This is a genomic window from Chengkuizengella marina, assembly GCF_009910845.1.
Lineage (GTDB): Bacteria > Bacillota > Bacilli > Paenibacillales > KCTC-33759 > Chengkuizengella > Chengkuizengella marina.
In genome coordinates this window covers 1-57671 of record NZ_SIJB01000043.1, presented here as the reverse complement: position 1 = coordinate 57671, position 57671 = coordinate 1, and the positions used below count along the sequence as shown (strand labels likewise).

Genomic DNA, 57671 nt, shown 5'->3' with positions numbered 1-57671 from the left:
TCATGCACTTATATGGAGTGTGTCACAATCCATATAAGTAAAATTACAACTAAAAAATCATTTTAGATTTTAGCTCTGTTTTTTGTATTAGTTCATAGTCGAATCAATTTGTCATAAATAAAAAAACAAAAGTTGAGTTTAAAAGAAACAACTTTTGTTTTTGATATGAGAGTTTCAATATTTTATTTAAATGATTCAAATTGAGATTTTATCCATATTTGATTTTGTTCGGCAATATACTGCTCAGCATTAATTAATAACTCCACTAATTCTAGCTTATTCAATTGCATATATCTTCTTTTGACACGTTCAACATCTCGATCAATTTTAATACTCTTGAAATCATGATCTCCAATTTTAATATGTTTTCTCGAATGACGTTTAGTCAGTTTTTTTGAAGATGAATGTTTTATATAATATTCATATAATTTCTTATTATTTTTAATTGTATTCGGATGAATACCTTTGTTCTTAATATCTAATTCTTTTGATTTATTTGAAATGCTGCGATAAGAAATTGGTTTCTCTTCACTAATTAAAGCATCAATTGCTTTCACCCCGAGTTTGTATCGATCTTCTTTTATCTTTTCATTGTTATTTTGCAACCATATTTTTTCATTTTGTGAATCGAACTTTTGGCTCATATAGTTCATCCTTTTCATATTGTTTTATTAACCTAATTTCGTTTAATTCGTTTTTTGCTCGATTCTTAGAAATTTTCATTTTTTTTGCTTCAAGTAGCATTCCTTTCTTATTAAACATAACTTCACTTTCTTCAGCCCATTTTAAATAAGCTAATATTTCTTCTTCGAATTCAGGACGAGGAACTTTTGCAGCACAACCAACACATGCTAATTTAGTAGGGCAAACAGCATCTGTAGTACATATTCCACCAACAACTTTTGACAGTGTCCCCACCCTTTCCTTATATTCATCGTATATTTCTTGTAACTCTCTTGGTGCTCTTGTGATCCCTTTATGAATATCAATATAAGAAGTCCAATTATCGTACAATGAATCTATAGATGAAGATACTTGCTCTTGGGTAGGAGCAGAGTAATATTCTGTTACTGTTATATCTTTTTGATGAAGAAGATTTTTAACAATATCTACGGGTAGCTTTTCTGTTTGAACGGCATGAGTAGCAAATGCGTGACGTAATAGATGAGCTTTGATAGATACTTGTTTCCCCTCATTCGTTTGAATTATAATACCATGTAATAAAAATCGAATAATAGCATTAATAGTAAATTCATTCATATGACGTCCTTGGTATTGGAATATATACTTTTTTTTACTCATTAAGTGTTTTCTTGATGGAACTGAATATTCCACGTCTGGTATGGAATCCGATTTATATGCTTCTTTTAACATTGATAGTATGTCATTCATCGAACGGAACACATCTTCAGGCATATAATAATTTTCCTCGATTTCCCTCCCTTTAGGAATTAATCGGTAGATGTAGTTTTTTTTAGCGGGAGTTGTACTGTTATCAATCGTAACTATACAGCATGATTTATCATAACTGATTTGTAGTAATTCGTTCATTCTTGCACCAGAAGAAGTAATGATGTCAAGAGCAAAACGTGCGAACAAACACGCTGCATATATAGGTTCCATGTTTATGAGAATTTTATTGAATTTCCTTGCATTTCGTGTAATAAAAACCCCTTGAGTTAGTAATCCAGGAGTTCTATGTGAGAATGGAGCTTGACCATTCTTAGCATCTTCATATCCCCATTTTTCTAAATAATCTATAATGGATTTTCTTTCATCTTCATCTAAATACTCGTTAGACCAACTACCTATTAATCTGTATTTTAGAATTTCAAGAAACCATAGACCGTCACCAGGACTTCCATCTTCTAATTTCTCTGCTTTAATAAACTCTAAAAACACTTCATTTTTTGTAGAAGTATTAACTCCATACTTGATACAAAAAGATTCCTTATCCCATAAAATGAAATGCCAACGTTCTCTAGCATATTCAGATTCCTCATAACTAAAATTAATAGGTAATGATCTTTGATTGTCATTTACTTTTTGTAATAATTTATTTACTGTTCTTCGAAGTCTCTTTACTTGATTCCATCTAAAATGACCTTCTGCTCTAATTTCAGGTAACAAAGGTGTAACAGCAGAGGTCTCCTGTTTACGGTATTGTTTTGCTGTATCCATTGCTCTTTCACGCACCTTAAAATCCCGATGATCAAATGGCATTTTAGGAAAAAGATATTGGGAAAATAATTGCTGCTGCTCATTCGTAAATTGTGTTGTTATCCATTTAGACATGTTAAAAACAAAACTATTGTAAGATGATAAGAACATTTGTCTCTGACGATCTGAATGTTCAGTTGCAATTTCTCCTGATAGATACTTTTCAACGACCGAATAATTAAATTGTTTCATATCATTTAAATTACATTCGTTAAATATTAGTAACAGTCTTGCATTTATTGTTGTCATTAAATTATATATTGAACTTGGTGAGAGTTTCCGATCCGTGACACAAAGTAAACTTAGTGCAAGATGATTTTTCCAAGGGCTATCTCCAACATTTTTTATAAAATATTTAATAGAACTATCATCAACATAATCCCAATAATACTCATCATCTATATTTTTAAGCGACAATAACTTGGGATCGATTTGACTATCAAGTTTTGTATACCACTTTTTAACTTCTAAAACTTTCGTCATTCATCTTCCATCCCTTCATAAAATTCATTTAACCACTCATCATCAAAATTATTATTTTGTTTTGTAATGAATTCATCAGTGGATTTCTGATTTATTTGGTTTTTAGTTTTACTTTTTAAATACTCTTTTTCTCGGTGTAAATAATTTTGTATTAATTTATCATGTAAGTCTCTATATCTATCTTCATCATAGTAATGTTCATATACATTAATGGTATCTGCATCTCTCCATTTCATATACTCTATGAGTTGCTTCTTCCTTTCTTCTATTTCAGCGGAAGAATTAGACATTTCATAAATACCTCTTAACATGGAGGTCACAAACCAATGTCGTGCTTTATGAGGATTTAGCTTGATATCTACAGACTTTGTGATTTTCGTCCAATTATTATAGAAGGAGTTATATGAATATACTGTACCTCTTTGTGAAATAAAAATTTGTTCATTATTCTCTAAATTTTTAAAATTATTTGGATTGTTTGTATATTGGTTTCTCTCAACATTGATATAGCGTATAAGTAATTTAAGTGTATCTGGTGATATTTTCAGAAATTTACTTCTTCTTTTATAACTACCCTTGTTAAAGGCTGATAATTCATGTTTATCAGTTCTATTTCTATAGTCACCGATTGTTAATCCTAGAATTTCAGATATTCGAGCGCCTGTTTCAAACATAAATCTAATGATTACTTCATCTCGCAGACTCCATTTCATTTTTTCGCCTGCATTATAAATGATATATGGTAGATCCAAGTCCCCAATAATCTCAGGAACCCACTCGTGGTTGACAATTTTAAAATATGATTCAGTTTGTTTTCTAAATGATTTGGGTTCTTCAGTTCCAGCTATTTGGGGCATTCTAGGTTTATTTTTCCTTATACCCAAATCCTCTCGTATATCTTGTTCCACTTCTAAGCTGACGAGTGGGTTTTTATGATGATATAATTTTAAACTAATCATACATTTATAAAATCCTTTTATAGCTGCGAGAAAATGATTTACAGTCTTATTACTTTTATTTGTAAGATAAACTCTTTCATATTTTTCCTGATCTCTTACTTTACACTGAAATTCTTTTTGTAAATATTGTTTAATTGCTGTTTTTATTAAATAAGTTTCTTTATCCCAAGTGATTCTTTCACCCAAATGTAAACTCTTATGTTTTAACCAGTAAAAAAATACTTCTAATGCATTCAGATAGGATAATGCAGTGCTATCACTAACTCTACCTATTTGCCAGTGATAATATTCAGTCAGAGGAATAAAAGGAGCTTTATTGTCATCAAAAACAATCAGAGAATATTTACTTTGTATATCTGATGGACAAAAATGATGGAAAAATCTCTTAGCCATATATTTGCACGCCTTTTCTAATTATTAAGAATATTATAGAATCTTTGGTGGCTAGTAACAGCAGGTAAATATATCTAATTGAGATTTGTTCAGTTAAAAAAAAACGACCTGATTGAGAAAATATTTCTCAAAACAAGTCTAAAAAATATGAATCTTATCTATAATTTGCCCTAATAAAAAAGAAAGACACTTTCTTATTAAAGAAAAGCGCCATATTGCCGAAGACTTGAATTTGAGATATATTTTTTATGACTCATAAAAAATACTTTTTCAACTATTGCTCCCGATAGTTCAGGAAGTTAAATCACTGTATATTCTTCAGTGCATTTTTATGTTTTTTTTAATCGTGATTTCCTTACCACAATTCCATAAGATAGAACCATGAATATAACACTTAAAAATAAAAATGTATTAGCGTATCCCATTAAATTTTCCCTATTTACACCATCAATTAATGTTAATCCAAAAAGTGTTATTTCCTCACTATTTTCCAAATTTGAAATCGGTAGATTCTTCATAAACACATATAAATCATAAGAATACTTTAAAGATACAAATTTCTCAATGAACAGTATACCAAAAGTAAAAAGAATGTTTTGGGTAACCAATACTCTAAACTTCGATTTGAATTCTCCATATATAAATGAGAAAATCAATGTTCCTATTGAAATGAGTATAACAACAATACCTATTACTAAAAACGTATTAGCAACATTCATTAAATCAGTCCATAACCAACCATCATCATCTATAAAGAATCCTAAAAATTCTGCTCCAATACCACCGCCATCAAAATAAACAGGACCACCGTTAAACTGAATTTCAAATAATTCATAGTATCGTTTTAAAGAGAAATATTTATTAATACAAGCGATACCAAAAGCAAGAAGAAGGTTTTGAAAGACTAATACTATATATCTCATTTTAATCACTCCTTTATAATTCACTTTCATATCGTAAAGCATAATTGTGTATAGTCTTCTTTAATAGATATCGAGGTAGAAACAGCATAATAAGTAATAACATTGCTTATAAGTATTAAAAACAAAAAAATGATATTTTTTTCAATTCCGTTCTCCATGGTGGTGTAAAAAACATAATTTATATTTGGATCTACATCACGATCTAGTTTATCCCCCTTTTACTCCTAATGATTCTGTTCAAATTCTTGTTCTTTCTACAGGCAACTATTCTGAAAAGTGCTTTCACCATAGACAATGCTTGGAGTTGTATGTAGGTTTACACTGGACCATATTTATTGTTGCTTTTATATATCCTTGTATTAAATATTGTGCACCCTCTAGGCCAGATTCTGCTCATCTTTATAATTATCGCCAAACACACTTTCATATAAAGTTATTAAACTTTATGGATGTGGCAAATCAGCTACACTAAATGTCTCGTTAATCCATCTGTCTTAAACTGCATCAATATCGATATTGACTTCAGTTGAAAACTCACAACTAGATAAGTAATACTATTAGTCAGAAATAGAAATAGGAAACAAATGATAATTACTTTTAGTTACTTCAATTGTTCACCCCCTTTAGCCATCTAATCATACAATAACTATATTTGTTTTTTGACTGGTAAATATAGGGGGTTGACAGTATGTTTCAAACAAATTATTATTACCAATCTCTTATTCTACAATCTGGCCCTTATGTTGAAGAATAAATTATCTGTTTCAAATTCGTATCTTAACAAAAACAACAAAATAAGGCACTCATTAAAGGTGACTTATTTTAAATTTATAGAGCTGATTATGGATTGTGTCACAATCCATAAATATATATGTAAATGCAGTAATAATCTAAATTATAAGTACATAATCATTACATAGTCTTTTGTACATATGTAAATGTAAACCCCTGAAAGAAAGAAATGACAAGAACTTGTATCTTTTTTTTGTTTCTTGGCTTAAACACACTCTCATATACAAGTATTTAGAGCTAAAACCTTGATCGGCGTTCCTTTAGTTTCTTTAAGAACAATCTAGGATCTAGATCTAATATTTTCTCAACTCTATTTGTGCCAAATCAAATGCTACCACTAGTTTAATCTGTTTAATTTTACTTAATCCATTCTTATATTGATCAATCAGTATGAAGATATTTTTGTTATCTCGATAACCTCTTTCACAGAAACTATAAATCTGACAATATTGATCTCTAATTTCTTTCCTTAAATGCTTAACTTCATGTACCAAACTTTCATCCTTTAGTATCACTACAAAAAATTCAGGTTGAATGCATTAAATGCTTCGAGAATGTGTTCTAATATATGTCCAGAAAGTGAGACATACGTTCGATCCATTGGGTCAAGAAAAATGAGGATATTATTTCTCTAACACCTCTATCTTAAGTAACTACTAAAAAAGGACATTCTGCTGATAATTTATATTTTGTAAATATGTCTTTGAATGGCTTAATTTAACTCTTATTTTTTAGGACTAAATACCACCCTAGTACTATCTTCAGTTATTATCTCATTAGAATAATCATCTATACTAAAATTAGTCCAAACTCTATGAACTTTTCCTGCCTTCAAATAATTTTCACTGGTAACTGTAGAAAGATTAAAATTATCAGGTTTAGTTCCTAACCAACCACCATAAATATAAGGTAAATAATTAGATAGCGTCAAACTGCTAGAAATATCTTTAGAAACTTCATAAGATAAATTTACATAAGCTACAATCCCGGTATAGTTGGAATTTGTTACTTTTTGAGGATCTACAAACATACGATCATAAATACCAGTTGCTTTTCCATTTTCGTATTTAACAATAATATAATTGTGAATAGTTGCTGTAATCAAGTTCTCTTTAGATACGATCTTCTTACCAATAACTTCTTTCAGTTCTGTAGTCTGAGTATTATAACCTAACACACCAATACTATCAAAGTTAGTACCAGTTAGTCCTACCTCTCTTAATTCATTTAATCCTATATAATTATTAGCCAAACTTCCTTCTTGCTCTAAATATCTATAAAGTATAGTAACAACTTCTGCTCTCGTAGTAGTTCTATCTAACCCAGCACTGCCATCAGGGAAGCCTGAAATTAGACCAGTTCCTTTAGCAATAGCCAAATAAGGAACTTCTTCATCATTAAAGCCTTCATTATAATACTCAGCAAAAGGGAGTATTGTGTGCTGCGTATCATGCCAAGCAAACCTAAAACTCGCATTAGACTGTATCAATCCATTAACTAACCACTTTGTCATTTCCCATCTAGTCAAAATTTCATTATAGCCAAACTCATCCCCATAATCCGATTTATCAATAATTCCGCAATTTACAAGCCTATCTACACTACCACTAGCCCAGTGACCAGAATCAGTAAATCCTACAGGACGCTGACTTGTATCTAGATTGCTAACTCTCGAAACAAAAGCTGCAAATTCAGCTCTAGTAATTTTATTATCTGGTTTAAATGTTCCATCTTGATAACCTGCCACATATCCATCTTCAACAGCATTTAATATATCTTTTTCTGCCCAATGACCCTTAACATCTGTGATTTCTGCCGAAGAAATTGTTGTTTCTTTGATTTTAATATTTTGATAATTTTCTTTTTCAGTTATGGGTTGTGAAGAAACCTTCATTAAACCTATTTGATCATAATCGCTTCCCTTAGCTAGGGTCGTATTACTCATACTCAATAAAAATAGTACCAAACACCCTGTAATTATCTTCTTCATACTTTATTAATCCCCACTTTTCTACTCTTTTTGTTCATTGGAGTTGATGTGCTATTTTATGGTAATATCTACTATTTTCGTTTCATGATCATACCTAACATCTGCACCTAAGGATTCACTAACAAATCTGAGAGGAATTAAGGTATTCCCACTAAAGATTTGAGCTGGTTGTTGTAAATGGATTTTACTATTATTTACGATCGCTTCCCTTGCGTTAATTTCTAATGTGATGGTAGTGTCCCGATTAGTCGCTGTAATTGTTTTTGTACTTTGATCCCATGTAACTTCTGCACCTAGAGATTCAAATATATTACGCATAGGCACCATCGTCGTTCCCTTGATTAGTAAAGGTGGGTTATCATAGTCTTGAATCTCTCCATTAATGTTGATTGAAAAACCTGATGAAGGATCATATTTTAAAACTCTTTTACTTCCGTGAACTGTGTAGCTGTTTTCTTTCTCATCATATTCACCCTTTTTTCCCCCTATGATGTATAGTGTTCCATCAGCGCACATAATTTCAGGTTTGTCTTGATTATACATGTTTGTCACTTTGGACCATATACCGGTATTTACATCATATGAAATTATACTTGTAAGATACATATTTATATCTTGTTTGAAGTAAATGTTTTCATCCATTGTACAAACTAAACTTAAATCATTAGTTAATAATTCTTCCGTAAGTTCTTGTAGATTACCAGCAGCTTCCCATTTATTTTTAGAAGCATTGAATACCTCAGCCTTTCCTTCTCCATCATTATCAAAAACATAAATTTTATTATTCATTACAAACGATGTAATGTTTCTTTTTGGGTAGTTTAAATTAGTGATTGTCCAAGCATCCGTTTCAGGGTTATACACTTCCACGTTATTTAATGTATTGTAATCACCATCAGATCCTCCAATAGCATATATTTTTCCTTCTAACACTTCTATTTGGGAATTTGCTCTAGGTATATTCAAACTAGAAACTTCAATCCAATTATTTGTATGTGGATTATACTTTTCTACACTTCTTGAAACAATATCGGAAAGAGCAGAACCATTTCTTTCATAACCATCAGATCCACCAATTAAATAAATTTCTCCGTTTAATACAACTGTTTGGCTAGATTCACGGTAATTGTAATTCGGTATTTTTGTCCAAAGATCTTTCACTGGGTCATATACTTCCGCATTCTCATCAAATATATAAAGTTTCCCGTTTAAGTCTACTGTATTAGAACCATATTTATTTCTAGGAACACTCATATTAGCTAACTGTGTCCACTTGTTTATTTGTGGATCATAAACCTCCATAGTCCTTGTAAATTCTAAACGATCTTTCCCACCAATAACAAAAATTTTTCCATTTAATTCTACATTTTCAAAACTAAACTTTCCATGATTCATACTTTCTACTTGAGTCCATATTCCATGGGTATCTTCTTTGCTTTTTGCATTTACTGACATAGAAAAAAAAGCAAGCAAAATAAGTACGCTTACTAGCAATACACTTCGAGTTAAATTTGATATATTTAATTGTTTCATCTGATACCACTCCATGATTAATTTTAATCTTTTTAAATTTAAATCAACATCAGGAGATAAACGATCCATCCTTTTGTTGGCTTTATAAAGAATATCATTTAAAACATGGTATGAATAGCGGTAAAAATTCCCCTCTTACTTCCGACAAAGAATAACACAAACATTTATACAATTGCACTATAAGCAATGAATGTTTGTGCTAAAAAATATGTAAACATCAGCATGAATTCACCCAACGGATATGTTTTTATAAAGCGATTCCAAGCTAGTATAGCATCTGAAATATAAAAAGAGATTGCTCCTAGTATAAGTATTATCTCCCCACTTATCACTGCTTTATATACCATTAAGGTTATAATACCCATATAAGCTAGAACAGCAATAATTAACAACATTCCCCCTTCTCTTCTTACTGCAGGAATGATGCTTAGAGCAAACACTATTGTGCACAGTATAAGTAGTATGGCTACTGTAATCGAATAACCACTTATCTCATGAAATTCTGGAAAAGCGACTACATATACGACATGAGCGATAAAGAATGAGATTAGTCCTTGAATAAAACGATCAGAAGGTAACATTAATAGAATGTCACCGATAATGGAAAATATTAAAGCCAGACATATGAGCCAACCATAGATACCCGCCTGATCAAGATTAACTACAACCAACATTAAGATGAGGAGCGTCGTTCCAGGTTTTAAAATATATTTCCATTTGGTCAAGTTATTAAATAGTGCATAAAAATAAAAAGCAGCAGATACGGCAATAAAAAATGTTAATGGAATGTACATGTTGTGTCCTCCATTCCCTTTTACTAACCATATTATACTACTTTTTTATCACTAGTATTGCATAAAATTACCTGGGAAAAGTCTTTGTTACTTACTTGTTTCACAACTCTTGAACCTAAGAGATTATGTATCATAAAAAATCGGGGGGAAAAATATCATTTTCTCCCCTTACATATTATTTCTCTTAACTACTAATCATTTGTTTTAAGTATTTGTGAATTCTATTAGCTTCACTTGCACCTGAAACTGCAGCGCCTTGATAACCCCCACCTGGTCGTGTCCATGCCCCCACTAATGAGAGCTGGTCTAATGGTGTCTTTCTTTCAAGCCGAAGTAATCCAGATTGTTCCACAGTTTGGGCAAATCCATAAACTGCTCCTGCAGGATTTTTTGTATACTTTTGCATCGTTCTTGGAGTTCCTAACTCTAGTACTTCAATTGAACTAGTGATGCCTGGGTAGTGAGCTTCCAGTTGCTCTAGGAAATAATTCGTCACCTCCTCCTTTTTCAGTTGATAATCCTCTTTATTTTCGGGCCAATTTTCTATAAAATCAATAAAGGCTAATACAATGACAGGTTTTCCATTTGGACTTAATTCAGGATCTAATTTATAATAATTTGTTATCCCAAAATTGGCTTTTTCATAGTTTCCGTTGTGTAAATAATCGTAATCCTTACTTAGGTCTTTTTCTTTTACAAAAAGAATATCCTCATCAACCAAATTATATTTCGATGGATCCTCCTTTAATCCAATATATAATTGAGTTACAGATGGACCTATTTCTAGCTTTTCAAATTCTTTACGATATGAAGGGTCTACATAGGTTTCACCAATTAATTTTGAAAATGTCATTTGAGGAGAGGCATTTGAGACGATCCACTTTCCTTTGAATATCTCTCCTTTTTTCGTCTTTATTCCAATTGCTTTATTATTCTCTACTATAATTTCGGTTACTTCCTGACGTAGATAAACTTTCCCTCCCTTCTCTTCAATTACTTCAGCAAGCGCATCAGCAATCGCTTGTGCCCCGCCTTTTACATAATATGTACCATCAAGATGATAACCTAACCATGGAACGAAAAAGTAATGTGAGGAAAGAGTTCTAGGCGGAAGACCATAATAAGGCCATAACAATGTAAAAAATGAAATAAATTCTTCATCCCTCACATATTGTTTCATGACTTCTTCCGTTGTCATCTGTGACCATTGCATAAACAATTTTGCTTTTATCGGAAATAATTGTTGTTTTTCTTCTTTTGGAATGGTTGAATCTTTTAGAAATATCATCTCTTTATTGAAAGAATATAGGTCTTGAAATAAATTCGATATCCCTTCTTTTTCGTGAGGGAACATTTCTTTTAAAACAGTTAAATACTGTTCAGGATTTTGAGGAATATCGATCTTCTTTCCTTCCCAAACAACTGTATAAGGATGGTCTTTTTTCAATGGAGTAATTCGATCCATAATACCGCACTTTGAAAAAACATCATAACATATTTCCCCTTCATCTAAACTGGCTATTCCATGTAATGATACATCAAAAGAATACTTTCCCTTTCTAGAAAAGTTGGTAGCATACCCACCTGGACGAATATGGTGTTCAAAAACAGCTACTTTATAACCAAGTTCTGATAATCTTGCTGCAGCACACAATCCACCAATACCTGAACCAATAACTAATACATCATAACTAAACATATCTTTCCTCCTTTATTAATATCAAAAAGATATATATCATATAGATATAATATTATGAGTTGAATCAAAATATGTCAATATATAAAATCCATGATATACTATAGAAATTCAGTTTCTTTTTTTGAATAAATAAAATAAATCAACAAGATATACTATGTTGATTTATTGTGGGTGAAAAGAGGGGATTAAATGTCTAGAGAAAATAAAACGATGTATACTCTATTGGGATTGTTAATGTACTCTCCTTTAACGGGATATGAAATCAAACGATCTATTGAAAATAGTATTAAGCACTTTTGGCAAGAAAGTTACGGACAAATCTACCCTACCTTAAAGAAACTCGTAGATCTTGAATTCGCAGTTGTTCAGGTTGAAAAAGTGGATGGGAAGCCAGATCGTAAATTGTATTCAATTACTGAGAAAGGAAGAGTTGAATTCATTAACTGGCTTAAAAAACCCATTGAAAAAATCCCTATTCATAAAGATGAATTACTTTTAAAGATTTTTTACGGGCAAAACCTAACTGTGGAAGAAAATATTGAACAAATTGTTCAGTACCAAGATAAAATGGAAGATTTTTTAGATACCCTAAACTCTACCGAGGAGTACTTAGTTACAAGAAGAAAAAAAGATCCCAACTTTGACTATTGGATGTTAACTCTATCTCATGGTCAGCTAATCGTTAAGGCAACCATTCAATGGTGTGAAGAAAGTATAGAAAAATTATTGAAGAAGTAGTAATAGTTTTTTATGTTAGATTTTGATTTTTATGTTATAAAGTTAAAACTACGTTTCCTTTCTTATGTCCTTTTTCTACATACCTATGTGCCTCCACGGCCTCTTCCAATGGATAGAGTCGATCTATGACTGATTTTAACTTTCTAGCTTCGTAAAGTTCTTTGAGAAGATTTAAATCTTCAGGTTTCCAGTTAAAATTTGCTGCAGTTCCTATTACTTTCTTGTTACCTATCATTGTAGTCCATAGCATTTGAAAAATATCGCTCAGACCAAAATGTGTTAAGAGATAGCGTCCATTTTTTTTGAGTGAGCTTTTACTTTGAGAAAATGAGCTCTTGCCTACCGTGTCAAAAATAATGTCATAAGTTTCACCACTTTGAGTAAAGTCATCTTTAGTGTAATCAATCACCTTATCAGCCCCTAATGATTTCACCAACTCTATGTTCATAGTACTGCAAACACCGGTAACTTCTGCCCCAAAGTACTTGGCAAGCTGTACTGCATAAGTACCAACAGATCCAGAGGCTCCATAAATAAGAACTTTTTCTCCCTTTTGAATAATTCCCTTATTTCTAAGGAAAACCAATGCACTTAATGCCCCGTTTGGAGAGGCGGCGGCCTCTTCATAAGTTATATTAGTAGGTTTTATTGCCAATAACCCATCTTCGGGCATACATTTGTACTCGGCATAAGCTCCAAAACTGAGGCCGGTATATCCAAAAACCTGATCCCCTTTTTTGAATCGTTTTACAGATTTACCTATGGACTCAACTTCTCCAGCTAGCTCAAATCCCAGGATTTTCATTCTAGGTTTTCTGAAACCAAAAAGTATTCCTGTAGGGAGCCAAAACAGAGGTGGAAATGTAAACCCTCTCTGTTTTGGGTCTTCTGCAGTAACAGTAGTTGCATAAATTTTGATCAGAACTTCATTGTCCCTGGGATTAGGTTTTTCTACCTCTTTGAGCTGTAAAACATCAGGTGGTCCGTATTTTTCATATACGATCGCTTTCATGTGTCACCTCCAAGTTAGATAACATTAATTTAGTTAATTATATCTGGTGAACCCTATTCATATAATCTTTTAAGATCTCTTTCATTTTTTTAGAACTTATCAACTAGCCTCATATACTTTTTTCAACCATTCCACAACACTCTTTTGCTCTTTTTCATGCAAATGCTCTACCTCTTTCATATCTAGAATTCGCCCATTTCGAATCACAATAATCATATCTAAAAGTGCTTCCACCTCTTGAATTTCATGGGTTGTAATAATCACTGTCTGTCTCTCTAAATCTATATATGAAAGCAATCCTTTGACTACAGATTCACGTACCATAGGGTCTAGTCCTGAAAAAGGTTCATCTAAAATAATATAAGGGACATCTCTAGCAAGCGACAATACGATTCTTAACCGACCTCTATTTCCTTTTGAAAGGTTTTTCACTTTTTGGTCGGGGTCTAATTTCATAAACTCCATAATTTTATATGCTTTAGTTAAATCAAAATCCTTAAATTGAGTAGAAAAGAAATTAATGGTTTGTTTTACAGTGTACATGACATAATAAGCATCAAGTTCAGATAAATAAGTGACGATTTCACTTACTTTTCGATTTGCTGGAATATCATTGACTTTCACTGATCCTTTTGAAGGACGAATTAATCCGGCCATCAGTTTTAGCATCGTTGATTTCCCACTTCCATTTTCTCCAATAATGCCAACAATTTTTCCGTTAGGTATTTTCAAGTTCACGTTATCTAATGCTTTTTGTGTTAAATAACTTTTTGAAACATTTTCAAACACAATCATTTTACTCTACCTCCTGTTGTTCAATATAATCTTGCAAACCCTTCACCGTTTCATCTTTACTAAATCCCATGTCTGCCATTTGAGTAATAAACCTTGAAATATGTTCGTTTTTCAGACTATCTCTTAACTCATTTAATTTCATTTCATCTTCCGTTACAAATGTTCCCTGACCTCTTTTCGTTTCCACAATATCCATCCTTTCTAACTCACTATACGTACGCTGTACAGTATTTGGGTTTACTCCGGATTCAACAGCCATATCACGAACTGATTTCAATTTCTCTCCTGCACGTAATTCATTTCGTACAATTTTATGATTAATTCGTTCCACTAACTGCATATATATTGGTTTTGTGGCTTGAAAATCATCCATTTATTACACCTCGACCTTCTTTTCTATCACCCATGCTGAAATAACAAATAATAATAATGCAAATATAGTATCAAACAAATTTTTACCTAAATAATTAGTAATCATCTGATCAAATTCACCATCACTATAGTTAAAAGATTCAAGTGTTGAAAATTCAAGCTTATATTCACCCCATTGAACCAATTGATTATAAACAGCAGTGCTTTCCAAACTTACAAACATCCATATGAATAAATTAATGAGGATGATAAGAACTAACACACTCCATCTACCAATTCGACTTTTAAGTACATGATAAATCGTCCAGAAAAACATGAAACATATACCTATTAAAAGTGATAAGAAAATTATATTTACTACAAAATAAAGTAGCAATTTTGTTAAGTCTCCCAGGTAAAAACTCACTTCAGATAAAAAAGGAATTAAATTGATCGTCGTAAGAATGATTAATAATCCTAAAGATAAAATCAATGCAATGAAACCGTTCACTAATTTGCTCCCTAACAAAACAATTGCTGACTGTGGATTGTGAAGCCACAAATGTAACTGTTTCCCTTCTTTGTTTAAACTCATCAAAATGTAATTCCCTATAAAAAGCACATGTATTCCTATAGCTATTACGAGAGGTATAAATTTGATCAAATCATTATTATCATACAGCACCCAATTTAATTCTGGTTGTTGAACAAATCCGATTTCACGAATATGCAAATACCAACCTAATGCAAATGCAGCTAAATCAATTAATAAAAAAACCAATAGTCTGTTTTTCATTAATAAAAAATCTTTTTTTAATAATCCTATCCAAGAATCCATAAAAATCCTCCTCAAATATGTGTCAATAATTTAATTGTTATATTGTTTTAGTGATCTAGTTACATAGTACACTAATTCTATTTTGAAGTCAACTTTATTTACTTAAGATATTTTCAAATCATTCAAATTTTTATCAAACTTTCCACATAGAATCTGCACATTTGTTTGTTAAATTACAAGTATAAATAAGATGTGAGGTGTTGAACATGAAAAAAAGATGGATATCATTATTGCTTGTAATCATGTTATTTACCATTGGAACTGCAGTATACGCTCACGAAACGGATCAAGAAATTAGCCTATTTAATTTTGATGAAATGCTTCCTTTTATGGAACAAATGCATCCAAACTGGTCTGATAAACAATTAGAGGATATGTACAATGATTGTCATGGAAATGGAAATTCAAATAGAGAAGAATATATGGATTGGTAGTTCAGAGTAGTACCCTATTGATTAGACATTTCACTTAAATTGTCTATCAATAGGGTATTTTTATGTAAGGCATGTATGTTCATTCAGGATTCTTGGATTCTTATATGTAAGAAAAAAACAAAATTAAAAGCATAAGCAAATTGCGCTTATGCTAAATAACAATGACAATATATAAATTAATGCTTTTACATCCAACTTGACATATATTCATGGTCTTCGATCAGTGTTGCTTCAGATACAACCTTTAATGGTTTAAACGTATCAATCATGACAGCAAGTTCTGCAGTTTCTTTTTTACCAATACTAGCTTCTATTTTTCCAGGATGGGGTCCATGTGGAATACCACTAGGATGAAGAGTTATGGAACCTTCAGTTACTCCTTTACGACTCATAAAATTACCATCAACATAATAAAGGACTTCATCGCTATTTACATTGCTATGATAGTAAGGTGCTGGGATAGCATCAGGATGGTAATCATAAAGTCTAGGTACGAAGGAACAAATAACAAAATTATGACCTTCAAACGTTTGGTGCACTGGCGGTGGTTGGTGAATACGTCCCGTAATTGGTTCAAAGTCATGAATACTAAATTTCCATGGATATAAATAACCATCCCAGCCAATAACATCAAATGGATGATTCAGAAACGTATGATCAGTCATCATTCCTCTTGATTTCGTTAAAACAGTATACTCTCCCTTTAGATCATATGTTTCTAATTTTTCAGGTCCATGTATATCCCGCTCACAAAAAGGACTATGTTCAAGCAATTGGCCATATTCATTCCGATATCTTCTAGGGGTCGTTATTTGACTGTTTGCTTCAACAATGAGAAGTGTCTGCTGTTCACTAGTGTCTGGTAGGACACGATAAATCGTCCCTATAGGTATAACGATATAATCCCCTTCATTGTAAAAGATACTACCGAATATCGTTTCAATTTTTCCTGAACCATGATGAACAAATAACAACTCGTCACCATCACCATTTCGATAAAAATATTCCATTTCTTCTGTAGGTTTGACAACTCCAATAACTAGATCATCGTTTCCTAACATATATTGCCTTCCTAATATAGCATCTTTATTCTTTCCACACTTATCTGTTAGCAAATGCCTGTGCTTTAATGGAGTGCTCTTCTCATACTTTAATTGATTGATTGGATAAATTTTGGATTCCTTAACTGTGGTAGGCATATTGTAATGATATAAAATGGATTGTGTCCCTGAAAAGCCTTTTGTACCCATTACTTGCTCACAAAAAAGTGAGTTATCTTCTTTTTTGAATTGTGTGTGACGTTTCTTTGGAATCGAGCCCATTTGACGATAGTACAATGTACCCCTCTCCCTTACTCAACAATTTTATTTCTCAATACTCCAAGCCCTGTAATTTCAAGTTCAACCACATCACCTGGTTCCAACCACCGATGTACATCAGTACCTAACTCTAATATACATCCACTTCCTACTGTTCCTGAGCCGATGATATCACCAGGATATAATGTTACATTTTGTGAAGCACGTTCGATCATTTCTGCAAAGGAATAATAAATACTCTGAAAATTCCCCTTAGATAATCGCTTACCATTTACCGATGCCGTCATTTCTAATTGAAAACGATCTCCAACCTTATATTGATTTATCTCATCTGCTGTAGCTATAAATGGACCGAGTGAGGTGGCGAAGTCTTTCCCTTTTGCAGGACCTAGACCTACCTTCATTTCCTTAGCCTGTATGTCACGTGCACTCCAATCGTTCATGATTGTATAACCAAATATATATTGTTCTGCTTGGTCTGCTGTAATGTTTCTCCCCTTTTTACCAATTACACAAGCAAGTTCAAGCTCAAAATCTAAACGAGAACAGTTCTTCGGTTTTTCAATCGATTCTTCAGGTCCTGTTATTGCTTTATGGTTTGTAAAATAAAAAACAGGGATCTCATACCACTCAGGAATAACAGTCAAACCACGTTTCTCTCGAGCCGTTTTTACATGTTCTTCAAAAGCATAAAAGTCTCGAACACTTGGTGGATGAGGTAATGGTGCACAAAGTGTAACCTTTTCTAAAGGATATATAGATTTCTCATGAGCTATATCCTCTATTAAAGTATAGTATGTGTCATAATTTTCAATAAAAGTAAGTAAACAATTTGGAAGTTTCCCATGACTAGCTTCACTCATATCAATGACTTTGTCTCCATCTAACCACCCAGCTCGCATAGGTCCAGTTTCTGTACGAAAGGTGACATATTTCACTTTGAATCACCACTTTTTTTTCTATTTAATATAAAAGTGTCGCTTATCGCTCTCGTATATGATTGACCAGCTAATCTACCAATTGGATTCAATTTATTTGTATTTATTTTCCCATCTTCATATAAGTGGTCTGCAACATTTATTAGTTCAACTTTGCCAATGACTAAGCTTCCTGAACCAGGATGTGATCCATAATGGTGTAATTCATATAATGTACATTCCAAATGAACTTGGCTTTCTTTCACTCGAGGTATATTAACTTTATGTCCAGCCTCTTTTTTTAACCCAGAAACTATAAATTCATCTATCTCATAAGGATATTCTGTTGCACATTCATTCACTTGATTAATGATATCTTCACTTACAATATTTATGATAAACTGCTCAGTTGCTTCAATATTTTTTAAAGTATCCTTTTTAGCTCCATCACTGCCTCGAACCATTGGAGCAAAACAAATGAGCATCGGATCAGCACTTATGCAGGTAAAAAAACTAAATGGAGCGAGGTTTGCACGCCCCTCATGATCAACAGTAGAAACAAATGCAATTGGGCGTGGTAAGACAGATCCAATTAATAACTTATAAGCATCTTTCCAGGGGATCGTTCTGGGTTCAATAATCAAAAAGAATCACCTCCAGTTGTATAAACATCTTTGAATATTGTTCACTTTTTGGGGTATCTATAAATTACCTCTTCTTGCTTGCTCACGTTCAATTGATTCAAATAATGCTTTAAAATTCCCTTCTCCAAATCCTCTTGCACCTTTTCTTTGTATGATTTCTATAAATAATGTAGGGCGATCAACAATTGGTTTTGTAAAAATTTGTAATAAATATCCTTCATCATCACGATCTACTAATATTTTTAATTGCTTAAGTTTCTCTACTTCTTCATCAATTTTCCCAACACGCTCAGATAACATATCATAATACGAATCAGGAGTGTCTAAAAATTCTACACCATTTTTTCTCAACAACCAAACCGTTTCAATAATGTCTTCTGTTAATAGAGCTATATGTTGAACACCTGCCCCATTATTAAATTCTAAGTATTCCTGAATTTGTGATTTTCTCTTCCCTTCAGCAGGTTCATTAATTGGAAATTTTATTCTACCTCCATTTGTCATCACTTTGGACATAAGAGCAGAATATTCTGTACTAATATCGTCATCATCAAAATGAAGGAGCTGTTTAAATCCCATGACATTCTCATAATAACTAACCCATTCATCCATTTCTTCTACATTTCCAACTACATGATCAACAGCTACTAAACCTGTACTCTCATATGGAATGTTCATGCTAATTGGTTCATAACCTGGCAAAAACGTTCCATTATAGTTGGTACGTTCAATTAAACTATGAATGGTATCACCGTAAGTCCCGATAATCGCCTTTTTTATTGATCCATGATCATCTTTCAATGTTGTTGGAGGTAAAATTTCAATGGCACCGCGTTTAACTGCTTCAGTATAAGCGCTTTCAACATTCTCAACGACTAAAGCTACGTCTCTAGCTCCATCACCATGTTTTTTAACAAATGCACTAACAGGGTTAGATTCTTCTAATGTACCAGTTAGAATATAGCGAATATTATTTTGTTGTATAACATATGATACCGTCTCTCGATTACCTGTTTCTAATCCAGAATAAGCAATAGCCTCAAAACCAAAAGTCTTACAAAAATAATGACATGCCTGTTTTGCATTCCCTACATAAAATTCAATATAATCTACGTTACTTACAGGGAAAAATTGTTCAAGATCTTGACTTTCCAGTACTTGTTTCTCCATTGAAAATCCCCCATTATCAAAAGTTTTTAATTATTCACAATTTTATAATAGTAAAATATGGTGTACTTCTCAAGAATGTACTGCAAAGACAAAACGCTTTAGTTTAATGAAGGGATATAGGGGGATTATCACCTAGATAATCAATACTTGTTAAGTTTTCTTACCGCTTGCTGCTATTTTTAGTCTATGCACAATATAAATAATAAATGGAAGGATGAATCCAACAATGATAGCAATAGGGATCCATGTTGTAGCGTCAAAATTGGTTAAGTAGGCCATATTGGGCACAAGTATAATGGCAAGAAAAATGAGAATGATTCCAATTGGAAAAGTGAGTGGTTTGTAAGTTTTTAATGCAAATAATTGTACGATGGAAGCTGCTATGAAATATAAACAGAGAGATAATTTTATGAATATAGTAAGAAACCATACTCCGGCAACGATGACTTCAATCCGGCTAATAAATTCACCAATCGTAATTTTTTTAGCTAGCGCATACGTTGGATATATATGACGTGTCGTACTATCAACTCCTAAAATTAAGATACAAAAAAGAGTAACTACAACTAACATACCTCCTCCTAGAACTGTTCCCACAATCATATTTCTTTTTACACGTGAAGGTTTGTTTACATATGGGATGATCTGTAGAAAGATAATCATTTCTAAGTATGGGAATGTGATAAAAGTAAGGGATGACTTCATAATATGTTTCATTTGATGGTCAAAAACAGGAAACATATTCTTCCATTCAATTTGAGTAGAGACAGAAACTAATAATAATAGTAGTAAAAATATTACCCAAGGATTAAATATCTCAGCTGCTCTACTAAGTACTTCTAAGCCTAGCCTAACACCAATAATTGTTAATATCATGAATACAATCATAATGGCAAGAATAGGTGTGCCAGGAATAATCTGAATCGTCATGAAATCCGCAATATCTCTAACTAGAAAAGCTGCAATAATTAAAAAATATATACATAGAACAATGTTTACAAGTTTACCTATCCACTTCCCTAGTACTATTTCACTATACTGCAATATACCTTGATTTTTGAATTGGAGTGCAAGATGAGCATAAAACCAAGCCACGAACACACCTACTACAATAGCAATCAATCCTGATAACCAAACATCCTGTTCTGAATCTGCTGCTAGAGAAGCTGGAACAAACAAAATTTTACTTCCTATAATGAATTGAACGATCAAAATAGTTAATTGTCTATTCGATATCTTACTTTGCTCCAGCATCTTTTTTCTCACTTCCTTTACATCAACTATTTGTAATTGAGAGTAATGAATTGAGAGTAATTAATCCAATAATCCTAGAATGAAATTAGTGACTGGTTTCAACACCTTTGTCAGCCCATCTAAAGGGTTTGGAATTGTTACTCCAATTGCCAGCATGATACTTAAAACAGTTCCTATCAATAACAGAAAGGAAAAAACCCATAAATCCTTAATTTCTTTTTTTTTTGCCATAGGTGAAATTTCAAAGTATGCAATAAGTGCAACAACAATAAGGATTCCTACTACTTTCAATTTTTAGCCATCTCCTTTAGCATACATATTTTCAGCCTCATATGAGTAAACATCTATTTTTCAACGGGTAACTTTTGGATAAAGCTATTATTAAGCGTTCCTGTTGAACGAAGTGTCACATTTGTCCTTATGCTTACTTCTAAATTAGGAAATTCTTTATCCCAATTTCCAGATAGTTCCTTCCATGCTTTAGGATGTGTTCTATATACAGTATCTCCAAAAGCAAAGACGTCAGAGTTATATTCCTGCTGAGCCTTTTTGATCGTTGTTTCCATGAGCGTTTTGACTTTCTCTCCAACTAACTTTTCTACTGCATTAATATTCTCTGTTTTAGTCAAATCAATTTTACAAGCTACTTCGCCAATATTACCTATCATATCAACCTCTAATTCAAAGAAAGGCTTTTCATTTTGAAGTTTTACGTCTACCTTTGTTTTTGCACTACTAATTTCAATAGCTATTTTATCTCCGTTACCGTTCGGACACTCTATCTGTCCTGCCGTGTATGTAACATTATCAATGATGTAATTAAAACCCTTGCTTTCGACTTCATTAAACCAGCCTATAAGTTTGTCCCCCTTAAACACGCTTATTCCTTCAATGACTAATTTACCAGGGGAGTTAATCTCTTCTACATTTAGTCTTCTCTCAGCGATTTCTAATTCTCCATCAATTCTAATCCCTGAAAGAGCTGCTTCATTCCCATCTGTAACTATCTCATTTATCAGTTTGTCTAAATGTAAACCGTACGTTGGTGCCCAGTTCTGCTCAGACATTCGCAGAGAGTCAAACATATTATTAGCTGGAATCTTCTCTAATGGGGTTAAAACCTTCAGAATATCTTCAGCTCTATGTCCCTTTGCAATCATAACAAAGAAATCAGGACGCATTTCATGATCCCTAGACATAAAATCGATCACATTCTTAATTCCTTCCTTTGCGAGTTCTTCACTAATAATAAGAATACGTATATGTGAAAAATATAATTTACGAGGAATTGTCATCGTAGCTCTCCATGCAGCTTCAAAAAGATTATCTGCCCTTGCTTGAAAAAGAGATACAGGTGTTCTGTTTCCACTACTTTGCCGAGGTGTGTTTTCTCCAGGATCAACAACTTGATAAGAAACTAAGAAGTTATCCTCGTCGGTCTTGTCGATACCCATACCCAAAACAATACCTAATTCTGGGATTTCTTTTCGACTCCAACAACCCGTTAAAGAAGTAATCAAGAGTAACATAATGAATGTACAATTCGCTATTTTGATCAAGTATTACCACTTCTTTCATTTCGTGTCTAAATAGAAGCTGTTGTCGACAGTTTAAAAGAAATACAAGTTCAGCTTATTTTTTTGATTTTGTAGGAACATTATCATGTTGCCTTACTACATTCTTTTGACTAATTAAGTGTGGCCTTTGTATTAATCCCCATATTGGAAATCGTATTAAGCTATCCTTCTGATTCTGGGCATTGTAAGGTGCCATCGGAGCCATATATGGAACCCCAAATGATTTTAAACTACTCAAATGAAGAACTAGTGCGATGAGACCAACAATAATGCCAAACAATCCGAATGTTGCTGCAAGTATCATGAATATAAAACGTAGAAGCCTGACAGAAATAGCCATATTATATGTTGGTAAAACAAAACTAGCGATTGCAGTCATCGCTACGATTATAACCATCACACCCGATATAATTCCTGCCTCCACTGCTGCTTGTCCAATAACAAGTGCACCTACTATGGAAACAGCTTGTCCTACAGCCCTTGGCATACGAATACCTGCTTCTCTTAAAATCTCAAAAGTAATTTCCATGATTAGAGCCTCTACAAATGAAGGAAAAGGTATTCCTTCCCTTTGCGCGGCCAAACTGATTAACAATTGTGTAGGAATCATTTCTTGATGAAAAGTTGTAATTCCAATATAAAGAGCAGGGAAAAGCAAGGTGATAAAAAAACAAAAAAATCGCAAAATTCTAATGGCAGATGCTATATCTGCACGGGAATAATAATCTTCAGGCGACTGGAAAAATTGTATAAATAAAGCTGGAACTAACAAAACGTAAGGAGTTCCATCCACAAAGATTGCAATTCTTCCTTCTAAAAGACCTGCAGTAATGACATCAGGTCTTTCACTATTATAAATAGTAGGAAATGGGGTAAATGTCTCATCTTGAATTAGTTCTTCTATAAACCCACTTTCAAGTATGGCGTCAATATCAATTTGTTCCAAACGGTTTCTTACTTCTTGTACAACTTTATCTTCGGCAATATCTTTAATATACATAATTGCTACATCTGTTCTTGTTCTCTTTCCAATCTGCTTAGTTTCCAGCCAAAGATTTGGATTTTTTATCCTTCTCCTAATTAAAGCTGTATTTGTTCTTAATGTTTCAGTAAAGGAGTCATGTGGTCCTCTTACGACGGTTTGAGATGTTGCTTCCGTTACACCTCTATCTTCCCAACCAGTCGTTGCCAAGTAATAGCCTTCACTATAACCATCAATGAGTAAAAGAGTGTCCCCTGAAAGAATGGCATCAAAGGCAGTCTCAAAATTGTTTACTCCTGTTATCCCACCTATAGTAATCCCATAATTTTCTAAGTACTCTAATATCGTTGAAGATTTCTCCATGGAATTTTGATCATCATCTTTTCGTAAGTTAATCATTAATGTTTCTAAAAGATTATTGATAATTTCTCTATCAACTAAACCATCAGTATAAATGAAAGCTACTTGGTAGGAACCATTCTTCCCTACACGAAACTTTCTAACTTCTAAATCTGTACTACTACCTAACATAGACTTAAATTTTTTGATATTTTGTTCAAGATTAGAGTCAAATTGTGATTTTATAGATTTGTTATCAATACGATCTATTTGTTTTTGTTTATTATTTTTTCTTCTTAGTATCGATTTCAATTTTTTGCCCACAAAGTTTATCTCACCCCTTAACTAATTGAATATACCCATTATTCACTCAAATTAGTAAAATTATGCAAACTTGACAATGAACTCAACTTGTCATGAATCTTTACGTATAAAGTTGTTTTTTAAAATCTGAATTGAGAAAGATACATTTGCTCATACTAGTTACAAACCATCCTATAAGAAATGAAAAAAATGTAAAATCATCTAAATTGAGGTGATCTCTTGCTTAACTTACTTAAAAAAATTCTTTTTAATGATTTACAATCTAAAAATTCTAAAAATAAAGAAATCCAAAAAAATCAAAAACCTACATACTCTCACATTGAAGAAGAATTTTCAAAATGTGCTGATATCACTAAGAAAGAGTATCCTCAAATTCATCTGCAATTAATGTATTTTGAATATATGATTGCAAAAGAAATGGTTGAAAAAGTACTTTTTTCAAAGATTGAAAAATTAAATGCGGAAAATATTAAGTCTTTTTTATCACAACATCAATTTCAGGCTTGTGATGATAGTAAAGAAGCTGTGAATGCACTTCTAGCAGGAAATGTGATCATTTTTCATCAAGATCAAACTTATATTTTTGCAGCTATTAATTTACAAACACGAGCAATACAGACAGCAGAATCTGAAACCATTATTACTGGTTCACATGATGCCTTTAATGAAGATATCAATACAAATTTATCGCTTGTTAGAAGAAGAGTAAAAAGTTCCAAATTGAAGGTTTTAAAATATTCTATTGGGAAAATTACAAAAAACACGGTATATATTTTATATATTGAGGATCTTGCAAAACCAGATTTGGTAAATGAACTTAAAAATAGAATGGAAAACATTAAAGTTGATGCCATTTATGATGTAAATATGTTAGTCCAATTGATTGAGGAGTACCCTACTTCACCTTTCCCACAAATTTTTACAACTGAACGTCCAGATGTGATGTCTTCTAAACTGACCGAAGGGAAAATCATTGGACTCATGAGTAATAGTCCATATGCTTTTAGTGCACCAGCAACTTTTTTTGATTTTGTACATTCACCTGATGATTACAATCAACGTTGGCTCACAGGGTCATTAATTAGAATATTTAGGTTATTTGCTTTTTTTATTACAGTTACCCTTACGGCATTGTATGTATCCATTACTACATTTCATTATGCGATGGTACCTGAATTACTATTGCCTAGTTTAATTAAATCTAGAAGTAATGTTCCTTTTCCTCCTATCATTGAAGCGCTTATTATGGAGTTTACCATTGAGTTGTTAAGAGAAGCAGGAGCACGACTGCCAACAAAAGTTGGGCAAACCATTGGGATTGTTGGAGGGATTGTTATCGGTTCAGCTTCCGTTGAGGCAGGTATTACGAGTAATATCTTAATTATTTTTGTTGCGGTTTCTGCTATTGCCTCTTTTGTCATTCCTAGTTATGTAATGAGTAGTTCAGTTCGAATCATTCGATTTGGCTTTATTATTATGGCAGGTTTTCTAGGTAATCTGGGAATCAGTATTGCACTAGGATTTTTAGTTCTTTCACTTACAAGCCTTACAAGTTTAAAAACCCCATACTTATGGCCAATTTCACCCACACAACCGTCTAATTGGTTAGATACTTTAATACGTGCTCCTTTAGCAAGTTTAAATAATGAGACTAATACAAGTAAAAAGAAAAAGAATTCCAATAAAAATAAACGTTAGGAGGGATTTATGATGAAGGAAAAACTCCATCCATTTCAAATCGCTGTCCTTATATACATGATACAATCAGGAATTACAATATTTAGCTTGCCTAGGATAGCAGCTGGTGCATTTGGTACGAATGGATGGATAGGAGTAGCTATTATTTCAATTATTCCAATGATAAATATATTGTTAATCGCGTTGGTTTTCCATTATGGTAAGGGTAGGTCTATATTTGAGATTTTTGAAGACTTGGTTCCAAAAGTTTTACTGCGACCCTTCTTTCTTTGTTTGGCATTTCTATGGTGTATGCTCGGCATATTAGTTGGTAAGAATTTCGGATTGTTATTCAAAATGTTGTATTTACCTGAGTTATCTCCTACTGTATATTTAATATTCACGTTAATTTTTGTTTACTTTCTTGTGAGTAAAGGTCTATATCAAATCGGTAAAACAACCATTATTTTTTTCTTTATGACGATATGGTCCGTTTCTATAATGGCACTTTACATCGCTGAATTTAAATTAGATCGACTAACACCCTTTATTTTTAAAGGAGAAAAAGAGTTATTAACTCAAAGTTTTGAAATTCTAAATGCATTTTTAGGATATGAAATCATCATTCTTATATTTCCTTACATTTTAAAATCTCGAGCATCGATAAAGGCCATGTTTTACGGAAATCTATTTACTACATTTGTAATATATGTACCCATTTGTTTTATCGCCTTTGGAGTTTTAAGTTTTGATCAATTAAAAAACGAAACATTTCCAGTTTTAACGTTATTTGAGTATATAGAGTTTCCTTTTATTGAAAGGATAGAAAGTTTAATATTTAGTCTCTTCTCTTTGAAAGCACTTATCACTGTTGTTATGTTCTATTGGGCAGGTGATCAAGTCTTTAGATATTCAATACCGCAAATAAAACCAAAAGTGTCAATTGTAATCCTAATCATCATTTCATTTGGTATATCATATATTCCTCAATTTTTATTGGATGTTGGGAATTGGTTAAAATGGATTGGAAGAATAGAAGCAGTTATTGCAATGCTTTTACCAATTATCCTATTGCTTATCATTGGAATTACAACTATAAAAAGAAAAAGGAATGGGTCAAAAAATGGTGAAGTTCTATGAATAGATTAGTTTTTTTATTAGTTTTTATATTTTTTTTAACTGGTTGTATGAATAATTATGGTATTGATGATCTTGCTATGATAAGTGGGGTTGGTTTCGATGTTTCTAAACATGAGGATCATCATCTAGATATCACTGCCATGTATCAGGTTCCAACTGAAACGGATGTTTTCGAATATTTACATGCATCTTCCAACTCATTAGAAAATGCAGATATTGAGATGATGTCACAAACAAAGAGACAAGTAGTTAATGGTCAACTACGTATTAGTTTATTCGGAGAAGAATTAGCCAAGGATGGAATTTTCCCAATTATTTTATCTTTTCTTCGTGATCCTTCTGTTGGACCACTTGTGAGTCTAGCAGTCGCAAAAGGAACTGCCAAAGAGATATTGATTACAAAATTAGAAAAAGAGCCGAATACAGGTTCTTATATTGAAACCATGTTAGAACGGTTAGATGAAGAATACGTTTACCCTTCAGTCAACATATTGCAGTTTACAAGATCTTATTATGATGATGGAATCGATCCTATTTTACCCATGATATTAACTACAAAAAGAAACATACTTTTAGATGGTTTTGCTCTTTTTAAAGATGATCGGATGGTTGCTTCATTAACCAATGAAAAAGCGATATATTTATTCTTGTTAAGTGAAGATTTTAAAAAAGGAGTAATTGATCTAGAAATAGAAATTGGAGGCAAAAAGGAAGATGTTCATTTATCCTACGTACGTACTAAGCACAAAATTAAAGTGAAAAAGGAAAATAACGATTTTACAGTTAATTTTGATATACATATAACAGGCAATTTAGAAGGTTATTCAGGGAAACAAACACTTACTAAAGATAGTGTGCAAAAGGAGTTAGAAACTAAAATTAATAACGTTTTAAATAGTGAAATGAAAGATTTGCTTTCTTTTCTTCAAAAAATGAATGTAGACCCTGTTGGGGTGGGTGAGGCGGTTAGAAATAGTTTATCTTATAATGAATGGAAAAGTTTAAATTGGGAAGAAGTATATCCAAAGATTAATTTCACTACGGAGGTTAATATGAAAATAAGAAATATGAGTAAGTTTCAATGAGTATTTCCTACTTCATCAAATAAAAATACTCGCTACTCCCCCAATAAAAAAACGTCGATTAAATATTTCTTCAGTCATCCCACCTCCAATAATTCCGGAAGTGAAGATACCACAAAATATTAGTCCATTGGAGATCGAGCATAATTAGAATCCAGAAACATCTGCTCGATCCGCTCCTCTAACTATTGTCAATAAGTCACTTAAATATTTAATTTACAAATCAAATACAATAATTTACCATTAGATCATGGACATACTTTTTCTCAATATATAGTATTATCGATTTCTGTTTTGGCATTTACACAGAATTTTACATTCCTTAAGATTGAAAGTGGGGATAAAAATGCAAGAGATTCGTAAACAGCTTATATGTTTTTTAGAAAAGAATAGTTCAACTATTATAGAGTCTTGGAAACAAAAAGCTTTCATCTCTCAGACCGATGTAAATGAAGAGAGAGTCATAAAAAATGGGATTAAAATGTATGAAGTCGTAAAACTAAAGCTTGAAAAGTCATTGAGTGAAGAAGATGTAAGAGAATTTGCATATAACGTTTCTACTGAAAGAACCGAAGCCAAGATTAATATAGAAGATTTTGTACAAAATGTAAACGTCGGGAGAAGCGAAATCATTAATTTTGTGCTCAATTCAGGATTACCTATAGGGAAGTATCCAAACATAATTGAAGAAATCAATACAGTATTTGATCAATTCACTTATTTTGGAATACAAAAGTATACGGAAATAAAGGAAGAACAATTACAAGAAAAAAATGAATTAATTGATCAGACTCATAAAGAGCGGTTGAAGATACTCGGTCAAATGTCTTCTAGTTTTGTGCATGAATTTAGAAATCCTTTGACTAGCCTACTTGGATTTACAAAACTCTTAAATAATGAGTATCCTTCGTTGAAATATATCGATATTATTGAACATGAATTACACCAATTAAACTCAAGAGTTACACAATTTCTTCATGTATCTAAAAAGGAAATCGTGAGCAGTGAAATGAAAAGTAATTCTCTTCATGAATTGTTTGAAGATTTAATTAGTTTTATCTATCCTAGTATTGTAGACGGTAATGTAACGCTTACAAATAAAATTGAATTTGATATAAGGGTCTTTGCAAATAAAGATGAATTAAGACAAGTCTTTCTAAATATTTTATTAAATTCTATTGATGCTCTCCAAAAAGTTAAGCATACAAGAAAGATAGATATTAGTTGTAACATATTAGATGGAAAAGCTGAGATTATCATATCAAACAATGGTCCCGTAATCCCTAAAGAAGTTACAGATGCAATTTTTGAACCTTTCTATACGACAAAGGATCTGGGAACAGGGATTGGTTTATATGTTTGTAGAAATATTATTGAAAAGTACAACGGAGAAATAAGGTGTGTATCAGATGACAGTCTTACATCATTTTTTATTAAAATTCCGATCTAACTCCATTATCTAAATAGATCATCTTTTATTCTCCAGATGATTATTACTTCAAGCAGTTAATTTAGATTAGTCTATTTTTCCATATGATCATTACAGTGGGTATATCCATTTCTACTATAAAATTCTATACTTTGTTCACTTGGCCAAACCAATATAAATTCATAATTCATTGCCTTTGCCCATTTATTCACTGCCTACAATAATTTGCTATCCATTCCCATTGCTAATATTCATCATTATCTCTCCTGTTTTTATCTATGGCTACCAAAGAATGGAGTACTCCATACTTATACCATAAATAAATATCAATATTAAGTTTTAAAAATAATACACCGTCTAAAACTTAAACGGTGCATTATTAATCATCATTCAGAAAGTTGCTTTTTTCTTTTGTTCAGTTTTTTAAATTCTTCATCTAAAACCTGATACTCTACCTCTTCTGGATTTAAACGTCCTAATTCTCCTATGATTTGTATGATACGATTGTCAATAATCATCTTCTCTTCAAATTTATTCTCCTGTTTCTTGAAATCTGAAGTCTTTTCAATTTCAACCTTCTCCAAATAATCTTTATACCCACTTTCAACTTTTTGAATTTTGCTATCCCTAAAAACCAACAATTTATCACAGATCTTTTCTAGAAAATAGCGATCATGGGAAACAATTAACAATGTACCGCTATAAGTTTCTAACGTCTTCTCTAATTGTTCTCTACTTGGAAGATCTAAATGATTTGTAGGCTCATCAAGGATTAATAAGTCTCTGTTTTGATTTATTAGTTGTGCTAGTTTAAATTTTGTCCTTTCTCCCAGACTTAACTGACGAATCGGTTTATTCATCATAGATTCTTCCAGTCCCATACTAATGAGTAAATTTATTGTTTTTTGAGCTTCATTCCGGGTATTATAAGTTTCTTTTATAATTTCATTTATTGTTTTTTCAGGATCTAAATCATTAACATCTTGCGTCAAATAAGAGATCTTCAATGTGGGACTAATCCATAAATCTCCTTCATCTAAAGTTTCTTTTTTACATAAGATTTGCAGAAGAGTTGTTTTACCACAACCATTAGGGCCAATTAATCCAATTTTTTCGCCTCTTACAATACTAAAAGAACTATTTTGGAACAATAAACTATCATTTATCATTTTTTTCATTTGATTAGCAACTATGAAACGTCTTCCACGATGGTTTTGTTCCTCCCAATCAAAATGCACATTCCCCTCTTCTTTTGGTTTGTTTATCCCTTCTGTTTCAATTTTTTCAAGACGTTTAATTCTAGATTTCACCTGTTTATCCATTTTCTTAGCCTTGTTTCTATAGAATTCTTTACCACTTCTCATATCAGCCATTTTTCCTACTTTTCCAGCTTCTCTATGGGCTTTTGATGACCAGTTGTTCAAACGTTCAATTTCTGACTCTATTTTTTTTTCATATTTTCTTTGCTCTTCATATTGTTTCTTTTGGCTTTGGAATCTCCTCTCTTTTTCCTCTCTATAAAAAGAATAGTTGCCCTGAAAGTTATTTATCGTACCATCTTCAATTTCAATGATACGATCTACTGTTTGATCCAAAAAATATCGATCATGGGAGATAATCATTATACTTGCTGTAAAATGCTTAAGTTCACTAATTAACCATTCAACACCTTGAATATCTAGGTGATTGGTAGGTTCATCCAAAATTAGAAGATCAGGTTTAGAGCTGTATACATGTGCAATCGCTAATTTTGTTTTTTCCCCTCCACTCATTCCTGAAATTCGATCACCGTTCCATTCCTGCACTTTCTTTAATCCTAAATGACTTGATACTTCTAGGAAATCATGATGATTCTGTTCAAACATTTGGTTAAAGGATTTAAGGGTATAAGAAGATGACTGCAATAAATATCCAATCTTCATATTTTTAATATATTGCGTGATCATGCCACCATCTGATTCTACTTTTCCAGAAATAATGTTTGCTAAAGTCGTTTTTCCAGCTCCGTTCATTCCTACTAAACCAATTCGATCTCCATGGTTAATTTCAAAATTTACATCTTTGAGTACAGTTTGATCACCATAGTGTTTATTTATGTTATTTAAGGATATCAATGACATAAAATCACCTTCCTTTAAATCAAAAATTAAAGACTTGTTAAAGTATTTCTGTGTCCAGTATTTCAAGTAATTTTAACTTATGTGTATGTGTTTCATATTTTGAATTGTTGATTTTCATTTTTTTCATTTCTAACCTATCAAATATATCTAACTCTATATTTTTTCTAGCTTTTAGCACTTGGAGAGTGCCTTCAACACCTTTAAAACCATGTTTTTTCCCATATCCTTGATTAACATAATAATCAATAAATCCTTCAGACCATTCTCTGGGTCTCTCCTTTATTGCTTTTCTAAAAGAATCCTCAAGATCGTTTTGTTCTATATAAATTAATAATGGATTCAGAGGTTGTATAATTTCTGCCAATCTCATAACATAGTTCATTACTTTTTCTTTTAGTGAATTATATTTAACCATACCTATCGTTAAAGGATTCTGGATAAAACAACATTCAAAGATATAGGTTTGATTGTTATTCAGGGCAACTTCAGTAAACTCTTTCCATTTTTCTTGAATTAGCTTCATATTTTGCTCTAATGGGATTTCATATATATCCTTTTTAAATATAAAATCAAATACTTCTTCAGGTAGTTTCATATTTAACTCGTTTTCAATCTTTCTATAGGGCAAAAAATAATTCTCACCTTTTTTCATGAGATGTTGATTGAATAGATCTTTAAACTTTTTACTTGAAAACAACAGCTCATCATACTCTTTTTTGTTAAAAACGGAAACCCCATCATAATCTGCAGGATGATCTAAATTCCCTTCTAAAAATAACTTTGTTTTAATATTCCTCTCCTTTAGTAGCAGTTCAACAATTTTTGCCGTGGTGGATTTACCAAACCCAGGCAATCCTTCTATAATGATAAGTCTCGAATTCATGATTATAATCTCCTTCTCAAAAACATATAAAGAAAACTCGGTAAAATATTTAATTAAAATACAAAAAAAGCCTCTCTAGAAGCTGAACCCTAGAGAGGCTTTACATGCCATATATGCAAATTGGTAATGAATAAACCAAATAATAATCAACGATAAAACGATATAACCTATTTTTTAGTTCCTTATCCATATGCAAATAGTCAATGATATTCCTTAGATTACCATAAATACTTATTTAAAATAGCTGTTCCTATTACTTTCTTTAGGAAAAGGAAATAATGTTAGATCGATATCATAGTTGAAATCCAAAAAGCATAAGAAAATGGGCATATTAATCCTATTCTCTAAGTTCAATTAGATTGCTTCTAGAAAATAAAAGCAAAGATTTAGTTAGAACTTTAAAATAGATTAATTCCACATTAACTTATTACCTTTCCTTTCCTAATCATAAATTTTATTATATGCAGAATTTAATAAATGGTCAATCTTTTTTACTTTTTTTCATACAAAATATATCAAAATCTTAAGATATGGTACAAAGAGATGTACATGAGTACATTTTTTTAGTTATGGAACATGCGACCATTCAAAACTATTTTTATGAACATACAATATTTAAGTAAATATAGTGAGAGGATGCATTTCTATGAGTACCTATGATGAATCCATTTGTGACTGTTGTACCTGTCCAATGCAATGTAATTTAGAGCAATTGGTGAGTATTGATAATGTGACTATTTTAACTCAGACATTTTTTGGAGAAGTTATAATTAACCGAGTTGAAGATTTTGTCGTTTTCACAAATCAAGGTGTTTTTCCCACTTTGTCAAATTACTGGAGCTGCTTTTTCTGATCCTACAGTTAAAATAAATTTAAAACCATTATCTAATAAAAATAAGGGGGTTTGCGCTTGTTGCGAAAATCCAATCACAAATTTAGCCATGCTGCTGATTGGAAAAGTAGTACTTATTGAACTTATTGGTTTTACTTTAGGATTCATTGAAATCGAAATTATTGATGTAGGCAAAGGGATTGTTGTAGGTAGAAATCCTCTTGTTCCTAATGATATTAACATTTTTTCTTCCTGTGCAATTATAAGAATTATTCCAGCTTCTATACAACAAATGAGCAATCAACCTACTATGTTCTCAAATTTTCGAACACTAATAAAGAATAACTCCTACCAACTATCTAAAAGTAATAGTGTATAATCAAATTTGCAATAAAAAGAAAGAAACTGATCATCTCTGAATAAAGATGATCAGTGTTTATTAATTTTTTGAATATACAATTTTTTTAATGGTTTCTGTTGAAAGATAATATTCATCAGCTAGTTGATTAATGCTTCTTCCCTTCTTAAATTGATTCTTAAGGATAGCATTTCTTTCATCAATGGCTTTTCTTCCACCAGAAAGTGTGCCCCATTTTTGATAATTTTTTTTGGCTTTAGGTATATATAGAGTTTGCCCTTGAACATACTTTTGAAGCTCAATCAGTAGTTTCTCGGGTATTACTTTGTTTGCTTTTACACTTTTCATTTCTGCCCGCCCCTTATCTATATTTTTCAATAAAATATAAGGTGCAAAGCCTAACATATCAGAAATGATAACCTATTTCTTTAGCGATATAATATATCACCTCATGCAAAGTATCGCCTTCCAATACTAGGCTTTGCATGAGGCTGAATCCTGAACGAAACCAAAATTAATACTCATCGAATATACACACTCCTATCTGTCTTCACTAAACTGAGAATCCATCATTGTAAATATTTTATCAGATTTAAATTATGCTGACTATAGGGACACTACCTTTAAGACGTATCTATTTTATCTAGGTGAGATCATGTTTTGAGGATTAACAAACTTATTAAATTCATTTTCAGTTAATAATCCTGACTTTATTGCTGCTTCCTTTAAAGTAATCCCTTCTTTATGAGCTAGTTTTGCAATCTTGGCTGCATGATCATATCCTATATGTGGATTTAATGCTGTCACTAACATAAGAGAATTTTGCAAATTGTATTCTATTTTATTAATATTCGGTTCAATACCTATCACACATTTTTTATTAAAGCTTAGCATAGAGTCCGTCAACAACCTTACAGATTGAAGAAAATTATAAATAATAACTGGTTTGAATACATTTAATTCAAAATTTCCTTGACTAGCTGCTATTCCTATCGTTACATCGTTTCCAATCACTTGAGCTGCAACCATTGTCAAAGCTTCACACTGAGTTGGATTTACTTTTCCTGGCATGATAGAGCTTCCTGGTTCATTTTCAGGAATGGTAATTTCACCAATCCCACATCGAGGTCCACTAGCTAACCACCTGACATCATTTGCAATCTTCATTAAATCAGCTGCTAATGCTTTTAAAGATCCATGTACGTAAACCATTTGATCATGACTTGTTAATGCGTGAAACTTGTTTGATGCAGAAACAAAATCGGAATTGAGCATTTTGCTTATTTCTTTTGCAACCATATTTCCAAACTGAGGATGTGCGTTTAACCCTGTACCAACGGCTGTCCCTCCAATAGCAAGTTCTTTTAAGTGCTTGGAACTTTCAATAATCATTTTTCCGCTTTTTTCCACCATCTCATGCCAACCACTAATTTCTTGTCCCAAAGTTAATGGTGTAGCATCTTGAAGGTGAGTCCGTCCTATCTTAACAATATCTTTAAATTTGCCAATCTTCTGTTTTAAAACTTCTTTAAGTTCTGTTAATACAGGCAGTAATTTATTCTCAATTTCTACAACACTAGCGATATGCAGTGCAGTTGGAAATGTATCATTTGAGCTTTGTGACATATTAATATCATCATTTGGATGAAGAGAAGCTTCAATTTCTTTTTTTTGTAATAGTTGGTTTCCCCTATTCGCGATCACTTCATTTATGTTCATATTTGTTTGAGTTCCGCTTCCCGTTTGCCATACTACTAGTGGAAAATGATCGTGCCATTTACCTGAAAGGATTTCATCACATGTCTCAATTATAGCTTCAACCTTGTCATTTGATAGTTTTCCTAATTTATGATTTGAAATCGCAGCACCTTTTTTAAGAATGATGAAGGCATAAATAAGTTCTAGTGGCATTAATTCAGTACCAATATTAAAATTTTCTCTACTTCTTTGCGTTTGTGATCCCCATAATTTATCTATGGGTACTTTTATCTCTCCCATAGAATCTTTTTCAATTCTGTAATCCATATTCATTCACTCCAATTTGTTATTTCAAAATTAAAATGTTTTTAATTAGTATACATCTTTTGATTTCTCTCAGCTAGATTCACATCCATTATCTCCCTAAACTTAAGGCTTTAATCAATGACATATGGATAAAGCCGAGAGTATAGCGAAACAACTAAAAGTACGTATTTTGAAAAATATTTTTCTAACCCAAAATCTGTAGTTGACAATGTTACAGTTAAAATAATATACTGAAATAGAAATTATTACAGTTTAAAAATAAAAGGAGAAATCATAATGGCACAAAGTAATGAGGAATATTTAAACAAAGTGCAAGAGAACAAAAATAATGCAGAAGCACCCAGAGCATTAACTGACCAAAATTTCTTTACTGTCGCAAAAGAAAGAAGCTCAGTTCGTTTTTACGATTCTAATTTTAAAATAGAAGAAAGTGAAATCAAAGAGATTTTAGAAACAGCTATTTTAGCCCCATCTTCAAGCAATTTACAACCATGGAGGTTTCTTGTGATTAACGATCAAAAATTACAAGAAAAATTACTTCCTATAGCAGCAAATCAACAACAAGTTGTTGATTCATCTGCAGTGATTGCAGTGTTGGGAGATGCAGAAGCTTATAAAAATGCTGAAGAAATTTATGGAAACTTAGTGAACTTAGGTGCAATTCCTGAAGAAACTAAAGACTTCTATGTGAATCAAATTAATTCTTTTTATGCAGATATGTCGCGTGAAGATGCATTACGAGTATCTATGATTGATGGTGGATTAGTATCTATGCAATTCATGTTGGCTGCTAAGGCAAAAGGATATGATACCGTTCCAATGGGAGGTTTTAATAAAGAGCAATTTATAGAGGCATTTAATATTCCTGACAACTTCTCTCCTGTTATGTTAATTGCACTTGGAAAAGCAGAAAAAGCAGGATTTGCAAAAAATCGTCTTCCACTTGATGAAGTAACAACTTGGAATACATTTTAATATACAGTCATTTATATAATAATAACCGTTCCTATAGAAATAAATAACATACAAATAAAAAATATAGTAGATGAGAGGAAATCATTTATGATTATGATTCATGCGATAATTCATGTATATCGTGAAAAGGAACAAGCTTTTTTGAAAGAAGTCCAATCTCTAATTAAGGACTCTAGAGCAGAAAGTGGTAACATTTCATATCAATTATTGAAAGATACAGAAAAAGAAAATGTATATATGATGGTCGAAGAATGGAAGGATTTTGACGCTGTACAAAGTCATAATAGCAGTAAACATTTTATATCCTTTGTTGGAAAATCTAATGAATATTTAAAATCACCATTAGATGTGAAAGTTTATGATGCAAATCTAATTAAAAAATAAAAGTATCATTTTTATAATCTTTACAAATTTTGTAAGTTGATGTATACTACCTGTACAGCTAAAAGCTGGATTGTCTTTCTCTTGGGTTATGAGTCGTTGAGGTCTTCCCACCACCTTCCTCACGGCTCTTTTATTTTTAAAAAGTAGATTACCTTTCCCCTACTCTTGCTTGATTGAAATTATGATTACAGTACTTAATAATGTACTTCGATAAATCAATAGCTGTTTTAATACGTTTTTCTTCTGAATGAAAAAACTTGTGTTTTTGACCAGTTCTAATGTTTATAGCTTCATTAATGATGTTAAGAAATTCCCCAGAAAAGTGCTGCAGAGCATACTCCCCTGCCCCATGTTTTGAAATAATATCTTGTTCTTTTAAGGTATAAAATTGTCTTAACAATCCAAGTACTAACCATTCAATTTCAATATTAATTTCTTTAGTAGGTAATGTAATTACATCTTCAATTGAATTTTCAATTCTTTCTATTCTAGGGGCCCAATAAAAATTCATATTTTTTATTACATAAGAAATTAATTGATCTGTACTTGTATTAAGTTTTATTGTACAGATTTCGGGTCCTACTATTTTTATCCCTTTAGATTTTAATATCCACCAGGTAACAGGATTTAAGCTAGAGTATGTTCCAACACTTAACTTACTTTCATTGTAATAAGGATAACTGTCATTTTTCGATTCTAGTCTCCCCATATCTTCCCAAAGAATATAAACTCCATCTAATTTTGAATGTTGGTATTTTAAAGCAATGATATTGTGAATTTCAGATATTCGTTGTATATCTATTTTGGTTAGATTCCTATTCATAACCGTTATGAAATCAATATCACTTGAACCCTCAATAAACGCATTCAGAGCTATTGATCCGTGTAAATATACTCCTTCTAACGTATTCGGAAAATGTTTTTTTAACAATGAGTTGTACTCGGTTAGAACCTTATGTACTATATTCGGAACTTTTTTCATCTAGTGTACTCCTTTTTATATACTTAAACGTTTTCTTTCCAAATCCGTTCTATACTTATATTATTTTTTGTATTGCTTATATTACTTAAAAGAAATACATCAGGATTACTTAAATTTTTCCAACACTCAAATCCAAATTCTTTATTATATTTCATCAGTAACAAAGACATTAAATTGCCATGGGTGACGATAATTGTGTTTTCAGGTTCACTTGTAAGCACAGAATCCATTACTTCTGCAATTCTATTCATTGCCTCTTGGCTTGATTCTCCCCCTTCATATTTCAACTTCACATCATCAAAAGTGGCTTTCAGTTTTTCAAACCAATCAGGTAAGTTAGCTATACTTAATACTCTTTCCGAAAGACGATTATCAATCTCAATTTGTATTTTCTTATTTTTGCTTATTGGTTTTGCTGATTGAATAGCACGTAAAAAAGGACTTGATATAATTCTATCCACTTTTATATTAGAAAAAAATTCGGGTAAGTATTGTGCCTGTTTAAATCCTTGTTCAGATAATTTAGACTCTGATGATTGACCCAATGCTTTACAATGCCTTACAATGTATATATTTTTTGTCACAATAGATACCGCCATTCTTTTATAATTGTAATCCAACAAATTCAATTACATCACCAACTATGTAATCATTCTCTACCCTAAATCCCTCCTTAGTTTCCCATAATATCTTAAAGGGAATAGAATGAAATGCAGTTTTGATCTCCTCTTCACTTACTCCATATGAGTAGAATATAAATTCTATAGAGTAACTTACCTGTCCACTTTCATTATCTTGTGTATGGGCATTTCCAAACCAGTACCGATCTATATTATCAATTGAGTTAATTGATTTTTTCCAAATATCGGACCAAAATGAAGGAAATTGAACTTTTCTAATGATTTCATCAGAATGAACCATTTCTAAATTAAATGTAAACTTTCGAAAATCATTTTTGCTAGGATTGTCTAAACCAAAGGTTCCAACATGTTTGTATTCTTCATCTTTCAACTCTAACACTTGAACTTCAAGAGAAATAATTGGTTCTTCTGAGTAATTGCATGAAACTGTAATGAAAAGCATCATAATAACAATAACCAATGAAGAAAATAACAAAGTTTGATTGTGTTTCATTAGTAAAGTTCACCTTCTAGCCGTATAGAATATAAGATTTATAATACCATAACTATATTGTTAATGTTGCTATATTGTCGAATTCAAATGCAGTCTAAAACAACTTCCTTTTCTTTTTCAATGATATTTTTTCAAAGTGTTGTCTTAGGTTGGATTTTTAATTAATGATAGATTGGAGGTTTCTATCATTTATGTTATAAATATTTTTAGTGGTCATAAAAAGAAAGGAATAAATAGAAATGAAAAAGAAGATTATATTGATCTTGTTAATGACTATTTTAGTTTTTTACGGTACATTAATTTTGTACAATCAAAACTCAGAGTCATTAGTGAGTGGAGTAAAAGATGAGAAATTAGCTGAATGCCCTGAATCACCTAATTGTGTATCCACTCAGACGGAAGATAATACTAAGAAAATGGAGCCCATTGCTTATATTATTTCTAATGAAGAAGTAATGGAGATTATGGTACAAGTCATAAATGAAATGTCTGGAACTAAAATTATGATTCAAGATTCTAACTACTTACATGTTACCTTTACTACAAGATTTTTGCGTTTTGTAGACGATGTAGAATTTTATTTTGATGAACAGAACAAGTTGATTCATTTTAGATCTGCTTCAAGAACTGGATATTCTGATATGGGTGTGAATCAAGAACGTATGGTTGAAATCAGAGAGAGATTTTTAAATGAGATTTAATAGAAAACGCTGTTCTTTCAATATTCAGAAATATATTTAAAGATACAATAAACAGAAATTATTGTATTGTTTAGTTTTTTAAAAAAGCACCTACTTGTAATTGTAGGTGCTCAATTTGTTTATTAAAACTATTGTTAAAATTCCATATAAAAATGAATGTTATTTCTTAATTTTAAAGTTTTGCTCTTTATATTTTATAATAGAAAACCGCTGTAATCCTCTAGTACTTTCTATTGCATTATCTATATGATTTACAGCTTCAATACTATCCCCTCGTTTTCTACTTAGCTCACAAAGTACAACTTCTTTCATCCATGGTTTTGAAAGTTCTTTCACCATTTCCTGAGCCTTTTCTAAATGGTTGTGTTCAATTTCTAATAAACTTTCATAATATTTCTTAATAGATTCATGTTTGATGTTACTTAACTGGTTTTCAATTGTTGTAAAATCTCTTTTATAGTGAGCATACAATATGGTGTACAAAGATGTCCATTTAGGGTTTTTATACTTCTTCTCAATTTTTAGAATAGCTTCTTTTGCTTCAGTTTCAAGACCATGAAGTAAAGCATAATAAAAATAATAAATTGGATTTTTGCTCTTTTTTAAAAACTTTTCTACTTTTGCCATATCCTTGGTTAAGTAAATAGTTATCATATTAGGGAGAATTGTGATTGATATCATAATTATTACTGTAATACTTAGAATAATCCACAGTTGAATTTCGAATATTCCTCCTACTAATCCCATTAATATCCCAATTATAATGGATATTAATATTTGTTTTGTCATGGTCTACTCCTTAGAAGATGGTTCGTTCTCCATATTTTATTACTTAAATATTTTTTTAGCGTACTTTAACCCGTTTTTCATAGTCGGGTATCGAAATGGCAAATCAAACAGTGTTGTTTGTTTCAAGATGCTTTTATAATGTGAAAATGTTTCAAAGCTATGTTTCCCATGATAAGCACCTACCCCACTATGACCAACTCCTCCAAAAGGAAGATGCGGAGTAGCAATGTGATACATCGTATCGTTAATACAACCACCACCATACGATACATTGTTAATAATGTGATCTTGAGTCTGCTTGCTTTCTGAAAATATATAGAGAGCTAACGGTTTTGCTCGATCATTTATCATATTAATGATTTCATCCACATTGCTATATTCCATTACAGGCAGTAATGGACCAAAAATTTCATCCTGCATGATAGGATCATCCCAATTAATTTCATCAATTATCGTTGGTTCAATGATATGTAAATCATGGTTCACTTTTCCGCCTTGTACGATTTTCCCGTCAGTTAAATAATTCGACAAGCGATTAAAATGACGATCATTGACGATATGAGTGTAATTTTCATTAGAGAGTGGTTCCTCAGTATAAAATTCCTTAATCGTTTCTTTCATCTTTATCATAAGTTCATCTTTTACAGAATAATGTACGAGCATATAATCTGGGGCAACACACGTTTGTCCAGCATTAAAGAATTTACCCCAAACTATTCGTTTTGCTGCTAATTTTAAGTTAGCTGTTTCATCCACAATTACAGGGCTTTTCCCTCCAAGCTCTAACGTTATGGGTGTTAAATTTTTGGATGCAGCCTCCATGACAATTTTTCCAACTGGAACACTGCCAGTGAAAAAAATATAATCAAAAGGTTCTTTTAATAATTGAGTGCTCGTTTCTACACCTCCTTCAACAACAGCTATATAATTTTCTTCAAATGTTGAGGAAATAAGTTCTTTTAGTAAGTGAGATACTTTTGGTGTTAATTCAGAAGGTTTTAATATCACAGTATTTCCAGCAGCAATAGCACCTAAAATTGGAGCCACCGCAAGTTGGAAAGGATAATTCCAAGGAGCAATTGTTAGGGTTACTCCGTATGGTTCAGGTAGTCGATAACTTGAAGAACCTAAGTGAGAAATAGGAGTTTTGACCCTCTTTGGCTTTATCCAGGAATGAAGTCCTTTTGTTATATCAGATACTTCTTGTAAAACAAAACCGATTTCTGATAAATAAGTATCCGTTACTGATTTATTTAAATCTTCCTTTAATGCTACATTAATATTAGATTCATTTTCTAAAATTGCATTTTTTAATTTATTTAAGGCATTTAATCTAAAATTAACATCTTTTGTTGCCCCTGAGAAATAAAACTGTTTTTGCTTTTTTACTAACTGGCTCATTTCCGACATTTTTCATTCTCCTTTTAATTTTATTGGTTATGAGTAGTCATATCTTGTTGTTAATAAAATCTTTATATGCCTTAATTTTATCTTCTAACATTTTTTCGGTAGTTAACAAGTTTTCGATTTGAATTTGAATGGATATCTGATGATTTTCTAATAATTCTAAACGTGCTTGAGTAGTTTGTTCCCCTTCTTTAAATAATCTAGCATATTCTCTTATTTGTGCAATTGGCATCTGTGTTTCTTTTAACTTCATAACAAATTTCAACCAATTAAGGTGTGATTCAGTATATACCCTTTCTTTGTTTTCATTCCGATTTGGAATGATTATATCTTCTTTTTCATAATACCTTAAAGTATGTGTACTAACACTTAATAATTTAGCTACTTCACTTATGGCGTACATAAATACCTCCATAACTTTGTATAATATTAAAGTTACAAATTACAAATTTATCATTTTGGTCTATAAATATATTATATATAACATTTGACTTAGAGTAAACTCTAACAACTATAATTAAAATATGTAGTTGAATAATAGTTTATATAGGAGGATTTTTTATGAAGTATACTGTTATTACAGGGGCTAGTTCAGGTATTGGTTACGAAACTGCACTCGCTTTTGCGTCTAGAGAAAAAAACTTAATTATTGTAGCACGCAGAAAAGAAAAATTAGAGGAATTAAAATCTGAGATCATGCAGATGAACTCAAATCTTGATGTAATCATTCGAACAACAGATTTATCTGTAACAGATAATGTTTATAAATTATATGAAAGTCTTCAAGAGTTCCAAATTGAAACTTGGATCAATAATGCAGGATTTGGTAACTTTGCTTCAATTGCGGATCAAAAATTAGATAAAATAGAAGAAATGTTACATTTGAATATTGAGGCGTTGACATTACTTTCCTCTCTTTACGTTCGTGATTATACAAATGTTGAAGGATCACAATTAATAAATGTTTCATCTGGTGGAGGTTATACTCTTATATCAGATGCGATAACATATTGCGCTACTAAATTTTATGTAAGTTCATTTACCGAAGGACTTGCACATGAATTGAGTGAACAAGGTGCAAAAATGAAGGCAAAAGTATTGGCTCCAGCTGCTACAGAAACAGAATTTGCAAAACGTTCTATGGATGTTGAAGATTTTGATTATAACGGTGCTATTGCTAAATATCATACGGCAAAAGAAATGGCAGGATTTATGCTTGATCTTTATGATAGTAATCAAGTTTTAGGTATTGTGGATGGGATTACTTATGAGTTTGAACTAAAAGATCCAATCTTTAATTATGCAGCGAGATTTAAAAGATAAAACTATAAAGCTCAATAAGAAGTGAAAAAACAGGATCTTTGAGTAAAACAAGATCCTGTTTTTTTGAATGCATATACATGATTTTAAAAGTAATGGTATCACCTAGGAGAAATGAAAAAAAGAACTAATTTCCCTGTTACAGAAATTAGTCTTTTATGGTTTGATTTAAGTTTAATTCATTATTAATCTTCAAAAATCCACTTTTCCCCAAATGGGAAGGATTCATCATGAATATCATTTACTTGATTAATCGCTCTATACCAAGCAATCAACTGAGTACCCGACTTTTCATAAGTAATTTTGTAAATAATATTAGATCTATCACTTTCATCATTGAATGGAGAACTTTTTGGATTAACTTCACTTACTTCATTTACTTTCCCTCCTGTAGATGTAATGACACGATCAATTTCTTCTAGATGCTTCTCTTTCAATTTTTGAAAACCCATGACAAGAGAAATTGATATAACAATTACGATAATAGTAAAAATAATTACTAAGAATTTTGTTTTTTTGTTCATCATTTTCCACCTTATTTAAAAATAAATATAGCTAAGTATCAATAAATTATATCATTTTATCTAATTTAGTGAAAAATAAATTGAGAGATTTCAATTTGAACTCATATTTAATTTCAATTTTGACACTCATCACCATAGTTTATATATTCCCGTTTTTACACTCAAACCCCAACCAAACATACACTCATAATTGATAATTTCTGCACGAATTGTATTAACCCCTTTGCGCCATCGAACAGGTATGGTAACATGATCAGATCGAATTCTTCCATCACTCTCAGGCGGATTCCACAAGCATTCTCCATGATATACCTCAACATTGTTAATCCATAATCGGATCTTATCACTATAACCTAATTGTAAATTTGTATCTACATTCTCTGACAAGGAAAAAATACATTGTAATTGCACAGCAGTACCTTTCTCAGTTAAGCTGTATAATCTATTTAAATTTAATATTCCATTTTCTTCAACAGTTGCTTTTATCCATTCTTTATGGATAAGAGGTGGATCGTGATATAAATAAGGTTTTGATATCATCCATTCGGTAACAAACGTATCATATGCAAGTTTTTGTAAATCAGTTTGTACTTTATCCTTTTGAGAAATAGGATTAATTTCTTTCACTGAAAAATTACTTATATAACAAGGTAAACTTCCCCAAATTCCAATTTTACCTTCTGCTTTTCCCAGCTGAAGTTTGCGTATAACAAGATGTGGAGAAGTTGAATCACCGATATAAACTGAAGCACTATTGGATTGAACTTCCAAGCTAAGTTTCACCCATTCCCCTATCGGTACAAATGCAGGGGCTTGATATGAAGAACCATGGTAGATTTGCCATGTGCTCGATCCTTTCATAATTGGATCATATTGAATTTCTCCCATAGCTGTACCATTACCAGGTGAGATATAAACAAGCTCATAGTTCTTAGAATCACGTGCACCAAAGACAAGTCCAGCAAATCCTATTGATGATGGAAATGCAACTTCTGCCTCCAAACGATAGCAGGTAATATTAATATCATCACTAAGTAAAACAGGGTTAGTATGCAATTCTTCAAAATATAAAGCTTCTCTACCACAGAAAACTTTTGGTTTAGCACCAGACTCTCCAAGGTTGAAATGTTCTATGTTGTCTATTAATTCCCATTTTAATGTAGACATAATAAACACCTCTCTGATAAGAATTAGAACATACTTTTAATATACTAGTAACAATAAAATGAAGCTTGTACAAAAATATGAATTAAAGAGTGAGTAAAATATAAAGATTATAAATGTTGTAACTAAAAAGTTTATTTAATATTAGAGAAGTCAATATAAAAATTAACTTTGAAGGGACTAAGAGAAAGAAACTATATGGTTTTAGAATTGGTTGTGCTGGAGATATCAGTATATTCAGGAAATACTTAAAGCGTCTTTATTAAATCAAAACATTGGAGAAATAAAACAAATGGATTAATCCAACTCTTTAAGCTGGAGCATTTATTGCAGAAGGTAGTAGTGAGAAGAAAATCATACTAGATAATTAAGATCTAAAAACAATTTATAAATAGTAAAATATAGATTGAAATAAATGTACAATTGCATAATACTACTCTATAATGTTATCATATCCATTCAGATAAAGCATCAATATTTTTCTAATTGCCACTTTTTCTTATTTAATATAAAGATAATTTTGTATGTATATATACTCTAAAAATGAGGTGAAATCATGGATTGTAGAATTGGTTGTGCAGCTTGTTGTATCGTCATATCCATCTCCTCCTCCATCCCAGGTATGCCTGAAGGAAAGCCTGCTGGTAAACGCTGTGTTCAATTAACCCATGATAATAAATGTAAACTGTTTGGTAAACCAGAACGACCTGAAGTATGTTCATCACTTAAAGCATCGAATGAAATTTGCGGTGAAAATAATGAAGATGCGTTTAAAAACTTATCTATTTTGGAAAATGATACTAATATTAGAATTTTTAATTACAATACACTTTAGATCACAAGTAGTAACAATTTAAATCTTAATTAGAAAAAATCGAATTTTTATTACTTTTGAGTAATTATAGTGATATTTTAATTAGTATTTGTATTTAAATAAACTTTTAAGACTAATATTCCTAAATCAAATATTAGTCTTAGCATGAATAAAAACATATATCTTATGAATTTACAGGTGAAATGATTTAAGTAGAAAATTAGAAAAATTTGTATTCATAAATTCACTTTTTACTTAAGTAATTTCTTGAATAGTTAACTTATTTATTTCACATTTTTGTTTTCTTTTCCCCATCTCCTCTCATAAAATGCCCACATAATTAATCCATATATTAATCCAATCATGACACCGTTTAATAAAGCAGCAATCACACCAGCAATCATATTTTGTAAGGTGAAAATGTTTGAAAACCCTACTTCTCTACTCATATTAATAACTACAATAAGAATACCTACAGGAATACCATACGTTAATATTCCTTGTTTCCAAATATATTTTATTTTCCCTTTTTTTCTGATGGTTCCCCAGTCGTTTCGTTTATTAGTTACCTTCATATTTAACACCTTTCAATACAATTTATAATGTTATTCACAAATATTTTATCATCGCATATACTAAACACTTATTTTAATTTCAGTTTGGCCAATGCATCAGAAAGCGCTGTATTTATCGGCTCTTCATCTTTTTTATTTTGTTTTTTCATATACTGAGATACATCTCTTTTGGATGCTTTGTTATGTTGTTCTTTTTCTTTTCGTTTCTGGAATGACGATAATTTTTCTCTGTAACTGCAACTACAAACAAAAATTTGACCTTCTCCTTCTCCTCTTAATTCCATCTTTTTCTTACATTGAGGACAACGTGCATTGGTGGTTCTAGCTACATTTTTACGGTGCCCACAATCACGATCTTGGCAGATAAGCATCTTTCCTTTCTTTCCGTTTACAGCTAACATCGGTTTTCCGCAATCTGGACATCGAGTTGTGGTCATATTGTCATGTTTAAATTTTTGTTTACTTTGTTTTATCTCAGAAACAACTTTTTTAGCATAATTTTTCATATCTTGTACAAAAGTTTTCTTTGCTAATTTCCCTTTGGAAATGGACATTAGTTTCTGCTCCCATTGTGCTGTTAATACTGGTGATTTAAGCTCACCAGGAAGTAAATCTAATAACTGTTTTCCTTTAGAAGTGATATGGAGATACTTCCCTCTTTTTTCAATCAAGAATGTACCTAATATCTTTTCAATAATATCTGCTCTTGTAGCAACCGTTCCAAGCCCGCCTGTTTCTCCTAATGTACGAGCTAAAGAGGATTTTTCTTTTTCAAAATTCATAAATTTCTGAGGGTTTTCCATTGCAGAAAGCAATGTACCTTCTGTGAAAAATTCTGGAGGTTTCGTTTCTCCTAATGTTTTTTTCAATTGATGTACGTCCAGTTTTTCCCCTTTTTGAAATGAAGGTAAAGTCTGCTCTTTTTCCTGTTCATTTATCCCCTCGTGATTTAATTCATTTTCATAGTACTTCCCATATACTTCTTTCCATCCTGATGAAAGTACCCTTTTCCCTCTTGCAGTAAATATCGCTTCCCCAATTGTAGCGTATACTACAGTTTGTTCATACTCCATAGGAGGACTTAATACAGCTAGAAACCTTTTGACAACTAAATCATATATTTTCAGCTCTTTTTCATTTAAATCTCTTAAGTTTACTTTTTCCTCTGTTGGGATAATTGCATGATGATCAGATACTTTATTATTGTCAACAAATGATTTGTTAGGTTTAATGTTAGCTTGTAATAGTTTAGAAGTCATCTCTCTATATGGAGAGATGGAACATGCACGAATACGATCTTTTAATGTATCAACGATGTCTGTTGAAAGATACCTTGAATCTGTTCTTGGATAGGTTAAATATTTATGCGTCTCATATAAGCGCTGCATAATGGATAATGTCTCTTTTGCAGAGTAACCAAACATACGGTTTGCGTCTCTTTGTAATTCTGTTAAATCATATAATGCTGGAGCATAACTTTTCTTAGGTGTCTTTTTTACATCTTGTACGATTAACGGTTGATTACCTAATGTAGTTAACAGACGATCTATAAGAGTTTCATCAAAGGATCGAGTGTCTTTTGTTTTATCATCTTGCCAAGTAAACTTAACAGAAGATTTAACTAATGCAGACAATCCATAATACGAATTAGGGCGGAAAGATAGAATCTCCTCTTCACGTTCTGATATCATGGCTAATGTTGGGGTTTGCACTCTTCCACATGATAGTTGAGCATTAAATTTACAGGTTAAAGCCCGGGTACCATTAATACCCACAACCCAATCTGCTTCTGAACGAGCAACTGCAGATGCATATAAATTTTCATACTGTTTTCCTGGTTTCAGATTGCGAAAGCCTTCTTTAATCGCTTTATCTGTAACAGAAGAAATCCAAAGTCTTTGTACCGGTTTTTTTATGTGAGCCTTCTCTATGATCCATCTAGCAACCAATTCTCCTTCTCTTCCTGCATCCGTTGCGATTACGATGTCTTTTACATCTTTTCTGCTCATTTGTTGTTTTACAGATTGAAACTGCTTTGACGTTTTTTTAATTACGACTAACTTTAATTTTTCTGGCAGCATAGGCAAGTCATCCATGCGCCATGTTTTAAATTTATGGTCATAAGATTCAGGATCAGCTAATGTAACTAAGTGGCCTAATGCCCATGTCACGATATAGTTTGATCCTTCAATAAATCCATTTCCTTTTTTATGACAATTTAACACTCTTGCTATATCTCTTCCTACAGATGGTTTTTCTGCAAGTACTAACGTTTTCATTAAACATCTCTCCACAACTTTTGTATTGAAACAATAGACTTACTATACCATATTCTTGTTTATATTTTGAAATCGCATTGAAATCGAAGTGATTGACATAAAATGGTATGATTGTATATACTAATTCAACATACTATCAACCAAAGAGAAAATACAGATAAAATAGTTTGATTTTTTTAAATGGAAAAGCTGAAACATTCAGTACAACAAGGAGAGAAATATGTTAAGTAAGAAAAATATATTTATACAATTATTAGAAACTTCTCATACTGAGGATTTATTGAACCTAGAATTAAACAACAAATCGTTTTTTCAGCTTTATACGCCTTTAAGAAAGGAAAAGTTTTATACACTGGAAGGGCAATTAGAAAGAATTAAAACAAGTATTTTATTTGCAAAAGAAGATGCAGGATATTCATTTGGCATTTTTTTAATAGAGAGTAGAGAATTGATTGGGAATATCTCATTATCAGAGGTGGTAAGAAGTGACTTGCAAAGTTGTTGGTTAGGGTACTATTTAGATAAACATCAAAATGGAAAAGGATATATGACAGAAGCAGTGAATCTCGCTGTAGACTATGCTTTTAAGGAGCTGAATCTGCATAGGATTGAGGCGGGAGTTATGCCGGATAACAAAGGATCAATCAAAGTATTAGAAAAAGCAGGATTCCATAAAGAAGGAATTGCAAAAGAAAATGTAAGAATTAATGGGAAGTGGGAAGATCATCAAATTTTAGCCATTATAAATAATAAATAAAACGACATATCTTGAAACTAAATAATTGATAGTTCGTATCATTTAATAAATTGTGTTTATGGAGATGATACATTATGAAAAATAAAAAAAGAAAGACATCTTGGGAAGAATACCTTTCGTTTTTAGAATTATTAGAATTTATTCCATTTATATTTAGGTTAGTAGGTAAATCAATTGTGAGACTGTTTGATGTAATTTTACATTAATTACATTTACATAATAAATAAGATTAAAAAATATATTCAAAAATAATTTATTATCACATATAGTTTTCGTAACTTTATGGCCATTCATATTTTCTATTTTCTAAATTATTTAATAACCATTCATCTACTGCACTTTTTGAAAAATAATACTGTGATTCAATTTTTATATATGGAATATGGAAAGAATAAGATTCATCCACCAATAACATAATTTGTTCTCTACTAATGTTTAAGTAATCTCTTAATTGATAACTCGTTAGAAGAGGAATGTCAAATTCATCAGCTTTAGCTTCCTTCTCTTCTTCTTTGTCTTTTACTAAATTAACTGTCATATAATCTGTACTGCCATTAGTATAGACATCATGTATTTCTTTTTTTTCAGCTTTTAATCCTTCAGCAATAAACCAAGATCCCATTAAAATACTCAGTCCCAAAAAAATAGTTGATAACCTTTTCTGTTTCAAGCTAAATCCCCTCTTTTTGATAATTAAATGTTAAATAATGAATATCATTTTATCACAAATCATCACATAAAAATATTATTTAATAGATTTGACTACTGTATTATTTTTAATATAATCATTCCAATAATTCAACCGTACCTGTCTCTCCATTTACTCTTACGAATTGACCATCTTTCAACAGATTCGTTGCGGATGGAATCCCTACTACGGCAGGTATACCATATTCTCTTGCTACAATTCCACCATGACTTACAGGACCTCCATATTCCATAATTAATCCTTTTGCTGTTATAAATAATGGGGTCCAAGCAGGGTTCGTGCTTTCAGTTACTAATATTTCTCCTTCTAACAATTTTGAATCCTTTGGATCAAATACAACTCTGACCTTCCCTTCATAAACACCTGCAGATAAAGGCATTCCTTGAAAAACTTTACGATTTGGATCAAATTTTTGAGCTGAATAGTATGTTTCCCCGGTATTTAAAACAATCCTTGGAATGGCAGTTCTAGTTAGTTGCTTATGATAGATTTCTTTATTTTTAACAACGATTGGTTTTAAATTTTGTTTGTATTTGATGTCGTTTACTCTTAAGTAGAAAATATCTTGAGCTTCTTTAAGCCGCCCATCCTTTTGGAATTCTTCACCAACATCAAGCATAACTACCCTAGCTATTGTCATCATTCTTATGATATCAAATTTAGGATATTCTCTCATTCCAGCAGCGATACGATAGTTCATCATCATAGTTCTCATCTTGTTGGCTTTTCTTTCACCTTTATCTTCTTTTATCGTTTGATAGATTTCCTCTATGAATAATTCCGCCTTTTTAGCATTTTCATCGATTTCTGCTATGTTCCGTTCATACATCTGGTCTACCATATAAGATTTAATTAGATTGATTATATATTCCGGATCCTCCCCCCATCTTTTTACACCAAAATCCAGTTCTACCGTACTTCTGTGTCCAAATTTATTTAATAACTCTTTAACTTTTGGATGATGGTCAGTGGGTTCAATTTGCAGTTCATCAAAGTATTTGGCAAGTTTATTTAAAGACATACCTAGTTCAACTGAAATACAACCAGGAAATGATTTGGTTAGAGGTGTGACATCAAATCGATTGCCGTACATTTTCTTTAATTGCTTTTCTATTTTTGGCAGGTTCATATAATCTGTACAATACCATCCCTGCTTGGATACAGATAATATAAAAGCGTTAACCATAATCACTTTTAAAAATTCAAGTTTGTCCTCTAGCTTGTTAAGTTTCATTGCTTTCAATTTATGTTCTTGAATGACTGCTTCCCCTACAGCTTTCATATGATCATAGCGCTCAGTAACTGGAACTTTTTTAGCCTCACGTAAATTTTTAATGCTAGTCAGACCATATTTAAAAATCCCCCATGGTATTTTAAAATTAATGTCTTGATTTGCAAACTGTTTTCCATGTTGTTTGATTAAACGATTCATAGTCTCTTCAAACGGTAAGTCATTTCCAGAAAAAGCCTTGCCAAATTGATTTCCAATCCATTTTTTAGATAATAAATAAGTAATATCGGCAAAGATACGTCCATCAGCATATTTAACAAATCCTTGATCAATTGGTTTTTTACGACTAGTCATAATGTTAATGATAGCCGGTAATGTGTAACTAAACATATCAAAACCTAATGGTGTAAATGGTTCTTTCATACCTAACATGACTGTATTCACACAAAGATAGGCTCTAAGTTTGCCGTCATCCTCAAATTGTTCTATTGGAAATAAAGAAGTGATGTCTCTTGATTGAACGATAAAAAATTCATCATGATCATTGATTGCAAATTCAATATCTTGAGGTGTACGGAAATAGTTTTGAATTTTCTCTGTTTCCTTTACAATCATTTGAATATGGTGTTTTTCTAAAGAGCTTACTTTCTTTTTATTATTTTGTACTGGAATAAATTGAATTCCATTCTCAGCATACTGACAAAAAATTTCTTTTGAGGCAATTTCTTTTTTAATCACTTTGCTGCTAATTTTATCCACAGTATATTGATCAGGATTAACGTTCCCACTGACAATTGCTTCCCCTAAACCATAAGATGAGTTGATGAGTAATTCACTTCTTATTCCATTTAAAGGATTTGAACTAAAAATAATGCCAGATAATTTAGCATTGATCATTTCTTGAATCACAACGGCATGAGTAAAATCAGAGCTGATGTTATTTTTCATTCTATATTCAATCGCTCTTTCGTTCCATAGAGATTGCCAACATAAAGTGACTTTTTCAATGACATCTTTGCTTGTTACATTTAAATAAGTGTTGTATTGCCCTGCAAAACTCATACCAGGTAAGTCTTCCACTGTTGAACTGCTTCTTACAGCCACACGACCACTAGAAATTTTATTCATTTCGATCTGTATTTGTTTTTTTACCTCATCAGAAATCAAATTTTCTGAAAAAAACCTCTTTATAGCTTCTGATTTCTCAAGGGTAGATTGACTGCTGTTAAGAATATCTTTGATCCTATTTTGCAACCCATTACTGTGAACATAATTTTCATAAGTTTCAGATGTGATTACAAATCCATTGGGTACTTTTATTCCTAAGTTGTACATCTTACTTAAGTTGTATCCTTTTCCTCCTACTAAGTTAAAATCTCCCTTCTCAATTGAGTTAAACCATTTCAACATATGTTACCCCTCCCTATTTTGTTCTTTTCTAGTACTTTGAATATAAGCAAGAGCTGGTTCTTTTATGTTAATCTGATGGTTTGAGAGTCCTAATGTTGAATTTAATAAGTTTTGTGTGAAATGTAATAATTGTTTAAAATTTTCAAGTGTTTCTGTTTTTTCTGCATAAATAACTTCTCTAGATTTATTAAAAACCATCATGACTTCTCTCGTCCATAAACCAGCCAAATACTCTGGGTACTCAATGTCAAATATACCCTCTTCATTCCCCTTCCTAAATAGTTTTAAATAACAATCAGTGGTGACAAGTTCAAATTGCTCTGCTAATTTTCTTAAAATAACGTGGTTTCCACTAAAAGAAAATAAAATTTTCATTTTTGGCCATTCTTCGATTTGATCAATCTTATATTCACTTATTTTTAAGAAAACAAGATTTAATAATTCAATTATTGTACGATCTCCTTCTTGTAGAATTCGTTCATATTCCATTACCATATCGTCTATATAATTCATAGTAGTCGCTTCAAGAATTTCATCTTTTGATTTGAAGTGGTGATAAAAACCACCTTTTGAACTCCCGGCCAATTCAATGATTTCAGAAACAGTCGTTTTTTCAACTCCTTTTTCAGTGAATAACTCATACGCGGCTTTAATTATTTTTTGTTTTAAATCCATCTTAAACAACTCCTTTACAAACCGACCGTCGGTCTGTATTATAATGATACTCTTTTTTTGAATTTTAGTCAAAATAAAAATGAAATTATTCTAAACAAAAACAAGGAAAATGATGTAAACTATAGTTAGATATTAATTAGAGGGGGAATTGACCAATGGCAGACTCGTTGAGTTTTGACAATACGTTAGTATCCAATTTAGGAATTGAAATTATTGAAGTATCTGAAGAACGAATTGTTGGAACCATGCCGGTTGATGAGAGGACTCACCAACCTTTTGGAATATTACACGGAGGTGCTTCTGTCGCTTTAGCAGAAACGGTAGCAAGCATCGGTACATTTTTTTTAATTGATCAAGAAAATGAAAACGTGGTAGGTTTAGAAATTAATGCAAATCACATTAAAGCAGTAAGAAACGGGAAAGTAAAAGCTATTGGAACAACCTATCATCGGGGAAAAACAACGATGGTATGGGATATAAGAATTGTGGATGAAGAAGACAATTTAGTATGTATTTCAAGATGCACGATGGCTGTCATTAAAAAGAAGAAATCATAGACTTATCATAAGGGAGAAACCATACATGCAACTGTAAGAAAAATTCGTTAGACTAGATAAAAAAGCCTAATTCCTCAATATTTCAAACGAGAAATTAGGCTTAATGACAGGTTAGGAGCACCATAAAGTTAATTGATCTATACTTTTCCCTTCATTCTTACTTTTTATAATACCTTGAGGATTTTTTAATGCAGATCCTAGAGCAGATGACCGCCAGTATAAAATCCATCATTAGTCATTGCAAATCCCATATAATAGTGGTTTTCCCCATCAACTTCTTGCCAATTCCCCTTTTCATATACTTTCAATCCAATTCAAGTGAAAATCTCCCAATAGAAAATAAAATATTATAGAATAGAAAGATAAATCCTGTTGGCCAGGATGGCCATAGTGGCTGAGATCCATAACGATCATAAGCCATAGTACCTTCCGGATATACTATTCCAAATCCTGAATTGGTTGGAGATCCAAAAGCATCTCCATTCAAGAAACAAGCTATACATCCAACCGCTTACCGAGAATAATAGCAGGAGCTACAATACCTGCAAACTCCCAAAATGAAAGCTTATGAATAACGGGAAAGAAATAAAAACACATGCCAAATTCTTGCGCCGACCATTGCCCCAATGATTACGTAAATAAAAAATGCCTGAAAGAAATGTTCAAGACAAGCTGTATTTTTAGCAAACTAATAAAATAGCAAGAACTATAACTAATCCATAGGACCTTACAGCAAATCCCCCTATTTCCAATAAAATGACCTTCAAACCAACTCTTCTCTTCCTTGATTAATTATTATTGAAATCCGATATTTACATAGATTTATACAATAATTAACTTAACAATAAAATTTGCAGAAAGTTTAAAGATCTCTTTTTATATCAATTTTTTTACAATTTTATTCAGGCTCATTATGATACTCTCCACCAATTTCAAATGGAGAATAGTATCCATTATACTTAACTGCTGTTACCATTCCCCCAGTCGCATGAAGAAGATCATGGCAATGAAACAACCAATCTCCAGGGTTATCTGCAATAAATAAAATTTCATATTGTTCATGAGGTTCTATATTAATTAGATCTTTAACCAATGGATTTACAAGTGATAGTCCATTTTTAGATATCACTTGAAAATAATGCCCATGTAAATGCATCGGATGATCTAACATGCTGTTATTATTTATAGTCACTTTGACAAGATCACCTTTTTTTACTTGTATAGGTTCTGTATCAGGAAAGGTTTCCCCATTAATGGTATAGGACATTCCTCTTTGCATCATCCCCATTCCTGCAGAAAGATCCATTGTATATTCAACATCCGGTTTTTGAATGATATTATCTATAATTGGATTCATATTTCCTTGATTGGTCATGTCAATCATGATTAAATTTTGTTCATCTCGATAAGAAGCATCACTTTTTTCTTCAATTCCGGATATGTTAACTGGAATTTGTATATCTTCTGATTCTTTTACAGCATTAGGACTGTCTATATACCAATCTTTCTTTTTATTTTCAGTAAATTCTAAATCAATTCTTTCCCCAGGGGCAACCATTAATACATCTGAAGTTAACGTGGCATTCGCTAAATCCTTACCATCGATAGCTGCAACACGATATGGATGATCATTTAAATATAAAACATGTTTTTGATAACCTGCATTAATGATACGAAGTCTCACAGTTTCACCAAAATTTACATTAATTGGTTTAATATTCGGGGCACTTTTACCATTTACCGAAAATGTTTGGTACAACATTTGTGAATCCATTTCTCCAGGTGTACCCCCATCCCCCATCATGTTCATCATTCCTCTATTATTCTCACCTATGGTCCATTCATCTAACATCAATACATAATCCTTATCATAACTTTTCTCCTTAGGTTCAACGATCAATGCACCATAAAGTCCACGATCAATTTGCTCAAAGGCATTTTGGTGTGAATGGTACCAATATGTTCCTGGTTCTAAAGCATTAAATTGATACGAAAACGTGTCTCCAGGCTGTACGGCATTTTGAGTTATTCCAGCCACTCCATCCATTACATTTGGTAAAACCATCCCATGCCAATGGATAGTCACTGGTTCATCTAATTCATTCTTAAGGTTAACCTTAACCCAATCTCCTTCTAATACACGTATCTCTTCCCCTGGAATGGTGCCATTATAGGTCCAAGCTTCAAACGATGTTCCTTTTATATTCCATGTTTCTTTTTTTGCAACTAAATCAAAATGTTTGATTTCTGCATCCATTGGCTTTTCAAGAGGAATCTCAGATATACTAATCTGCCCCACTTCAGTACTTTGGTTTTGTTCCTTAGATTGACATCCTACTACAATAGCCATGATTCCTACCGAAAAAATAAACAATAATAATTTATATTTCATTTTTGATATCATCTTCATTCTCATTGTAATTTTTCTTTCATTTGACTATACTCATTTTCTGTAATCTCACCTTTTGCATATCTTTCTTTTAAAATATCAACATAATATTTTGATGAGCTACGACTCCCATTAACAAAGTTTTTCAATAAATAAAATCATAAAAGGATTAGTAATCCCCAGAATAGAAACATACCAACCATCATTATGCCTCCTTGAAAACCAAAAATTCCATCAAACCCATGCATCTAACGTCATCTCCTTTCTATATTGTTATTCTAGCAAGGAATTGTGCAGAAAGTTTTGAGAAATTCATAGGACCCAAAACATCCTGATTTGTTAATCTGCATCATATCTTCATATTTTAGCGTTATGATTTTAAAAGGTATTTAATAATAAAAAAAGGAAGTTATTGAATGAATAAAAAAGTACAAATTTTCAGTATTGTAATTGGTCTAATTATTCTGTTATTAGGAGTACCATTGGGTTTGTATTCAAGTACATATAATGATCAAACAGCCACTTGGGAGCAAAAGAATCAACAACAATTGATAAATGAATTAAATGATCCAAATATTGTCATTGTAGATTTAAGAGAGGAAAGTCTGTATAAACAAGGGCATATTCCAAATGCTATCAATATTCCTTTTACTGAAATAACAGAAAGATATGTTGAATTAAATAAAGATAAAAAAATTGTTTTTGTCTGTCACACTGGATCTATGGGGGAAGATAGTAGTCAATTCTTAATCAACAACGGATATATGAATGTTTCTAACTTAACTGGCGGAATGGCAAAATGGTCAGGTCCCATTTCTTAAGAGGTAAAAAAGTGCCTCCGAAGAATATGATATGCTCCCCTTACGGTA

At 31.7% G+C, this 57671-nt stretch carries 56 protein-coding genes; 15 read left to right on the top strand and 41 right to left on the bottom strand.

What is annotated here, in order from left to right:
- Positions 1 to 182 precede the first annotated feature (182 nt).
- The 9 genes from ERL59_RS18390 to ERL59_RS18350 all read right to left on the bottom strand — a co-directional run bounded on the left by ERL59_RS18390 (position 183) and on the right by ERL59_RS18350 (position 11786).
- A complete protein-coding gene (locus ERL59_RS18390; RefSeq protein WP_160647704.1) occupies positions 183 to 644 on the bottom strand; it encodes a hypothetical protein in 462 nt (153 codons plus the stop codon).
- Positions 616 to 2703, bottom strand: a complete 2088-nt coding sequence (locus ERL59_RS18385) for a site-specific integrase (RefSeq protein WP_160647703.1) — start codon at positions 2701 to 2703, stop codon at positions 616 to 618. Before ERL59_RS18385 ends, ERL59_RS18390 begins: the two co-directional genes overlap by 29 nt.
- Positions 2700 to 4055 carry a tyrosine-type recombinase/integrase gene (locus tag ERL59_RS18380; protein ID WP_160647702.1) on the bottom strand — a complete coding sequence of 452 codons (1356 nt, stop codon included), beginning with the start codon at positions 4053 to 4055 and terminating at the stop codon, positions 2700 to 2702. Before ERL59_RS18380 ends, ERL59_RS18385 begins: the two co-directional genes overlap by 4 nt.
- Before the next feature lie 329 nt (positions 4056 to 4384).
- Positions 4385 to 4978, bottom strand: a complete 594-nt coding sequence (locus ERL59_RS18375; protein ID WP_160647701.1) for a hypothetical protein — start codon at positions 4976 to 4978, stop codon at positions 4385 to 4387.
- Positions 4979 to 6063: 1085 nt separating this feature from the next.
- Complete coding sequence (locus ERL59_RS18370; RefSeq protein WP_160647700.1) at positions 6064 to 6264, bottom strand: hypothetical protein; 201 nt, start codon at positions 6262 to 6264, stop codon at positions 6064 to 6066.
- 230 nt (positions 6265 to 6494) lie between these two features.
- Positions 6495 to 7760, bottom strand: coding sequence for an S-layer homology domain-containing protein (locus tag ERL59_RS18365; protein ID WP_160647699.1), 1266 nt, complete (start codon positions 7758 to 7760; stop codon positions 6495 to 6497).
- 51 nt (positions 7761 to 7811) lie between these two features.
- Positions 7812 to 9293: a stalk domain-containing protein gene (locus ERL59_RS18360; RefSeq protein WP_160647698.1), complete on the bottom strand. Its 1482-nt coding sequence runs from the start codon at positions 9291 to 9293 to the stop codon at positions 7812 to 7814.
- A gap of 164 nt (positions 9294 to 9457) precedes the next feature.
- Positions 9458 to 10087: a lysoplasmalogenase gene (locus ERL59_RS18355; protein WP_160647697.1), complete on the bottom strand. Its 630-nt coding sequence runs from the start codon at positions 10085 to 10087 to the stop codon at positions 9458 to 9460.
- Positions 10088 to 10271: 184 nt separating this feature from the next.
- A complete protein-coding gene (locus ERL59_RS18350; protein WP_160647696.1) occupies positions 10272 to 11786 on the bottom strand; it encodes a phytoene desaturase family protein in 1515 nt (504 codons plus the stop codon).
- Positions 11787 to 11975: 189 nt separating this feature from the next.
- Here ERL59_RS18350 and ERL59_RS18345 point away from each other — a divergent pair, with 189 nt between their 5' ends.
- Positions 11976 to 12524 (top strand): PadR family transcriptional regulator, encoded by a 549-nt coding sequence (locus tag ERL59_RS18345; RefSeq protein WP_160647695.1) that lies wholly within the window; start codon positions 11976 to 11978, stop codon positions 12522 to 12524.
- 34 nt (positions 12525 to 12558) lie between these two features.
- Here ERL59_RS18345 and ERL59_RS18340 read toward each other — a convergent pair whose 3' ends face one another.
- The 4 genes from ERL59_RS18340 to ERL59_RS18325 all read right to left on the bottom strand — a co-directional run bounded on the left by ERL59_RS18340 (position 12559) and on the right by ERL59_RS18325 (position 15520).
- Entirely contained in the window at positions 12559 to 13536 is a 978-nt protein-coding gene (locus tag ERL59_RS18340; RefSeq protein WP_160647694.1) for an NAD(P)-dependent alcohol dehydrogenase, read from the bottom strand.
- A 99-nt stretch (positions 13537 to 13635) separates the two neighbouring features.
- On the bottom strand, positions 13636 to 14331 hold the full coding sequence (locus ERL59_RS18335; protein ID WP_160647693.1) for an ABC transporter ATP-binding protein: 696 nt from the start codon (positions 14329 to 14331) through the stop codon (positions 13636 to 13638).
- Position 14332: 1 nt separating this feature from the next.
- Complete coding sequence (locus ERL59_RS18330) at positions 14333 to 14704, bottom strand: GntR family transcriptional regulator (RefSeq protein ID WP_160647692.1); 372 nt, start codon at positions 14702 to 14704, stop codon at positions 14333 to 14335.
- A 3-nt stretch (positions 14705 to 14707) separates the two neighbouring features.
- Positions 14708 to 15520, bottom strand: coding sequence for a hypothetical protein (locus ERL59_RS18325; protein WP_160647691.1), 813 nt, complete (start codon positions 15518 to 15520; stop codon positions 14708 to 14710).
- Between the two features lie 206 nt (positions 15521 to 15726).
- Here ERL59_RS18325 and ERL59_RS18320 point away from each other — a divergent pair, with 206 nt between their 5' ends.
- Positions 15727 to 15954, top strand: a complete 228-nt coding sequence (locus tag ERL59_RS18320; RefSeq protein WP_160647690.1) for a hypothetical protein — start codon at positions 15727 to 15729, stop codon at positions 15952 to 15954.
- Positions 15955 to 16139: 185 nt separating this feature from the next.
- Here ERL59_RS18320 and ERL59_RS18315 read toward each other — a convergent pair whose 3' ends face one another.
- The 8 genes from ERL59_RS18315 to ERL59_RS18280 form a co-directional block, all read right to left on the bottom strand.
- Entirely contained in the window at positions 16140 to 17291 is a 1152-nt protein-coding gene (locus ERL59_RS18315; protein WP_160647689.1) for a homogentisate 1,2-dioxygenase, read from the bottom strand.
- A gap of 14 nt (positions 17292 to 17305) precedes the next feature.
- The gene (locus ERL59_RS18310) at positions 17306 to 18211 is read right to left on the bottom strand and encodes a fumarylacetoacetate hydrolase family protein (protein WP_407925743.1); all 906 of its coding nucleotides are present in this window, start codon (positions 18209 to 18211) and stop codon (positions 17306 to 17308) included.
- Complete coding sequence (locus ERL59_RS18305) at positions 18208 to 18834, bottom strand: flavin reductase family protein (protein ID WP_160647688.1); 627 nt, start codon at positions 18832 to 18834, stop codon at positions 18208 to 18210. Before ERL59_RS18305 ends, ERL59_RS18310 begins: the two co-directional genes overlap by 4 nt.
- 57 nt (positions 18835 to 18891) lie before the next feature.
- On the bottom strand, positions 18892 to 20004 hold the full coding sequence (gene hppD, locus ERL59_RS18300; RefSeq protein WP_160647687.1) for a 4-hydroxyphenylpyruvate dioxygenase: 1113 nt from the start codon (positions 20002 to 20004) through the stop codon (positions 18892 to 18894).
- A 150-nt stretch (positions 20005 to 20154) separates the two neighbouring features.
- Positions 20155 to 21258, bottom strand: a complete 1104-nt coding sequence (locus ERL59_RS18295; RefSeq protein ID WP_160647686.1) for a GerAB/ArcD/ProY family transporter — start codon at positions 21256 to 21258, stop codon at positions 20155 to 20157.
- A gap of 60 nt (positions 21259 to 21318) precedes the next feature.
- Positions 21319 to 21549 (bottom strand): hypothetical protein, encoded by a 231-nt coding sequence (locus ERL59_RS18290; protein ID WP_160647685.1) that lies wholly within the window; start codon positions 21547 to 21549, stop codon positions 21319 to 21321.
- 53 nt (positions 21550 to 21602) lie between these two features.
- Positions 21603 to 22817 (bottom strand): Ger(x)C family spore germination protein, encoded by a 1215-nt coding sequence (locus ERL59_RS18285; protein WP_160647684.1) that lies wholly within the window; start codon positions 22815 to 22817, stop codon positions 21603 to 21605.
- Between the two features lie 73 nt (positions 22818 to 22890).
- Positions 22891 to 24480 (bottom strand): spore germination protein, encoded by a 1590-nt coding sequence (locus tag ERL59_RS18280; RefSeq protein WP_407925742.1) that lies wholly within the window; start codon positions 24478 to 24480, stop codon positions 22891 to 22893.
- A gap of 219 nt (positions 24481 to 24699) precedes the next feature.
- Here ERL59_RS18280 and ERL59_RS18275 point away from each other — a divergent pair, with 219 nt between their 5' ends.
- From ERL59_RS18275 to ERL59_RS18260, 4 genes are all read left to right on the top strand, one after another.
- Positions 24700 to 26178, top strand: a complete 1479-nt coding sequence (locus tag ERL59_RS18275; RefSeq protein WP_160647683.1) for a spore germination protein — start codon at positions 24700 to 24702, stop codon at positions 26176 to 26178.
- Positions 26179 to 26190: 12 nt separating this feature from the next.
- Entirely contained in the window at positions 26191 to 27297 is a 1107-nt protein-coding gene (locus ERL59_RS18270) for a GerAB/ArcD/ProY family transporter (protein WP_160647682.1), read from the top strand.
- Positions 27294 to 28382 (top strand): Ger(x)C family spore germination protein, encoded by a 1089-nt coding sequence (locus ERL59_RS18265; protein WP_160647681.1) that lies wholly within the window; start codon positions 27294 to 27296, stop codon positions 28380 to 28382. Before ERL59_RS18270 ends, ERL59_RS18265 begins: the two co-directional genes overlap by 4 nt.
- A 343-nt stretch (positions 28383 to 28725) precedes the next feature.
- Positions 28726 to 29829, top strand: a complete 1104-nt coding sequence (locus ERL59_RS18260) for a histidine kinase N-terminal domain-containing protein (RefSeq protein ID WP_160647680.1) — start codon at positions 28726 to 28728, stop codon at positions 29827 to 29829.
- A 365-nt stretch (positions 29830 to 30194) separates the two neighbouring features.
- On the opposite strand, the gene abc-f is transcribed toward ERL59_RS18260, so the two are convergent.
- Together abc-f and ERL59_RS18250 are read right to left on the bottom strand one after the other, a co-directional pair.
- On the bottom strand, positions 30195 to 31928 hold the full coding sequence (gene abc-f, locus ERL59_RS18255; protein WP_160647679.1) for a ribosomal protection-like ABC-F family protein: 1734 nt from the start codon (positions 31926 to 31928) through the stop codon (positions 30195 to 30197).
- A 37-nt stretch (positions 31929 to 31965) separates the two neighbouring features.
- Positions 31966 to 32811: a P-loop NTPase family protein gene (locus ERL59_RS18250; RefSeq protein WP_160647678.1), complete on the bottom strand. Its 846-nt coding sequence runs from the start codon at positions 32809 to 32811 to the stop codon at positions 31966 to 31968.
- Positions 32812 to 33599: 788 nt separating this feature from the next.
- Here ERL59_RS18250 and ERL59_RS18245 point away from each other — a divergent pair.
- Positions 33600 to 34022, top strand: coding sequence for a hypothetical protein (locus ERL59_RS18245; protein WP_160647677.1), 423 nt, complete (start codon positions 33600 to 33602; stop codon positions 34020 to 34022).
- Between the two features lie 60 nt (positions 34023 to 34082).
- On the opposite strand, the gene ERL59_RS18240 is transcribed toward ERL59_RS18245, so the two are convergent.
- Positions 34083 to 34349: a CD3324 family protein gene (locus tag ERL59_RS18240; RefSeq protein ID WP_160647709.1), complete on the bottom strand. Its 267-nt coding sequence runs from the start codon at positions 34347 to 34349 to the stop codon at positions 34083 to 34085.
- Positions 34350 to 34640: 291 nt separating this feature from the next.
- Positions 34641 to 36026, bottom strand: a complete 1386-nt coding sequence (gene fumC / locus ERL59_RS18235; RefSeq protein ID WP_160647676.1) for a class II fumarate hydratase — start codon at positions 36024 to 36026, stop codon at positions 34641 to 34643.
- A 276-nt stretch (positions 36027 to 36302) separates the two neighbouring features.
- On the opposite strand from fumC, the gene ERL59_RS18230 reads away from it, so the two are divergent.
- Both ERL59_RS18230 and ERL59_RS18225 read left to right on the top strand, forming a co-directional pair.
- Entirely contained in the window at positions 36303 to 37001 is a 699-nt protein-coding gene (locus ERL59_RS18230; RefSeq protein ID WP_160647675.1) for a nitroreductase family protein, read from the top strand.
- An 87-nt stretch (positions 37002 to 37088) separates the two neighbouring features.
- A complete protein-coding gene (locus tag ERL59_RS18225; RefSeq protein WP_160647674.1) occupies positions 37089 to 37385 on the top strand; it encodes a putative quinol monooxygenase in 297 nt (98 codons plus the stop codon).
- A gap of 148 nt (positions 37386 to 37533) precedes the next feature.
- On the opposite strand, the gene ERL59_RS18220 is transcribed toward ERL59_RS18225, so the two are convergent.
- Genes ERL59_RS18220 through ERL59_RS18210 form a run of 3 tightly spaced genes read right to left on the bottom strand, consistent with a single transcriptional unit; the run spans position 37534 to position 39501 of the window.
- Complete coding sequence (locus ERL59_RS18220; protein WP_160647673.1) at positions 37534 to 38367, bottom strand: nucleotidyltransferase domain-containing protein; 834 nt, start codon at positions 38365 to 38367, stop codon at positions 37534 to 37536.
- A gap of 23 nt (positions 38368 to 38390) precedes the next feature.
- On the bottom strand, positions 38391 to 38951 hold the full coding sequence (locus tag ERL59_RS18215; protein WP_328699978.1) for a histidine phosphatase family protein: 561 nt from the start codon (positions 38949 to 38951) through the stop codon (positions 38391 to 38393).
- 19 nt (positions 38952 to 38970) lie between these two features.
- Entirely contained in the window at positions 38971 to 39501 is a 531-nt protein-coding gene (locus ERL59_RS18210; protein ID WP_160647672.1) for a fructose-bisphosphate aldolase, read from the bottom strand.
- Between the two features lie 239 nt (positions 39502 to 39740).
- Between ERL59_RS18210 and ERL59_RS18205 the strand changes: the two genes are divergently transcribed.
- A complete protein-coding gene (locus ERL59_RS18205; RefSeq protein WP_235929947.1) occupies positions 39741 to 40202 on the top strand; it encodes a DUF1499 domain-containing protein in 462 nt (153 codons plus the stop codon).
- 159 nt (positions 40203 to 40361) lie between these two features.
- On the opposite strand, the gene ERL59_RS18200 is transcribed toward ERL59_RS18205, so the two are convergent.
- Genes ERL59_RS18200 through ERL59_RS18190 form a run of 3 tightly spaced genes read right to left on the bottom strand, consistent with a single transcriptional unit; the run spans position 40362 to position 42801 of the window.
- Positions 40362 to 40991, bottom strand: coding sequence for a hypothetical protein (locus tag ERL59_RS18200; protein ID WP_160647671.1), 630 nt, complete (start codon positions 40989 to 40991; stop codon positions 40362 to 40364).
- 39 nt (positions 40992 to 41030) lie between these two features.
- Positions 41031 to 42401 (bottom strand): aldehyde dehydrogenase, encoded by a 1371-nt coding sequence (locus tag ERL59_RS18195; RefSeq protein WP_160647670.1) that lies wholly within the window; start codon positions 42399 to 42401, stop codon positions 41031 to 41033.
- 37 nt (positions 42402 to 42438) lie between these two features.
- Entirely contained in the window at positions 42439 to 42801 is a 363-nt protein-coding gene (locus ERL59_RS18190) for a MerR family transcriptional regulator (RefSeq protein WP_160647669.1), read from the bottom strand.
- Between the two features lie 158 nt (positions 42802 to 42959).
- Here ERL59_RS18190 and ERL59_RS18185 point away from each other — a divergent pair, with 158 nt between their 5' ends.
- Positions 42960 to 43721 (top strand): SDR family NAD(P)-dependent oxidoreductase, encoded by a 762-nt coding sequence (locus ERL59_RS18185; protein ID WP_160647668.1) that lies wholly within the window; start codon positions 42960 to 42962, stop codon positions 43719 to 43721.
- 182 nt (positions 43722 to 43903) lie between these two features.
- Here ERL59_RS18185 and ERL59_RS18180 read toward each other — a convergent pair whose 3' ends face one another.
- Both ERL59_RS18180 and ERL59_RS18175 read right to left on the bottom strand, forming a co-directional pair.
- Entirely contained in the window at positions 43904 to 44242 is a 339-nt protein-coding gene (locus ERL59_RS18180) for a hypothetical protein (RefSeq protein ID WP_160647667.1), read from the bottom strand.
- Between the two features lie 129 nt (positions 44243 to 44371).
- On the bottom strand, positions 44372 to 45409 hold the full coding sequence (locus tag ERL59_RS18175) for a hypothetical protein (protein WP_160647666.1): 1038 nt from the start codon (positions 45407 to 45409) through the stop codon (positions 44372 to 44374).
- A 553-nt stretch (positions 45410 to 45962) separates the two neighbouring features.
- Between ERL59_RS18175 and ERL59_RS18170 the strand changes: the two genes are divergently transcribed.
- On the top strand, positions 45963 to 46241 hold the full coding sequence (locus tag ERL59_RS18170) for a YkgJ family cysteine cluster protein (protein WP_160647665.1): 279 nt from the start codon (positions 45963 to 45965) through the stop codon (positions 46239 to 46241).
- Positions 46242 to 46504: 263 nt separating this feature from the next.
- Here ERL59_RS18170 and ERL59_RS18165 read toward each other — a convergent pair whose 3' ends face one another.
- Positions 46505 to 46795 carry a hypothetical protein gene (locus ERL59_RS18165; protein ID WP_160647664.1) on the bottom strand — a complete coding sequence of 97 codons (291 nt, stop codon included), beginning with the start codon at positions 46793 to 46795 and terminating at the stop codon, positions 46505 to 46507.
- A 68-nt stretch (positions 46796 to 46863) separates the two neighbouring features.
- The gene (locus ERL59_RS18160) at positions 46864 to 49074 is read right to left on the bottom strand and encodes a DNA topoisomerase III (RefSeq protein WP_160647663.1); all 2211 of its coding nucleotides are present in this window, start codon (positions 49072 to 49074) and stop codon (positions 46864 to 46866) included.
- A gap of 220 nt (positions 49075 to 49294) precedes the next feature.
- Here ERL59_RS18160 and ERL59_RS18155 point away from each other — a divergent pair, with 220 nt between their 5' ends.
- Positions 49295 to 49831 carry a GNAT family N-acetyltransferase gene (locus ERL59_RS18155; protein ID WP_160647662.1) on the top strand — a complete coding sequence of 179 codons (537 nt, stop codon included), beginning with the start codon at positions 49295 to 49297 and terminating at the stop codon, positions 49829 to 49831.
- A 280-nt stretch (positions 49832 to 50111) separates the two neighbouring features.
- Here ERL59_RS18155 and ERL59_RS18150 read toward each other — a convergent pair whose 3' ends face one another.
- The 3 genes from ERL59_RS18150 to ERL59_RS18140 form a co-directional block, all read right to left on the bottom strand.
- Positions 50112 to 50501: a helix-turn-helix domain-containing protein gene (locus ERL59_RS18150; RefSeq protein ID WP_160647661.1), complete on the bottom strand. Its 390-nt coding sequence runs from the start codon at positions 50499 to 50501 to the stop codon at positions 50112 to 50114.
- A gap of 115 nt (positions 50502 to 50616) precedes the next feature.
- Positions 50617 to 53181, bottom strand: coding sequence for a PEP/pyruvate-binding domain-containing protein (locus ERL59_RS18145; RefSeq protein ID WP_160647660.1), 2565 nt, complete (start codon positions 53179 to 53181; stop codon positions 50617 to 50619).
- A 3-nt stretch (positions 53182 to 53184) separates the two neighbouring features.
- Complete coding sequence (locus ERL59_RS18140) at positions 53185 to 53856, bottom strand: TetR/AcrR family transcriptional regulator (protein WP_160647659.1); 672 nt, start codon at positions 53854 to 53856, stop codon at positions 53185 to 53187.
- A 155-nt stretch (positions 53857 to 54011) separates the two neighbouring features.
- Between ERL59_RS18140 and ERL59_RS18135 the strand changes: the two genes are divergently transcribed.
- Positions 54012 to 54413, top strand: a complete 402-nt coding sequence (locus ERL59_RS18135; RefSeq protein WP_160647658.1) for a hotdog fold thioesterase — start codon at positions 54012 to 54014, stop codon at positions 54411 to 54413.
- A 304-nt stretch (positions 54414 to 54717) separates the two neighbouring features.
- Here ERL59_RS18135 and ERL59_RS20850 read toward each other — a convergent pair whose 3' ends face one another.
- From ERL59_RS20850 to ERL59_RS18120, 3 genes are all read right to left on the bottom strand, one after another.
- Positions 54718 to 54900 carry a prolipoprotein diacylglyceryl transferase gene (locus tag ERL59_RS20850; RefSeq protein ID WP_201763632.1) on the bottom strand — a complete coding sequence of 61 codons (183 nt, stop codon included), beginning with the start codon at positions 54898 to 54900 and terminating at the stop codon, positions 54718 to 54720.
- Positions 54901 to 55311: 411 nt separating this feature from the next.
- The gene (locus tag ERL59_RS18125) at positions 55312 to 56805 is read right to left on the bottom strand and encodes a multicopper oxidase family protein (protein WP_160647657.1); all 1494 of its coding nucleotides are present in this window, start codon (positions 56803 to 56805) and stop codon (positions 55312 to 55314) included.
- A 20-nt stretch (positions 56806 to 56825) separates the two neighbouring features.
- Positions 56826 to 56951, bottom strand: coding sequence for an SHOCT domain-containing protein (locus tag ERL59_RS18120; protein ID WP_160647656.1), 126 nt, complete (start codon positions 56949 to 56951; stop codon positions 56826 to 56828).
- 267 nt (positions 56952 to 57218) lie between these two features.
- On the opposite strand from ERL59_RS18120, the gene ERL59_RS18115 reads away from it, so the two are divergent.
- Positions 57219 to 57623, top strand: coding sequence for a rhodanese-like domain-containing protein (locus ERL59_RS18115; RefSeq protein WP_160647655.1), 405 nt, complete (start codon positions 57219 to 57221; stop codon positions 57621 to 57623).
- The last annotated feature ends 48 nt before the right edge of the window (positions 57624 to 57671 follow it).

Bases quoted from the DNA above. Each gene is read 5' to 3' on its own strand.
- ERL59_RS18390 (WP_160647704.1), bottom strand. From the start codon at position 644: ATGAGCCAAAAGTTCGATTCACAAAATGAAAAAATATGGTTGCAAAAT.
- ERL59_RS18385 (WP_160647703.1), bottom strand. From the start codon at position 2,703: ATGACGAAAGTTTTAGAAGTTAAAAAGTGGTATACAAAACTTGATAGT.
- ERL59_RS18380 (WP_160647702.1), bottom strand. From the start codon at position 4,055: ATGGCTAAGAGATTTTTCCATCATTTTTGTCCATCAGATATACAAAGT.
- ERL59_RS18375 (WP_160647701.1), bottom strand. From the start codon at position 4,978: ATGAGATATATAGTATTAGTCTTTCAAAACCTTCTTCTTGCTTTTGGT.
- ERL59_RS18365 (WP_160647699.1), bottom strand. From the start codon at position 7,760: ATGAAGAAGATAATTACAGGGTGTTTGGTACTATTTTTATTGAGTATG.
- ERL59_RS18360 (WP_160647698.1), bottom strand. From the start codon at position 9,293: ATGAAACAATTAAATATATCAAATTTAACTCGAAGTGTATTGCTAGTA.
- ERL59_RS18355 (WP_160647697.1), bottom strand. From the start codon at position 10,087: ATGTACATTCCATTAACATTTTTTATTGCCGTATCTGCTGCTTTTTAT.
- ERL59_RS18350 (WP_160647696.1), bottom strand. From the start codon at position 11,786: ATGTTTAGTTATGATGTATTAGTTATTGGTTCAGGTATTGGTGGATTG.
- ERL59_RS18345 (WP_160647695.1), top strand. From the start codon at position 11,976: ATGTCTAGAGAAAATAAAACGATGTATACTCTATTGGGATTGTTAATG.
- ERL59_RS18340 (WP_160647694.1), bottom strand. From the start codon at position 13,536: ATGAAAGCGATCGTATATGAAAAATACGGACCACCTGATGTTTTACAG.
- ERL59_RS18335 (WP_160647693.1), bottom strand. From the start codon at position 14,331: ATGATTGTGTTTGAAAATGTTTCAAAAAGTTATTTAACACAAAAAGCA.
- ERL59_RS18330 (WP_160647692.1), bottom strand. From the start codon at position 14,704: ATGGATGATTTTCAAGCCACAAAACCAATATATATGCAGTTAGTGGAA.
- ERL59_RS18325 (WP_160647691.1), bottom strand. From the start codon at position 15,520: ATGGATTCTTGGATAGGATTATTAAAAAAAGATTTTTTATTAATGAAA.
- ERL59_RS18320 (WP_160647690.1), top strand. From the start codon at position 15,727: ATGAAAAAAAGATGGATATCATTATTGCTTGTAATCATGTTATTTACC.
- hppD (WP_160647687.1), bottom strand. From the start codon at position 20,004: ATGGAGAAACAAGTACTGGAAAGTCAAGATCTTGAACAATTTTTCCCT.
- ERL59_RS18295 (WP_160647686.1), bottom strand. From the start codon at position 21,258: ATGCTGGAGCAAAGTAAGATATCGAATAGACAATTAACTATTTTGATC.
- ERL59_RS18270 (WP_160647682.1), top strand. From the start codon at position 26,191: ATGAAGGAAAAACTCCATCCATTTCAAATCGCTGTCCTTATATACATG.
- ERL59_RS18265 (WP_160647681.1), top strand. From the start codon at position 27,294: ATGAATAGATTAGTTTTTTTATTAGTTTTTATATTTTTTTTAACTGGT.
- ERL59_RS18260 (WP_160647680.1), top strand. From the start codon at position 28,726: ATGCAAGAGATTCGTAAACAGCTTATATGTTTTTTAGAAAAGAATAGT.
- abc-f (WP_160647679.1), bottom strand. From the start codon at position 31,928: ATGTCATTGATATCCTTAAATAACATAAATAAACACTATGGTGATCAA.
- ERL59_RS18250 (WP_160647678.1), bottom strand. From the start codon at position 32,811: ATGAATTCGAGACTTATCATTATAGAAGGATTGCCTGGGTTTGGTAAA.
- ERL59_RS18240 (WP_160647709.1), bottom strand. From the start codon at position 34,349: ATGAAAAGTGTAAAAGCAAACAAAGTAATACCCGAGAAACTACTGATT.
- fumC (WP_160647676.1), bottom strand. From the start codon at position 36,026: ATGGATTACAGAATTGAAAAAGATTCTATGGGAGAGATAAAAGTACCC.
- ERL59_RS18230 (WP_160647675.1), top strand. From the start codon at position 36,303: ATGGCACAAAGTAATGAGGAATATTTAAACAAAGTGCAAGAGAACAAA.
- ERL59_RS18225 (WP_160647674.1), top strand. From the start codon at position 37,089: ATGATTATGATTCATGCGATAATTCATGTATATCGTGAAAAGGAACAA.
- ERL59_RS18220 (WP_160647673.1), bottom strand. From the start codon at position 38,367: ATGAAAAAAGTTCCGAATATAGTACATAAGGTTCTAACCGAGTACAAC.
- ERL59_RS18210 (WP_160647672.1), bottom strand. From the start codon at position 39,501: ATGAAACACAATCAAACTTTGTTATTTTCTTCATTGGTTATTGTTATT.
- ERL59_RS18205 (WP_235929947.1), top strand. From the start codon at position 39,741: ATGAAAAAGAAGATTATATTGATCTTGTTAATGACTATTTTAGTTTTT.
- ERL59_RS18200 (WP_160647671.1), bottom strand. From the start codon at position 40,991: ATGACAAAACAAATATTAATATCCATTATAATTGGGATATTAATGGGA.
- ERL59_RS18195 (WP_160647670.1), bottom strand. From the start codon at position 42,401: ATGTCGGAAATGAGCCAGTTAGTAAAAAAGCAAAAACAGTTTTATTTC.
- ERL59_RS18190 (WP_160647669.1), bottom strand. From the start codon at position 42,801: ATGTACGCCATAAGTGAAGTAGCTAAATTATTAAGTGTTAGTACACAT.
- ERL59_RS18185 (WP_160647668.1), top strand. From the start codon at position 42,960: ATGAAGTATACTGTTATTACAGGGGCTAGTTCAGGTATTGGTTACGAA.
- ERL59_RS18180 (WP_160647667.1), bottom strand. From the start codon at position 44,242: ATGAACAAAAAAACAAAATTCTTAGTAATTATTTTTACTATTATCGTA.
- ERL59_RS18175 (WP_160647666.1), bottom strand. From the start codon at position 45,409: ATGTCTACATTAAAATGGGAATTAATAGACAACATAGAACATTTCAAC.
- ERL59_RS18170 (WP_160647665.1), top strand. From the start codon at position 45,963: ATGGATTGTAGAATTGGTTGTGCAGCTTGTTGTATCGTCATATCCATC.
- ERL59_RS18165 (WP_160647664.1), bottom strand. From the start codon at position 46,795: ATGAAGGTAACTAATAAACGAAACGACTGGGGAACCATCAGAAAAAAA.
- ERL59_RS18160 (WP_160647663.1), bottom strand. From the start codon at position 49,074: ATGAAAACGTTAGTACTTGCAGAAAAACCATCTGTAGGAAGAGATATA.
- ERL59_RS18155 (WP_160647662.1), top strand. From the start codon at position 49,295: ATGTTAAGTAAGAAAAATATATTTATACAATTATTAGAAACTTCTCAT.
- ERL59_RS18145 (WP_160647660.1), bottom strand. From the start codon at position 53,181: ATGTTGAAATGGTTTAACTCAATTGAGAAGGGAGATTTTAACTTAGTA.
- ERL59_RS18140 (WP_160647659.1), bottom strand. From the start codon at position 53,856: ATGGATTTAAAACAAAAAATAATTAAAGCCGCGTATGAGTTATTCACT.
- ERL59_RS18135 (WP_160647658.1), top strand. From the start codon at position 54,012: ATGGCAGACTCGTTGAGTTTTGACAATACGTTAGTATCCAATTTAGGA.
- ERL59_RS18125 (WP_160647657.1), bottom strand. From the start codon at position 56,805: ATGAAATATAAATTATTATTGTTTATTTTTTCGGTAGGAATCATGGCT.
- ERL59_RS18115 (WP_160647655.1), top strand. From the start codon at position 57,219: ATGAATAAAAAAGTACAAATTTTCAGTATTGTAATTGGTCTAATTATT.